The 55,874-nt window shown below is 60.0% G+C and carries 56 protein-coding genes (2 of these 56 cut by a window edge); 35 read left to right on the top strand and 21 right to left on the bottom strand.

The genetic code is table 11. The features are described from left to right. Window positions 1-785 carry the 3' portion of an AraC family transcriptional regulator gene (locus BT204_RS23595; RefSeq protein ID WP_054896696.1) on the top strand. 274 nt of this gene lie to the left of the window's left edge, so only the last 785 of its 1,059 coding nucleotides appear in the window; its start codon lies beyond the left edge, outside the window; its stop codon occupies window positions 783-785. On the opposite strand, the gene BT204_RS23600 is transcribed toward BT204_RS23595, so the two are convergent. From BT204_RS23600 to BT204_RS23625, 5 genes are all read right to left on the bottom strand, one after another. Continuing rightward, window positions 742-2,196, bottom strand: a complete 1,455-nt coding sequence (locus BT204_RS23600) for a TrkH family potassium uptake protein (protein ID WP_003193780.1) — start codon at window positions 2,194-2,196, stop codon at window positions 742-744. The genes BT204_RS23595 and BT204_RS23600 overlap by 44 nt on opposite strands. A gap of 303 nt (window positions 2,197-2,499) precedes the next feature. Further along, window positions 2,500-3,837 (bottom strand): imelysin family protein, encoded by a 1,338-nt coding sequence (locus tag BT204_RS23605; protein WP_072448467.1) that lies wholly within the window; start codon window positions 3,835-3,837, stop codon window positions 2,500-2,502. A gap of 126 nt (window positions 3,838-3,963) precedes the next feature. Continuing rightward, window positions 3,964-6,015, bottom strand: a complete 2,052-nt coding sequence (locus tag BT204_RS23610) for a putative bifunctional diguanylate cyclase/phosphodiesterase (protein WP_054896697.1) — start codon at window positions 6,013-6,015, stop codon at window positions 3,964-3,966. A gap of 564 nt (window positions 6,016-6,579) precedes the next feature. Beyond that, on the bottom strand, window positions 6,580-7,176 hold the full coding sequence (locus BT204_RS23620; protein ID WP_003175739.1) for a superoxide dismutase: 597 nt from the start codon (window positions 7,174-7,176) through the stop codon (window positions 6,580-6,582). Window positions 7,177-7,354: 178 nt separating this feature from the next. Further along, window positions 7,355-7,954: a LysE/ArgO family amino acid transporter gene (locus tag BT204_RS23625; RefSeq protein WP_034128530.1), complete on the bottom strand. Its 600-nt coding sequence runs from the start codon at window positions 7,952-7,954 to the stop codon at window positions 7,355-7,357. A 100-nt stretch (window positions 7,955-8,054) separates the two neighbouring features. On the opposite strand from BT204_RS23625, the gene BT204_RS23630 reads away from it, so the two are divergent. The 10 genes from BT204_RS23630 to BT204_RS23680 all read left to right on the top strand — a co-directional run bounded on the left by BT204_RS23630 (window position 8,055) and on the right by BT204_RS23680 (window position 19,327). Beyond that, window positions 8,055-8,948 (top strand): LysR family transcriptional regulator ArgP, encoded by an 894-nt coding sequence (locus BT204_RS23630; RefSeq protein WP_054896698.1) that lies wholly within the window; start codon window positions 8,055-8,057, stop codon window positions 8,946-8,948. 52 nt (window positions 8,949-9,000) lie between these two features. Beyond that, window positions 9,001-9,999 (top strand): NAD-dependent epimerase/dehydratase family protein, encoded by a 999-nt coding sequence (locus tag BT204_RS23635; protein WP_034128528.1) that lies wholly within the window; start codon window positions 9,001-9,003, stop codon window positions 9,997-9,999. A 127-nt stretch (window positions 10,000-10,126) separates the two neighbouring features. Next, window positions 10,127-10,951 carry a hypothetical protein gene (locus BT204_RS23640; RefSeq protein ID WP_054896699.1) on the top strand — a complete coding sequence of 275 codons (825 nt, stop codon included), beginning with the start codon at window positions 10,127-10,129 and terminating at the stop codon, window positions 10,949-10,951. Window positions 10,952-11,221: 270 nt separating this feature from the next. Beyond that, complete coding sequence (locus tag BT204_RS23645; protein ID WP_054918228.1) at window positions 11,222-12,481, top strand: D-mannose isomerase; 1,260 nt, start codon at window positions 11,222-11,224, stop codon at window positions 12,479-12,481. A gap of 104 nt (window positions 12,482-12,585) precedes the next feature. Beyond that, window positions 12,586-13,872 (top strand): ABC transporter substrate-binding protein, encoded by a 1,287-nt coding sequence (locus BT204_RS23650; protein ID WP_003193767.1) that lies wholly within the window; start codon window positions 12,586-12,588, stop codon window positions 13,870-13,872. A gap of 169 nt (window positions 13,873-14,041) precedes the next feature. Further along, complete coding sequence (locus tag BT204_RS23660) at window positions 14,042-14,950, top strand: carbohydrate ABC transporter permease (RefSeq protein ID WP_003193765.1); 909 nt, start codon at window positions 14,042-14,044, stop codon at window positions 14,948-14,950. Next, window positions 14,943-15,788, top strand: a complete 846-nt coding sequence (locus BT204_RS23665) for a carbohydrate ABC transporter permease (protein ID WP_003193763.1) — start codon at window positions 14,943-14,945, stop codon at window positions 15,786-15,788. The genes BT204_RS23660 and BT204_RS23665 overlap by 8 nt, the downstream gene beginning before the upstream one ends. Window positions 15,789-15,790: 2 nt before the next feature. After that, window positions 15,791-16,951, top strand: a complete 1,161-nt coding sequence (ugpC, locus tag BT204_RS23670) for an ABC transporter ATP-binding protein (protein ID WP_054918234.1) — start codon at window positions 15,791-15,793, stop codon at window positions 16,949-16,951. 85 nt (window positions 16,952-17,036) lie between these two features. Beyond that, window positions 17,037-18,383 (top strand): carbohydrate porin, encoded by a 1,347-nt coding sequence (locus tag BT204_RS23675; protein ID WP_054918236.1) that lies wholly within the window; start codon window positions 17,037-17,039, stop codon window positions 18,381-18,383. 98 nt (window positions 18,384-18,481) lie between these two features. Continuing rightward, window positions 18,482-19,327 (top strand): D-hexose-6-phosphate mutarotase, encoded by an 846-nt coding sequence (locus BT204_RS23680; protein WP_054918237.1) that lies wholly within the window; start codon window positions 18,482-18,484, stop codon window positions 19,325-19,327. A gap of 188 nt (window positions 19,328-19,515) precedes the next feature. Here the strand turns inward: BT204_RS23680 and BT204_RS23685 are convergent, their stop codons facing one another. Further along, window positions 19,516-20,376 (bottom strand): MurR/RpiR family transcriptional regulator, encoded by an 861-nt coding sequence (locus BT204_RS23685; protein WP_169856377.1) that lies wholly within the window; start codon window positions 20,374-20,376, stop codon window positions 19,516-19,518. A 220-nt stretch (window positions 20,377-20,596) separates the two neighbouring features. Here BT204_RS23685 and zwf point away from each other — a divergent pair, with 220 nt between their 5' ends. From zwf to BT204_RS23700, 3 genes are read left to right on the top strand one after another with little or no spacing between them, the layout of a single operon-like run. Continuing rightward, window positions 20,597-22,063 (top strand): glucose-6-phosphate dehydrogenase, encoded by a 1,467-nt coding sequence (zwf, locus tag BT204_RS23690; RefSeq protein WP_034128521.1) that lies wholly within the window; start codon window positions 20,597-20,599, stop codon window positions 22,061-22,063. Further along, the gene (gene pgl / locus BT204_RS23695) at window positions 22,050-22,763 is read left to right on the top strand and encodes a 6-phosphogluconolactonase (protein WP_034128520.1); all 714 of its coding nucleotides are present in this window, start codon (window positions 22,050-22,052) and stop codon (window positions 22,761-22,763) included. The genes zwf and pgl overlap by 14 nt, the downstream gene beginning before the upstream one ends. 17 nt (window positions 22,764-22,780) lie before the next feature. After that, complete coding sequence (locus tag BT204_RS23700) at window positions 22,781-23,446, top strand: bifunctional 4-hydroxy-2-oxoglutarate aldolase/2-dehydro-3-deoxy-phosphogluconate aldolase (RefSeq protein WP_026067364.1); 666 nt, start codon at window positions 22,781-22,783, stop codon at window positions 23,444-23,446. Between the two features lie 205 nt (window positions 23,447-23,651). On the opposite strand, the gene BT204_RS23705 is transcribed toward BT204_RS23700, so the two are convergent. Both BT204_RS23705 and BT204_RS23710 read right to left on the bottom strand, forming a co-directional pair. After that, window positions 23,652-24,827, bottom strand: a complete 1,176-nt coding sequence (locus BT204_RS23705; RefSeq protein ID WP_072448469.1) for an aminotransferase class V-fold PLP-dependent enzyme — start codon at window positions 24,825-24,827, stop codon at window positions 23,652-23,654. Window positions 24,828-24,837: 10 nt separating this feature from the next. Continuing rightward, window positions 24,838-25,074, bottom strand: a complete 237-nt coding sequence (locus BT204_RS23710) for a DUF3820 family protein (RefSeq protein ID WP_003193750.1) — start codon at window positions 25,072-25,074, stop codon at window positions 24,838-24,840. Between the two features lie 204 nt (window positions 25,075-25,278). Here BT204_RS23710 and BT204_RS23715 point away from each other — a divergent pair, with 204 nt between their 5' ends. Beyond that, window positions 25,279-25,746, top strand: coding sequence for a ferritin-like domain-containing protein (locus BT204_RS23715; RefSeq protein WP_034128518.1), 468 nt, complete (start codon window positions 25,279-25,281; stop codon window positions 25,744-25,746). A gap of 145 nt (window positions 25,747-25,891) precedes the next feature. On the opposite strand, the gene BT204_RS23720 is transcribed toward BT204_RS23715, so the two are convergent. Next, a complete protein-coding gene (locus tag BT204_RS23720; RefSeq protein WP_003193747.1) occupies window positions 25,892-26,362 on the bottom strand; it encodes a MaoC family dehydratase in 471 nt (156 codons plus the stop codon). Between the two features lie 56 nt (window positions 26,363-26,418). Then, window positions 26,419-27,363, bottom strand: coding sequence for an alpha/beta hydrolase (locus tag BT204_RS23725; RefSeq protein ID WP_054918239.1), 945 nt, complete (start codon window positions 27,361-27,363; stop codon window positions 26,419-26,421). A gap of 219 nt (window positions 27,364-27,582) precedes the next feature. On the opposite strand from BT204_RS23725, the gene fadD2 reads away from it, so the two are divergent. Together fadD2 and fadD1 are read left to right on the top strand one after the other, a co-directional pair. Further along, complete coding sequence (gene fadD2, locus BT204_RS23730) at window positions 27,583-29,271, top strand: long-chain-fatty-acid--CoA ligase FadD2 (RefSeq protein ID WP_034128516.1); 1,689 nt, start codon at window positions 27,583-27,585, stop codon at window positions 29,269-29,271. Window positions 29,272-29,652: 381 nt separating this feature from the next. Beyond that, window positions 29,653-31,344 carry a long-chain-fatty-acid--CoA ligase FadD1 gene (fadD1, locus tag BT204_RS23735; protein WP_034128515.1) on the top strand — a complete coding sequence of 564 codons (1,692 nt, stop codon included), beginning with the start codon at window positions 29,653-29,655 and terminating at the stop codon, window positions 31,342-31,344. Window positions 31,345-31,506: 162 nt separating this feature from the next. On the opposite strand, the gene BT204_RS23740 is transcribed toward fadD1, so the two are convergent. Beyond that, window positions 31,507-31,884, bottom strand: coding sequence for a hypothetical protein (locus BT204_RS23740; protein ID WP_003193739.1), 378 nt, complete (start codon window positions 31,882-31,884; stop codon window positions 31,507-31,509). Window positions 31,885-32,085: 201 nt separating this feature from the next. Between BT204_RS23740 and BT204_RS23745 the strand changes: the two genes are divergently transcribed. From BT204_RS23745 to def, 3 genes are all read left to right on the top strand, one after another. Continuing rightward, the gene (locus BT204_RS23745) at window positions 32,086-32,271 is read left to right on the top strand and encodes a CsbD family protein (RefSeq protein ID WP_003193737.1); all 186 of its coding nucleotides are present in this window, start codon (window positions 32,086-32,088) and stop codon (window positions 32,269-32,271) included. A gap of 184 nt (window positions 32,272-32,455) precedes the next feature. Beyond that, window positions 32,456-33,409: a YihY/virulence factor BrkB family protein gene (locus BT204_RS23750; protein WP_032895581.1), complete on the top strand. Its 954-nt coding sequence runs from the start codon at window positions 32,456-32,458 to the stop codon at window positions 33,407-33,409. Further along, complete coding sequence (gene def / locus BT204_RS23755) at window positions 33,406-33,945, top strand: peptide deformylase (protein WP_034128513.1); 540 nt, start codon at window positions 33,406-33,408, stop codon at window positions 33,943-33,945. Before BT204_RS23750 ends, def begins: the two co-directional genes overlap by 4 nt. Window positions 33,946-34,062: 117 nt before the next feature. Here def and BT204_RS23760 read toward each other — a convergent pair whose 3' ends face one another. After that, window positions 34,063-34,482 carry a GNAT family N-acetyltransferase gene (locus tag BT204_RS23760; RefSeq protein WP_054896707.1) on the bottom strand — a complete coding sequence of 140 codons (420 nt, stop codon included), beginning with the start codon at window positions 34,480-34,482 and terminating at the stop codon, window positions 34,063-34,065. Between the two features lie 302 nt (window positions 34,483-34,784). On the opposite strand from BT204_RS23760, the gene BT204_RS23765 reads away from it, so the two are divergent. The 5 genes from BT204_RS23765 (at window position 34,785) to BT204_RS23785 (ending at window position 39,714) form a co-directional block, all read left to right on the top strand. Beyond that, window positions 34,785-35,714: a fatty acid desaturase gene (locus BT204_RS23765; RefSeq protein ID WP_072448470.1), complete on the top strand. Its 930-nt coding sequence runs from the start codon at window positions 34,785-34,787 to the stop codon at window positions 35,712-35,714. A 9-nt stretch (window positions 35,715-35,723) separates the two neighbouring features. Continuing rightward, entirely contained in the window at window positions 35,724-36,515 is a 792-nt protein-coding gene (locus BT204_RS23770; RefSeq protein WP_072448471.1) for a phosphate/phosphite/phosphonate ABC transporter substrate-binding protein, read from the top strand. 108 nt (window positions 36,516-36,623) lie between these two features. Continuing rightward, entirely contained in the window at window positions 36,624-37,145 is a 522-nt protein-coding gene (locus BT204_RS23775) for a sigma-70 family RNA polymerase sigma factor (protein ID WP_034128509.1), read from the top strand. 110 nt (window positions 37,146-37,255) lie between these two features. Beyond that, window positions 37,256-38,206, top strand: coding sequence for an aliphatic sulfonate ABC transporter substrate-binding protein (locus tag BT204_RS23780; RefSeq protein ID WP_054896711.1), 951 nt, complete (start codon window positions 37,256-37,258; stop codon window positions 38,204-38,206). 188 nt (window positions 38,207-38,394) lie between these two features. Beyond that, entirely contained in the window at window positions 38,395-39,714 is a 1,320-nt protein-coding gene (locus BT204_RS23785; protein WP_054896712.1) for a methyl-accepting chemotaxis protein, read from the top strand. A 106-nt stretch (window positions 39,715-39,820) separates the two neighbouring features. Here BT204_RS23785 and BT204_RS23790 read toward each other — a convergent pair whose 3' ends face one another. The 4 genes from BT204_RS23790 to BT204_RS23805 all read right to left on the bottom strand — a co-directional run bounded on the left by BT204_RS23790 (window position 39,821) and on the right by BT204_RS23805 (window position 43,823). Further along, entirely contained in the window at window positions 39,821-40,282 is a 462-nt protein-coding gene (locus BT204_RS23790; protein WP_054896713.1) for a hypothetical protein, read from the bottom strand. 132 nt (window positions 40,283-40,414) lie between these two features. Next, a complete protein-coding gene (locus BT204_RS23795; RefSeq protein ID WP_057975135.1) occupies window positions 40,415-41,821 on the bottom strand; it encodes an MFS transporter in 1,407 nt (468 codons plus the stop codon). Window positions 41,822-41,909: 88 nt separating this feature from the next. After that, the gene (locus BT204_RS23800) at window positions 41,910-42,542 is read right to left on the bottom strand and encodes a glutathione S-transferase family protein (RefSeq protein WP_034128505.1); all 633 of its coding nucleotides are present in this window, start codon (window positions 42,540-42,542) and stop codon (window positions 41,910-41,912) included. A 249-nt stretch (window positions 42,543-42,791) separates the two neighbouring features. Then, the gene (locus BT204_RS23805; RefSeq protein ID WP_161793224.1) at window positions 42,792-43,823 is read right to left on the bottom strand and encodes an HTH-type transcriptional regulator GntR; all 1,032 of its coding nucleotides are present in this window, start codon (window positions 43,821-43,823) and stop codon (window positions 42,792-42,794) included. A 225-nt stretch (window positions 43,824-44,048) separates the two neighbouring features. Here BT204_RS23805 and BT204_RS23810 point away from each other — a divergent pair, with 225 nt between their 5' ends. Continuing rightward, on the top strand, window positions 44,049-44,582 hold the full coding sequence (locus BT204_RS23810) for a gluconokinase (RefSeq protein WP_072448472.1): 534 nt from the start codon (window positions 44,049-44,051) through the stop codon (window positions 44,580-44,582). Window positions 44,583-44,666: 84 nt separating this feature from the next. Next, entirely contained in the window at window positions 44,667-46,019 is a 1,353-nt protein-coding gene (locus tag BT204_RS23815) for a GntP family permease (RefSeq protein ID WP_014719640.1), read from the top strand. A 135-nt stretch (window positions 46,020-46,154) separates the two neighbouring features. Here BT204_RS23815 and alaC read toward each other — a convergent pair whose 3' ends face one another. After that, complete coding sequence (gene alaC / locus BT204_RS23820; protein WP_057975137.1) at window positions 46,155-47,366, bottom strand: alanine transaminase; 1,212 nt, start codon at window positions 47,364-47,366, stop codon at window positions 46,155-46,157. A 195-nt stretch (window positions 47,367-47,561) separates the two neighbouring features. On the opposite strand from alaC, the gene BT204_RS23825 reads away from it, so the two are divergent. After that, window positions 47,562-48,044, top strand: a complete 483-nt coding sequence (locus tag BT204_RS23825) for a GyrI-like domain-containing protein (RefSeq protein WP_047711634.1) — start codon at window positions 47,562-47,564, stop codon at window positions 48,042-48,044. 65 nt (window positions 48,045-48,109) lie between these two features. Here BT204_RS23825 and BT204_RS23830 read toward each other — a convergent pair whose 3' ends face one another. Then, window positions 48,110-48,601, bottom strand: a complete 492-nt coding sequence (locus BT204_RS23830; RefSeq protein WP_014719637.1) for a GNAT family N-acetyltransferase — start codon at window positions 48,599-48,601, stop codon at window positions 48,110-48,112. Between the two features lie 145 nt (window positions 48,602-48,746). Between BT204_RS23830 and BT204_RS23835 the strand changes: the two genes are divergently transcribed. From BT204_RS23835 to BT204_RS23850, 4 genes are read left to right on the top strand one after another with little or no spacing between them, the layout of a single operon-like run. After that, window positions 48,747-49,166, top strand: a complete 420-nt coding sequence (locus BT204_RS23835; protein WP_054918266.1) for a YybH family protein — start codon at window positions 48,747-48,749, stop codon at window positions 49,164-49,166. A 42-nt stretch (window positions 49,167-49,208) separates the two neighbouring features. Then, window positions 49,209-49,562, top strand: a complete 354-nt coding sequence (locus BT204_RS23840) for a YciI family protein (protein WP_034128501.1) — start codon at window positions 49,209-49,211, stop codon at window positions 49,560-49,562. A gap of 24 nt (window positions 49,563-49,586) precedes the next feature. Further along, complete coding sequence (locus BT204_RS23845; RefSeq protein WP_072448473.1) at window positions 49,587-50,063, top strand: SRPBCC family protein; 477 nt, start codon at window positions 49,587-49,589, stop codon at window positions 50,061-50,063. After that, entirely contained in the window at window positions 50,060-51,283 is a 1,224-nt protein-coding gene (locus BT204_RS23850; protein WP_057975140.1) for an RNA polymerase sigma factor, read from the top strand. The genes BT204_RS23845 and BT204_RS23850 overlap by 4 nt, the downstream gene beginning before the upstream one ends. A 112-nt stretch (window positions 51,284-51,395) precedes the next feature. Here BT204_RS23850 and BT204_RS23855 read toward each other — a convergent pair whose 3' ends face one another. Beyond that, the gene (locus BT204_RS23855) at window positions 51,396-52,250 is read right to left on the bottom strand and encodes a LysR family transcriptional regulator (protein WP_034128498.1); all 855 of its coding nucleotides are present in this window, start codon (window positions 52,248-52,250) and stop codon (window positions 51,396-51,398) included. Window positions 52,251-52,338: 88 nt separating this feature from the next. Between BT204_RS23855 and BT204_RS23860 the strand changes: the two genes are divergently transcribed. Further along, window positions 52,339-52,776, top strand: a complete 438-nt coding sequence (locus tag BT204_RS23860; protein WP_054896721.1) for a multidrug/biocide efflux PACE transporter — start codon at window positions 52,339-52,341, stop codon at window positions 52,774-52,776. Window positions 52,777-52,787: 11 nt separating this feature from the next. Here the strand turns inward: BT204_RS23860 and BT204_RS23865 are convergent, their stop codons facing one another. Beyond that, on the bottom strand, window positions 52,788-53,546 hold the full coding sequence (locus BT204_RS23865; RefSeq protein WP_054896722.1) for an SDR family NAD(P)-dependent oxidoreductase: 759 nt from the start codon (window positions 53,544-53,546) through the stop codon (window positions 52,788-52,790). Window positions 53,547-53,651: 105 nt separating this feature from the next. On the opposite strand from BT204_RS23865, the gene BT204_RS23870 reads away from it, so the two are divergent. Then, complete coding sequence (locus BT204_RS23870) at window positions 53,652-54,548, top strand: LysR family transcriptional regulator (protein ID WP_072448474.1); 897 nt, start codon at window positions 53,652-53,654, stop codon at window positions 54,546-54,548. Here BT204_RS23870 and BT204_RS23875 read toward each other — a convergent pair. After that, on the bottom strand, window positions 54,545-55,462 hold the full coding sequence (locus BT204_RS23875) for a LysR family transcriptional regulator (RefSeq protein ID WP_014719628.1): 918 nt from the start codon (window positions 55,460-55,462) through the stop codon (window positions 54,545-54,547). The two genes, BT204_RS23870 and BT204_RS23875, sit on opposite strands and share 4 nt — an antisense overlap. A 249-nt stretch (window positions 55,463-55,711) precedes the next feature. Between BT204_RS23875 and BT204_RS23880 the strand changes: the two genes are divergently transcribed. Continuing rightward, on the top strand, window positions 55,712-55,874 hold the 5' portion of the coding sequence (locus BT204_RS23880; protein WP_054896725.1) for a 5-oxoprolinase subunit PxpA. The gene runs 596 nt beyond the window's last position; 163 of the gene's 759 nt are visible here — the first part of the coding sequence; it begins with the start codon at window positions 55,712-55,714; its stop codon lies beyond the right edge, outside the window.

Raw genomic sequence — 55,874 nt, forward strand, 5'->3', positions numbered from 1 at the left:
CCCTGGCCGAAGGTTTTATGCGATTGGTGCGCTACCAGCGCATCATCGCCGAAAGCGCTGATTTGAGTTTTCGACTGTTACCCGAAGGCTATGCGTTGATTCTGACGGTGCATGGCGATCACCTGCCGCCGACCCGTCAAAGCGCCGAAGCCTCGCTGGCCAGCGCCCTGGCCCTGTGCGGCTGGCTCACCGGGCGCACCCTGCAGCCCCGCAAAGTGCTGCTGCAAGGCGAGCAGCCAGCGGACCTGGCGCCCTACCAACAGGCCTTTCATGCGCCTTTGCAATTCAATGCACCCTATGACGCGCTGATTTTCGAGCAGGCGGACATGGAGGCGCCGCTGCCCACGGCCAACGAAGCCATGGCGCTGTTGCATGATCGCTTTGCCGGTGAATACCTGGCGCGTTTTTCCGAAAGCCGCGTGACCCACAAGGCGCGTCAGGTGCTGTGCCGCCTGTTGCCTCAGGGCGAGCCCAAGCGCGAAGCCGTGGCCCAGACGTTGCACCTGTCCCAGCGCACCTTGCAGCGGCGGCTGCAGGAGGAGGGCACCAGCTTCCAGGCCTTGCTTGATGACACCCGGCGCGAACTGGCCGAGCAGTACCTGGCACAACCCAGCATGACCTTGCTGGAAATCGCTTACCTGCTGGGGTTTGCCGACCCGAGCAACTTTTTCCGCGCGTTTCGCCGCTGGTTCGATGCCACGCCCGGTGAATACCGGGCGCGCTTGCAGCAAACGTCGTCGGTCAGTGACGCCAGAACGCCGGAATGCACAACACAAACACGGTGATGATCTCCAGGCGCCCCAACAACATGCCCAGGGACAGGATCCACTTGGCGGCATCCGGCAGGGTGGCGAAGTTGCCGGCCGGGCCGATGGTTTCGCCCAGGCCGGGGCCCACGCCGGAAACGGTACTGGCGGCGCCGGTCAACGCGGTCATCCAGTCCACGCCTAGCAGCGACAGGGCCAGGGCGATCATGCAGATGGTGATGGCGAAGAAAAACGAAAAAGTCAGGATCGACCGCACAATCTCTTCATCGAGGCGATGGCCGTTGTACTTCTGCTTGATCACCGCGCGCGGATGGATCAACTGATTCAAGTTGGCCTTGAGCAGGATGTAGGCCACCTGGAAACGGAAGATTTTGATACCGCCCGCGGTGGAGCCCGAGCAGCCGCCGATAAAGCCCAGGTAGAAAAACAGCATCAGTGAGAAGTTGCCCCACAAGCTGTAATCCCCCAGTGCAAAGCCGGTGGTAGTCACCACAGACGTCACGTTCAGCGCCACATGGCGCAAGGCATCGAGCCAATGCAGGTTGGTGGTCCACCAGTACCAGGTGCCGAGTACCAGCCAGGTCACCAGCAACAGGCCGAGCAAGCCTTGCACCTGCTGGTCCTTGATCAGCGCCCGACGGTTACCACGTAAAGTGGCCACGTACAGGGCGAACGGCAAGCTGCCCAGGATCATCACCACCACCGCGACCCAATGCACCGCCGGTTGTTTCCAATGGGCCAGGGACTCGTCCGAGGTGGAAAACCCGCCCGTGGAAATCGCCGACATCGCATGGTTGATCGCATCGAACACGCCCATTCCGGCCCACCAGAAGGCCAGGCTGCCGAAGATAGTGATGCCCACATACGCCGCCACGATCAGGCGCGCCACCATGTGTGAACGAGGCATGACCTTTTCCGAGCGGTCCGAGGATTCGGTCTGGAACAGGCGCATGCCACCAATGCGCAGCAGCGGCAGGATCGCCACCGCCATGCCGATAAAGCCGATACCGCCGAGCCAGTGCAGCAGCGAACGCCACATCAAGATGCCCGGCGACATGCTGTCCAGCCCGCTCAACACGGTGGAGCCTGTGGCGGTGATGCCGGACATGCTTTCGAAGAACGAGTCGGTGTAGCTGATGTGCTGGGTCAGCAAAAAGGGCAGGGCGGCGAAGATGCACACCACCACCCAACTACTGACCGTCAGCAGGTACATGTCCCTGGGGCGCAGGTGCACGTGCTCTGGGCGACCAGGGATGACCAGCGCCAGGCCGGCGATAAAGGTGATCAGGCTGGCCCACAGGAACGAGGGCAGGTCGCTGGTGCGTTCGAAGATCACCAGGGTCGCCATCGGGATCACCATGGCGACCGCAAGGGTGATCAGGAAGATGCCGATGATGAAACCGATGATGCGCAGGGTCGGCAACGCCATGAAGTTCGCTCGGGTGATTGGGCAGAGGCGCCATTCTACCTGCGGTGCAGGTCTTGTAAACCAAGGGCTGCCGGTTGATGGAGAACCCCTGTGGGAGCTGGCCTGCCAGCCGGCGGATATCCACCTGACGCCCCGCAATCCAATGTGGGAGCTGGCTTGCCTGCGATGGCGGTGTGTCAGTTACAGATCAGTCGACTGAACCACCGCCATCGCAGGCAAGCCAGCTCCCACAGGTATAACGGCGGCAGTTATTGCGCGCATGAAAAAGGCGACCCGCAGGTCGCCTCTTTCAACTGCGCTTGATCAGAACTCGTGATCAGCGCTGTCCGGGTTCAGGTCGCTGATGCCCAGCTTGCCGGCAGCAGCCTCGATCGAGCCGGTCTGCTTGACCAGGGCGGCAATCGAGTCACGCACGATCTGGTTGCCCTTTTCATTGTCGGCGGCGATCAACTGGTCGTAGTGCTCGCCGTTGTTGGCGTGGTCAACCATCACCTGGATCTTCGCTTCGGTGGCGGCCAGGTCAGCCTTGAGGGCTGCATCGGCTGCCGGGTCGGCCTTGGCCACCAGGGACGACAGGCTGGCGCCGGTCAGCTTGGTGCCGTCAACACGGGTGTATTCGCCCAGGTAGACGTTACGGATGCCCTTGGCGTCGTAGAAGTGCGAGTAATGGGTGTTGTCGCTGAAGCAGTCTTGCTCGTCTTCTGGCGAGTTGGCTTCCAGGGATACTTTCATGCGCTCCCCGGCGAGTTCGCCCAGAGACAGGCTGCCCATGCCGAACAGCATTTTGCGCAGGCCATCGGTCGCAGGTTCCGACTCCAGGGTGGCGCGGTAGTTGTCTTCGACGTTGGGCTTCCAGTTGCCGACCATTTCCTGCAGGTCGCTGACCAGCAGTTGGGTGACGGCGCGCAGGTAAGTGCGGCGACGCTCGTTGTGGCCGCCGGTTGCACCGTCACCGGTCATGTAGTCCGATGCCGGGCGGTTACCCGCGCCTGGGCCGGTGCCGTTGAGGTCCTGGCCCCACAGCAGGAATTCGATGGCGTGGTAGCCGGTGGCGACGTTCGCTTCGGAACCGCCCAGTTCATTGAGGCTGGCGAGTTTTTCCGGAGTGATCTCCTTGACGTCGACCTTGTCTTCGCCGACCTGGATCTCGTTATTGGCGATGATATTGGCGTTCGCACCTGGGTTGCCCAGCGCGTGCTCGTAGGACTTGTCGACGTAGTCGATCAGGCCTTCGTCCAGGGGCCAGGCGTTCACCTGGCCTTCCCAGTCGTCGATGATGGTGTTGCCGAAGCGGAATACTTCGCTCTGCAGGTAGGGTACGCGTGCGGCGACCCAGGCGGTACGGGCCGCTTTCAGGGTTTCGTCGTTCGGGTTGGCGAGGAAGGTATCGATTGCGGTCTGCAGGGTTTTTGCGGTGGATTCGGCATCGCTGTACACCGCAAACACCATGTCTGCGTAGTGCGCGACCACGGCCTTGGCGGCCGCTTCGTCGACCTGGCCAGCCGGGGCAGCCGCCGGTGCGGTAGTGCTGGCGGCAGCGGGTGCCTGGGGCGCGGCGGCCTTGTCTTTACCTTCGCCGCAACCGGCGAGAGAAATGGCAATGGCCAGCAGACTGGCGGTGGCCAGGGGCATACGAATCATGGCGAACATCCTGCTTCGGTTGTTGAAAGGGCGCGCGGGGAGCGCAAACGCTGCGACATAATGCGAAAGATTTGCATTTTGTGTAAAGGCTTATACGCGGGAAATATTGAGTATCGAAGTGTAAATTCAAAGACTCACGGCGTTATTGCGCTCGGACTGCTTCAGATAAGCCGTCAACTCCCGGGCCTGCAGCGGTTTGCTGTAGTGATAACCCTGCCCCTCATGGCACCCCTCGGAGATGATGTAGGCCTCCTGTTCGGCAGTCTCCACGCCTTCGGCAATCACCTGCATGCCCAGGCTTTTGCCCAATTGGATAATGGCGCGCACGATGGTGGCGTCATCGTCGTCGTCCTGCAGGTCCTGGACGAAGCTCTTGTCGATCTTGATCTTGTCCAGGGGCAGGCTCTTGAGGTAACTCAAGGATGAGTAGCCGGTGCCGAAGTCATCAATGGCGATCAGCGCGCCGGAGCGACGCAGGCTCAGCAGGTGCTGGGCTGCGGTGCTGATGTCTTCCATCAGGCCGGTCTCGGTCACTTCCAGCTCCAAGCTGCGGGGCGGCAGGCGATAGATCTGCATCAGGTTGTTGACCACCCGCGGCAACTCGGTGTGGTGCAGTTGCACGGTGGACAGGTTGACGGCCATGCGCAGCGCGGTGAAACCCTGGTCATGCCATTCGCGCAGTTGCCGACACGCCTGGTCCAGCACCCATTCGCCGATGGGAATGATGGTGCCGTTCTGTTCCGCCAACGGAATGAACAAGTCCGGCGGTACCAGCCCATGTTCCGGGTGTTGCCAGCGCAGCAGGGCTTCCACACCGACCACGTGATGGTCGAGATAGCTGATTTGTGGTTGGTACACCAAGTGAAACTGCTCGCGGCCCAAGGCGTCTCGCAAGTCTTTCTCCAGTTCACGACGCCGGCGCATTTCGCTGTCGACGCTGGCGATATAAAACTGATAGCGGTTGCGCGAGCGGCTCTTGGCCAGGGTCATGGTCTGCTCGGCTTTCTGGAGCAACTTCTCGGTGCTGTCGCCATCTTCCGGGAACAGCGTGATGCCGATGGTGGCGCGCAGGCGGATCAGGTCATGCTCAAGGGCGAACTCTGCTTCCAGGTCATCAAGGATGCTTTGCGCCAGTTCGGCGGCTTCGTAGGGCTGGTCGATATCGGCTTGCACCAGGGCGAACTGGTCGCCGCCCAGGCGGGCGAGCGTGCCCAGGTGGCCACTATGGGCGCGCAAGCGATCAGCCAGCGCCAACAAGAGTTTGTCGCCGGCCTGGTAGGTGAATTGCTCGTTGACGCTCTTGAAATCATCCAGCCCCACGCACAACACCGCGACACGGCGTTGCCGGCGGCCGGCGTCCGTGAGGATTTTGTCCAGTTGCGCCTGCAACTTCTGGCGGTTCGGCAGGCCGGTCAGGAAGTCGTATTGGGCCATGCGCAACAGGCTCGATTCGGCCTCGTGGCGCAGGTGGGTATTGCGCTCGATGGATTCGAGCAATTGGTTGGCGGTGTTTATCCACTGCCCCAGTTCGTTGCGTTCGTGGCCCTTGAGCTGAGGGATCTTGTGCTCGCTGGGGCGGTCCGGGTTGATCGAGGTCAGGTGCTCGATCATCCGCGACAGCGGTTTGGTGAGCATCCAGTGATACACCAGGTACAGCACCAGCCCCATGACCAGGGCGCGCAATACGCCCGAGATAAAGATGATGACCGAGCTGACCAGAAAACTTCGGCCATAGGTGGCGGTGTCGAGGGTGATGCTCAGGTCGCCGTAATATTCGCTGTAGGGGCCCTTGCCCACCAACGCAGTAGTAAAGGAGCGTTCCTGGCCAAGAATCAGGTCGGTCAACCAGCGGCTGGGCGACTGCTGTAAAGGACGGCTTTTTTCCGCCAGCATGGTCTCGTTGGGGTGCCCGATGGAAGCCATGCGCACAGCGTCGTCCTGGAACAGACCTTCGATCACCTGCATGCCCATCTCGCGATCCAGGCTGTACACGGCCTGGGTCGAGGGGTCGCGAAACATGTCGAGGATGCGCTGGGCATCGCCCGCCACGGCCTGGCGCGTCTTGTAGGCATCAAAAACGATCTGCGCCACGCTCAGCGCCACACCCACGATCAATGCCGAAAGCAGCACAACCCGTAGCAACTTCACCGACAAGCTGTTCTTGAGTTCCAGCTTCAAAGGGGCATTCCTTGTCTCATGCGGGTGGCCGTCAATATGCCATGAGTATTGGCAATCTGGTGATGGCAGTCAAAGGGACATTCGGGCTTGAGATTAATTGAAGGGGCTGGATAAACGTGGAGGGATACCCGCTTATGTCAGGACGTTTGAGGCGTGGGCAAAGGGCCGGGCGTGGGCTGGACGCCGGGCAGAGAAGAAGAAGGCGGAACAGATCCGCCTTCTGTTTGGCGACGCTCTCAAAAATTGATCTTACCCTCTGGCTGTTGCTCTTCCCCTCCGACCTTTGACTGTTCACCCGCTATGTCTACGAGTTTGTTCGTCAAGTCCAGTGCGCTTTTCGCCAGGTCCATTCCCTTCTCAAGAAGACCGGATAACATTGGCACTGCACCCGCGGCCGTTGAAATAGGATCCATTGTCATTCTCCACATTGATTCAGGAGGTTTATTCCTCCTGGCGTTTGTGTGGTGAATAGTTACCGTTGGGTTCCGGGATTTCTGGCATGGCAATCAGGGCGCCCATGAAAAAGCCCGGCAATCGCCGGGCTCTTTTTACTGCAAGCGTCGCTTAGGCAGTGAAGGTCTTGCCTTCGAACTGCTCAGCCACGAACTTCCAGTTGACCAGGTTCCAGAACGCTTCTACATACTTTGGACGCACGTTGCGGTAGTCGATGTAGTAGGCGTGTTCCCAGACGTCGCAGGTCAACAGCGGGGTGTCGCCGTTGGTCAGCGGGTTGCCGGCGCCGATGGTGCTGGCCAGGGCCAGGGAACCGTCAGCCTTTTTCACCAGCCAGCCCCAACCGGAACCGAAGGTGCCGACCGAAGTCTTGGTGAACTCTTCCTTGAACTTGTCGAACGAACCGAACGCAGCGTTGATGGCTTCAGCCAGTGCGCCGGTTGGTTGGCCGCCGGCGTTCGGCGCCAGGCAGTTCCAGTAGAAAGTATGGTTCCAGACCTGAGCGGCGTTGTTGAAGATGCCACCCGAGGAAGACTTGACGATCTCTTCCAGGGTCTTGCCTTCGAACTCGGTGCCAGGCACCAGGTTGTTCAGGTTCACGACATAGGTGTTGTGGTGCTTGTCGTGGTGGTATTCCAAGGTTTCCTTGGAGATGTGCGGCTGCAGGGCATCGTGTGCGTAGGGCAGCGGCGGCAATTCGAAAGCCATGATGATTCTCCTAATCAGGTCAGTTGCGGTGAGCGCAAGGCCGATCACGGGCGGCCAAACATGCGCCGGGGAGTTTGTACTCTTTGCGGCGCAGGGGGCCGATCATAGCACCGGGGGTGCGGCATAACCACGCAACAACTGTGTGGGATAGAGGTTCCAGAGCGTTTTGGAATATTGCTCAGGCGCTGATCAGTTGATAGGCCACCGAGAACATCATCGCGGCCACCAGCAGGTCCAGCAGGCGCCAGGTGGCCGGGCGTGCCAGCCAGGGTGCCAACCATGCCGCACCCAGCGCCAGGGTTGCGAACCACAGGAACGATGCACTGGCTGCACCGGCTACGTAGGCACCGGGTTCGGTTTGTTGCGCGCCCAGGGAGCCGATCAGCAGGACGGTATCCAGGTAGACATGGGGGTTGAGCAAGGTGACCGCCAAAGCGCTCAGCAGCACAGCGCGCAATGAGCGCGTCTTGAGGGTGTCGCTTTGGTCCAGGCTCTGCTTGGAGCACGCCCTGCGCAGCGCGCATGCGCCATACCAGAGCAAGAACGCTGCGCCGCCCCAGCGTGCCACCGCCAGCAGTATCGGGCTCTGCGCCAGCACGGTGGCCAGCCCGAATACCCCAGCGGCCACTAGCAGTGCGTCGCAGATCACACACAACGCCGCCACGGGTAAGTGGTGTTCGCGGCGCAGGCTCTGCGCGAGTACGAATGCATTTTGGCTGCCGATTGCCATGATCAACCCGAGGGCCACCAGCAAACCGTTCATATAGCTTTGCCACATAGAGGGAGATCCTTGTTGATGCTCAAACGATGCTGGCTATGGTGCGGGTCGGGGCTGTATAAGAAAAACCAATATTGCTGATCGCTCATTAGAGAAACTGATGTTCGACTATAAATTGCTTTCCGCCCTGGCGGCGGTGGTGGAACAAGCCGGCTTTGAGCGCGGTGCCCAGGTGTTGGGGCTGTCGCAATCAGCCATTTCCCAACGCATCAAGCTATTGGAGGCGCGCGTCGGCCAGCCGGTGTTGATACGGGCCTCGCCGCCAACGCCCACCGATATCGGTCGGCGCCTGCTCAACCATGTGCAGCAGGTGCGTTTGCTGGAGCGTGACCTGCAAAGCCAGGTGCCGGCCCTGGACGAGGAGGGCATGCCTGAGCGCCTGCGCATTGCCCTGAATGCCGACAGCCTCGCCACTTGGTGGGCCGAGGCAGTCAGCGACTTCTGCGCCGAACAGCATGTGTTGCTGGACCTGGTGGTCGAAGACCAGACCGTGGGCCTCAAGCGCATGCGCGCCGGTGAAGTGGCGGCCTGCATTTGTGCCAGCGAGCGTCCTGTGGCCGGTGCTCGCAGCCTGTTGCTGGGCGCCATGCGTTATCGGGCGCTGGCCAGCCCGGCCTTTCTGGCGCGGCATTTTCCTGGAGGCGTGCGGGCCGACCAATTGGCGCGCACGCCTGCGCTGGTGTTCGGCCCGGATGATTTCCTGCAGCACCGCTACCTGGCGTCCCTTGGCGTGGACGGTGGTTTCGAACACCATCTATGCCCGTCATCCGAAGGTTTTATCCGCCTGACGGAAGCCGGCTTGGGGTGGGGCCTGGTGCCTGAATTGCAGGTGCGCGACCAGTTGGAAACCGGTGTATTGGTCGAGTTATTGCCAGATAAGCCCATCGATGTGCCGCTGTACTGGCATCATTGGCGCAGTGGCGGGCAACTGTTGGGCTTGTTGACCGACCATCTGGCCGATGTGTGTGGTCATTGGTTGGTGCCGTTGGAGTGATGGCGCGCGTCAAGGCAAGAGCGATGAAAAATGAAAGAACACGGAGTACGACATGAAAATTCTGGTCACCGGCGCAAGCGGCTTCATTGGCGGGCGCTTTGCGCGCTTCGCCCTTGAGCAGGGCCTGGACGTGCGGGTCAACGGGCGGCGCGCCGAGGGTGTGGAACACCTGGTGCGGCGCGGTGCCGAGTTCATCCAGGGTGATTTGAATGATGCCGACCTTGTGCGTGACCTGTGCCGCGATGTCGAAGCCGTGGTGCATTGCGCCGGCGCCGTTGGGCTGTGGGGCAAGTACCAGGACTTCCACCAGAACAACGTATTGGTCACCGAAAACGTCGTCGAAGCCTGCCTGAAACAGCGCGTGGGGCGCCTTGTGCACCTGTCGTCGCCGTCGATCTATTTTGACGGTCGCGATCACCTTGGGCTCACCGAAGAGCAAGTGCCCAAGCGTTTCAAGCATCCCTATGCCGCTACCAAGTACCTGGCCGAGCAGAAGGTGTTCGGCGCCCAGGAGTTCGGCCTGCAAGTGATAGCCCTGCGCCCACGCTTTGTCACCGGGGCCGGCGATATGAGTATCTTCCCGCGCTTGCTGAAAATGCAGCGCAAGAACCGTCTGGCGATCGTCGGCGACGGTTTGAACAAAGTCGACTTCACCAGCGTGCACAACCTCAACGAGGCGCTGCTCAGCAGTTTGCTCGCCACCGGCTCGGCCCTGGGCAAAGCCTACAACATCAGCAATGGCGCACCGGTGCCGATCTGGGATGTGGTGAACTACGTGATGCGGCAGATGGAGCTGCCCCAAGTGACCCGCTATCGATCCTACGGTTTGTCCTACAGCGTGGCGGCGTTGAACGAGGCATTCTGCGCGATGTGGCCGGGGCGGCCGGAACCGGCGTTATCGCGTCTGGGCATGCAAGTGATGAATAAAAACTTCACCCTCGACATCAGTCGCGCCAGGCATTATCTCGACTACGAGCCCAAGGTCAGCCTGTGGGCCGCGCTCGACGAGTTCTGCAGTTGGTGGAAAGCCCAGGACCCGGGCCGCCAATAACCTCATAAGCAGCAACACTTCGGGAACCCCATTCCAGGTTCCGAGTCGATCCATGCGCCGGGAGTGCGGTTTATACTCCTGCCGCTCGGCTTTACAGCCAGCCATCTCATTGATTCAGGGTAGATTCATGCGCAACGATGCTAAAGACGACTTCGACAACGTTCCCAGCCTGCGGGCCGACCTTGGGGATGACGATGATTTCGTGCCGACCCCCGCGACGTCGGTGCGTTCGCGAACGACGCCCGTGGTCAAGGTCAAGAGCGCCAGCACTGGCCCGTTGTGGGCACTGGTCGGTGCGCTGTTGATCGCCTTTGCGGGCCTGGCCTGGTGGAGCTTCCAGCAGATTTCCCTGATGGGCCAGCAGTTGGTTGCCACCCAGGAAAGCTTTGCCCGCATCAGCGAGGAAGCGGCAGGACGGCTACAGGCGATTTCCGGCAAGGTCGTGGCCAGCGAAGCGAATGTGAACAACGGCAGCGAAGCCTTGAAGCTGCAGATCAAGCAACTGGAAGCCCAGTTGCAGGAGCAGGGTAAGCAACAGTTGGGCGTCGCCGGTCAAACCACCGAACTTGACAGCCGCCTGGCCCAGATGAGCGCCAGCAACACCGAGCTGACAGCGGCCAATACCAAGCTGCAAGGCCAGGTGCAGGCCCTCACTGACGCGGTCACCAGCCTCACGGCAGCACAGGCCGAGAGCAAGGGCCTGGCCACCGATGTGGCGGCCTTGAAGAAACAAGGCAACCCAAGCGCGGCCATCGCCCGCCTCGAGCAGGACGTGCTGGTGCTCAAGAGCGCCCAGGAAAACCAACCGGCCAATATCGACGCGCCGACCAACAAGGAATTTGACGTGTTCCGCATCCAGACCACGCGCAATATCACCACCTTGCAGAGCCAGGTGCAGAACTTGAATCAGCGTCTCAATGCGCCTGCTGCGGTCACCCCACTGGGTCAATGATGTAGACCGGACAGGATCGTTCCCACGCTCTGCGTGCGAACGATCTGAATCGTTCTCTGCAGGAGCGAGCTTGCTCGCAAAAAACGTTAACGATCACGCAGGTTTCCTGGAATAAACGCGGCGCTTGTGAGCTTTTCGCGAGCAAGCTCGCTCCTACATTAAGGTGTTGATTGTCACCACTCGGTGACATTTCTTTTCCCCTTCGTTACTTGCCCCTGCCGTGCCCTTGTTTAGACTCCGGTCATCCCAAAAAAACAATAAGGGCCACCCATGACCACCCACCCACTGCCTGCCAGCAGTTGGCTGAATGCACCTGCCCATCACGCTTGGCTCGCCGCGGAAGGCCAGCGCCTGTTGGCGTTCGCCAAGGCATCGCGCCTGCCGGACGGGTTCGGCAACCTCGACGATAAAGGCCAGTTGCCGGCCAATGCTCGCGCCGAAACCATGAACACCGCGCGCATGACCCACAGCTTTGCCATGGCCCATGCCATTGGGTTGCCGGGTTATGCCGAACTGGTGGCGCACGGTGTGGCAGCGCTCAGCGGCCCGCTGCGTGACAGTGAGCACGGTGGCTGGTTCGCCGCGCCCCAGGCGGCTGATGGCAACACCGGCAAGGCCGCCTATCTGCACGCCTTCGTGGCCCTCGCCGCCAGCTCTGCCGTGGTGGCCGGCGCGCCGGGTGCGCGCACATTAATGAACGACGCCGTCCATATCATCGACCAGTTCTTCTGGAGCGAAGAGGAGGGCGTCATGCTTGAATCCTTTGCCCGGGACTGGAGCGGCGTCGAAGCCTATCGTGGCGCCAACAGCAACATGCACGCCACCGAAGCTTTCCTGGCATTGGCCGATGTCAGTGGTGATACACGTTGGCTGGACCGTGCGCTGCGCATCGTCGAACGGGTGATCCACACCCATGCCGCTGGCAATCAATTCATGGTCATCGAACATTTCGATGCGCACTGGAAGCCGTTGCTCGGTTACAACCAAGACAACCCCGCCGATGGCTTTCGCCCCTACGGCATCACCCCCGGCCATGGTTTCGAATGGGCGCGGTTGTTGCTGCACCTTGAAGCTGCGCGCCTCAAGGCCAAGCTAGCCACGCCGGACTGGCTGGTGAGCGACGCCAAAGGCCTGTTTGCCAGTGCCTGCGAGTACGCCTGGGCGGTGGATGGTGCGCCGGGCCTTGTCTACACTCTGGATTGGAACCAGCGCCCGGTGGTACGCGAGCGCCTGCACTGGACCCATGCTGAAGCCAGCGCCGCTGCTCAGGCGCTGCTCAAACGTACCGGCGAGCTGCATTACGAAACCTGGTACCGACGCTTCTGGGAGTTTTGCGAAACCCACTTCATCGACCGGCTCCAGGGCAGTTGGCACCACGAACTCAGCCCGCACAACCAACCCAGCAGTAAAATCTGGGGCGGCAAACCTGACCTGTACCATGCCTGGCAAGCGGTCGTGCTGCCTGCACTGCCCTTGGCACCCAGCCTGGCCAGTGCATTGGGCAGCGGATGCTATGTCACCAGGTGGTGACATTTGTACGTCCCTTTGTTACCTGCGCCCCGAAAATCCATGTTTAAACTCCGTGCAGCGCAAGCTCTAGACTTGCATGCATAACAACAAGAAAAGGTACTCAGATGAACGCGATTAATCGCCTCGCCGTCGCTATTTCCATTGCCTCGTTGTTCCCCCTCAGTGCATTTGCCGCCGACTCCAAAGGTACGGTGGAAGTGGTGCATTGGTGGACCTCCGGCGGTGAAAAAGCGGCTGTGGATGTCCTGAAGGCCCAAGTTGAGAAAGACGGCTTCACCTGGAAAGACGGTGCAGTGGCAGGCGGCGGTGGCGCCACCGCCATGACCGTGCTGAAAAGCCGTGCGGTCGCTGGCAACCCGCCAGGCGTTGCCCAGATCAAAGGCCCCGATATCCAGGAATGGGCCTCTACTGGCCTGCTCGACACCGACGTGCTCAAAGACGTCGCCAAAGAAGAAAAATGGGATTCGCTGCTCGACAAGAAAGTCTCCGACACCGTGAAATACGACGGTGACTACGTGGCCGTGCCGGTGAATATCCATCGCGTGAACTGGCTGTGGATCAACCCGGAAGTCTTCAAGAAAGCCGGCATCACCAAGAACCCAACCACCCTCGAAGAATTCTACGCAGCGGGCGACAAGCTCAAGGCTGCAGGCTTCATTGCGCTCGCCCACGGCGGCCAGCCTTGGCAGGACAGCACCGTGTTCGAAGCGGTGGTGCTTTCGGTAATGGGCGCTGATGGCTACAAGAAAGCGCTGGTCGACCTGGATAACGGCGCATTGACCGGCCCGGAAATGGTCAAGGCCCTCACCGAGCTGAAGAAAGTCGCGACCTACATGGACGTCGACGGCAAGGGCCAGGACTGGAACCTGGAAGCTGGCAAGGTCATCAACGGCAAGGCCGGCATGCAGATCATGGGCGACTGGGCCAAGTCTGAATGGACCGCCGCCAAGAAAGTCGCCGGCAAGGATTATGAGTGCGTTGCTTTCCCGGGCACTGATAAAGCCTTCACCTACAACATCGACTCCCTGGCGGTGTTCAAGCAGAAAGACAAAGGCACTGCTGCGGGTCAGCAGGACATCGCCAAAGTAGTGCTGGGTGAAAACTTCCAGAAGGTGTTCAGCATCAACAAGGGCTCGATCCCTGTGCGTAACGACATGCTGACCAAGATGGAATCCTACGGCTTTGATTCCTGCGCCCAGACCGCCGCCAAGGACTTCCTGGCCGACGCCAAGACTGGCGGCCTGCAGCCAAGCATGGCGCACAACATGGCCACCACCCTGGCGGTGCAAGGTGCGTTCTTTGATGTCGTGACCAACTTCATCAACGACCCGAAAGCCGACCCGGCCGACACGGCCAAGAAGCTTGGCGCGGCGATCAAGTCGGCCAAGTAACACCCTATGTAGGAACCCGGCTTGCTGTGGCGAGGGAGCTTGCTCCCGCTGGGGTGCGAAGCGCCCCCAAAGACAGCGTCTGCTTCGCAGCCGAGCGGGAGCAAGCTCCCTCGCCACAAAAGCGGGTTCCTGCAGGCTGTAGTCCTTTTTCCCTGTACTGGATTTTCCCATGAGTTCTGTTGCTGTGTTCAGCAAGGCCTCGCCATTCGATGTGCTGCAGCGCTGGCTCCCTAAACTGGTGCTGGCGCCGAGCATGTTCATCGTGCTGGTGGGCTTTTATGGCTACATCCTGTGGACGTTCGTGCTGTCGTTCACCACCTCGACCTTCCTGCCCAGCTACAAATGGGCGGGCCTGGCGCAGTATCAGCGGCTGTTCGATAACGACCGCTGGTGGGTGGCGAGCAAGAACCTGGCCGTGTTCGGCGGCATGTTCATCGGCATCACCCTGGTGATCGGTGTGCTGCTGGCGATTTTCCTCGACCAGAAAATCCGCCGCGAAGGCTTTATCCGCACCATTTACCTGTACCCGATGGCGCTCTCCATGATCGTCACCGGTACCGCCTGGAAATGGCTGCTCAACCCGGGCATGGGCCTGGACAAACTCCTGCGGGACTGGGGCTGGGAAGGCTTCCGTCTCGACTGGCTGATCGACCCGGACCGCGTGGTCTACTGCCTGGTGATCGCCGCTGTGTGGCAAGCCTCGGGCTTTATCATGGCGATGTTCCTCGCCGGCCTGCGCGGTGTTGATCAGTCGATCATCCGCGCTGCGCAGATCGATGGCGCAAGCCTGCCGCGTATCTACTGGAGCGTGGTGCTGCCGAGCCTGCGCCCGGTGTTCTTCAGTGCGGTGATGATCCTGGCGCACATTGCGATCAAGAGCTTCGACCTGGTGGCGGCAATGACCGCAGGCGGCCCGGGCTACTCGTCCGACCTGCCGGCTATGTTCATGTACTCGTTCACCTTCAGTCGCGGCCAGATGGGCATGGGTTCGGCCAGTGCGATCCTGATGCTCGGTGCGATCCTCGCGATCATTGTGCCGTACCTGTATTCCGAGCTGAGGACCAAGCGCAATGACTAGTCTCGCCGCCAAACCTGCCATCAGCCTGAGCCGCATCGCGATCTACGCGGTGCTGATCCTGGCGGTTCTGCTGTACCTGGTGCCGTTGGTGGTGATGCTGCTCACCAGCTTCAAGACCCCGGAAGACATCAGCACCGGTAACCTGCTGAGCTGGCCCACCGTGGTCAGCGGTATCGGCTGGGTCAAGGCCTGGGCCACCGTGGATGGCTACTTCTGGAACTCGATCAAGATCACCGTTCCTGCTGTGCTCATCTCTACCGCCATTGGCGCCTTGAACGGCTACGTGCTGTCGTTCTGGCGCTTCCGGGGTTCGCAGCTGTTCTTCGGCCTGCTGCTGTTCGGCTGCTTCCTGCCGTTCCAGACTGTGCTGCTGCCCGCGTCGTTCACCCTCGGCAAGATGGGCCTGGCCAGCACCACCACCGGCCTGGTGTTTATCCACGTGGTCTACGGCCTGGCGTTCACCACGCTATTCTTCCGTAACTACTACGTGAGCATCCCGGATGCGCTGATCAAGGCAGCACGCCTGGACGGAGCGGGTTTTTTCACCATCTTCCGCCGGATCATCCTGCCGATGTCGACGCCGATCATCATGGTCTGCCTGATCTGGCAGTTCACCCAGATCTGGAACGACTTCCTGTTCGGTGTGGTGTTCTCCAGTGGCGACTCCCAGCCCATCACGGTGGCGCTGAACAACCTGGTCAACACCAGTACCGGGGCCAAGGAATATAACGTGGATATGGCGGCGGCGATGATCGCCGGGCTGCCGACCCTGCTGGTCTATGTGATCGCAGGCAAGTATTTCGTGCGCGGCCTCACGGCCGGCGCGGTCAAGGGGTAATCATGGCTACGCTTGAACTTCGCAATGTAAACAAGACCTATGGCGCCGGCCTGCCCGACACCTTGAAGAACATTGAACTGTCGATCAAGGAAGGCGAGTTCCTCATCCTGGTCGGCCCGTCGGGCTGTGGTAAATCCACGCTGATGAACTGCATCGCCGGCCTTGAGACCATCACCGGCGGCGCGATCATGATCGGTGATCAAGACGTGAGCGGCATGAGCCCCAAGGACCGTGACATCGCCATGGTGTTCCAGTCCTACGCGCTGTACCCGACCATGAGCGTGCGCGAGAACATCGAGTTCGGCCTCAAGATCCGCAAGATGCCGCAAGCCGACATCGACGCCGAAGTGGCGCGCGTGGCCAAGTTGCTGCAGATCGAACACCTGCTCAACCGCAAGCCGGGCCAGTTGTCCGGTGGCCAGCAACAGCGCGTGGCCATGGGCCGTGCCCTGGCGCGTAGGCCGAAGATCTACCTGTTCGACGAACCGCTGTCCAACCTCGACGCCAAGCTACGGGTCGAGATGCGTACCGAAATGAAGCTGATGCACCAGCGTCTGAAAACCACCACCGTCTACGTGACCCACGACCAGATCGAAGCGATGACCCTGGGCGACAAAGTGGCGGTGATGAAGGACGGCATCATTCAGCAATTCGGCACCCCGAAGGAAATTTACAACGACCCTGCCAACCTGTTTGTGGCAAGCTTTATCGGTTCACCACCGATGAACTTCGTTCCCATGCGTCTAAAACGCCAGAATGGTGGTCTGGTCGCGCTGCTCGACAGCGGCCAGGCCCGTTGCGAGTTGCCGCTGGGCGTGAATGACGCCGGTTTGGAAGACCGCGATGTGATCCTGGGCCTGCGCCCGGAGCAGATCGTGCTGGCAGCGGGCGAGGGCAACGGCTCGTCGAGCATTCGCGCCGAAGTGCAGGTGACCGAGCCTACCGGCCCGGACACCCTGGTGTTTGTGCAGCTCAATGACACCAAGGTCTGCTGCCGTTTGGCGCCGGACGTGGCACCGCAAGTGGGCGAGACACTAACCTTGCAGTTCGACCCGGCCAAGGTATTGCTGTTTGACGCCAAGACCGGTGAGCGGTTGGGCGCAGTGGCTTCATTGCCGGCACAGGGGCATGCCGACAATGTGACCCAGTTCAAGGGGCGTTGAGCAAGATAAGTGATTGTTTTATTTAAAAAATGTAACCCGCGTTAGATAAAAACAGTTTAATAACAATAAAGACGAGGATGTAGGGATGAAAAAGCAACACAACAACACCCGGCTGATCTGCCAACTGTCAGCGGCAGCAGCCCTTGTATTGTCCGCCAATGCGATGGCGGCCGATGCATTCAGCGCCGATTCCAAGTGGATGACCGGCGATTGGGGCGGCGAGCGTACCAAGCTGATCGAGCAAGGTATCGACATCAAGGCCGACTACGTGGGCGAGATGGGCTACAACGCCCACGGCGGCTACAACGACGACAAGACCGGTCGTTACTCCGACCAGTTCGGTCTGGGCGTGGCGCTGGACCTGCAAAAACTGTGGGGCTGGGATAACACCCAGGCCAAGATCCAGTTGACCAATCGTAATGGCCAGAACATCTCCAATGACCGCATTGGCGACCCGCGTGCCGGCACCTTGAGTTCCTCGCAAGAAGTGTATGGCCGTGGCCACATGGTGCGTCTGACCCAGTTCTGGATTCAGCACCAGATGTTCGACAACAAGCTGGACGTGAAGCTCGGTTACTTCGGTGAAGGCGAAGACTTCAACACCTTCCCTTGCGACTTCCAGAACCTGTCGTTCTGCGGCTCGCAGGTCGGTAACTACGTCAATACCTGGTACAACTGGCCGGTCGCCCAGGCCGCTATCCGCGTGAAATACAACATCACGCCTGAGCTGTATGCGCAAATCGGTGCCTACAACCAGAACCCGTCGCAGTTGGAGCACGGCAACGGCTTCAAACTCAGCGGCAGTGGTACCAAGGGCACCGTGATTCCGGTGGAATTGGTCTGGTCGCCGAAGGTTAATAACCTGCCGGGCGAATACCGTGTGGGTTTCTATAAAAGTGCGGCCGATGCTCCGGATGTACGTGAAGACGTCAACGGTAACGATGCGGTCCTCAGCGGCGCCGACTTCCGTACCCGCAGCAGCAAGAAAGGCTACTGGTTCGTTGCGCAACAGCAACTCACCACCCATAACGGCGACGCTTCCCGTGGCCTGAACATTGCAGCCAACGCGACCTTCCATGACAAGGAAACCAACCTGGTCGACAACTACCAGTCGTTGATGCTCGTGTACAAAGGCCCATTCGACGCGCGTCCAAAAGATGACGTCGGCATTGGCGTCGCTCGCCTGCATGTCAACGATGACGTGAAGAAGAACTCTCAATTGCTCAACGCCGCCAATGGTGTGAGCGACTACGACAATCCGCTGTACACGCCGATTCGTGAGACTGAATACAACGTCGAACTCAACTACGGTTTCCACGTCACCAACTGGCTGACTGTGCGTCCGAACCTGCAGTACGTTGTCCAGCCTGGCGGCGTGGATAAAGTCGACAACGCGCTGGTAGCGGGCCTGAAAATTCAGTCTACGTTCTAACGCTGTTGCGATAAGCTCCTCTCTCTGTGCGCATTTGCGGGTAGCCATGGCTATCCGCTTTTTTTTGCGTGGCACTGTGATATTCGGGACCTGGGCACATGCACGAGCAACCGCTGCAACGCTTTTTCAAATCCCTGCGCGAGCGTCCGGTGTTCGCCTGGGAGCGCTTTCAGATGCGCGATGTGTTGGTGATCGACCACCCCCTGTGCCAGGCGGTGTTCAGTCGCCAGGGCGCGCAATTGCTGCACTTTCAACCTACGGGCCAGAAGCCGTGGCTGTGGTGTGCCGCCAAATGGCCGCAAGTCGGGGCTATCCGTGGTGGCGTACCGGTGTGCTGGCCGTGGTATGGCCGCCACCCCAGCGAAAATGCCTGGCCGTCCCACGGATGGGCCCGCTTGATCGACTGGAAACTGCTCGACAGCAGCACCGATGACGACGGCGTGCGCCTGCTCTGGCAATTGCAACTGTGCGACTGGCAGGTGGACTTGCACGCGCACCTGGGTGACACCCTGGAACTGCGCCTGAGCACCGAGCATCACGACGAGCTGCCGTGCCAGTTGAGTCATGCATTGCACGCTTACTGGCGTATTGGTCACGTCGATGAGGTAGCGCTGTCTGGGCTCGAAGGAGCACAAGGTTACGACCAGCTCAATCGCCAGGTTTGCCAGCAGGAAGGTGAATTGCGGGTCGATGGCGGATGCCAGCGGGTGTTCCAGCATGAGGGCGAATTGCAGCTCAAGGACCACGCCTGGCAGCGTGAACTGTGCATCGACACCGGCGACAGCGCCGACACGGTGGTGTGGCACCCGGGGAGCCGGCCGCTGTTGGGCGTGAGCTTTAACGAAGCGTCGGGGTTTGTGTGCGTAGAGGCGGCGATGGCGGCGGCGAGCCTGGCGCCGGGGGAGAGGGCCCACTTGAGTTTACAGGCCAGGGCAGGGGTTTAGCGGTGTGGCTGATGGCGCTATCGCAGGTACTGCTGGAAGAGCTGCCTGCTAGTTGAATTCATGATCGTTCCCACGCTCCGCGTGGGAATGCAGCCTATGACGCTCCGCGTCACGACGCTAAAGGCAGACGCAGAGCGTCCAGTGAGGCATTCCCACGCGGAGCGTGGGAACGATCAGTTGACACGGATTTAGTTGAATTCATCCCCCACCGGATATCGGCTGTCATTCAAGCTCTCTTTGATCTTGCGCAAATGCGGCTGGAAATCCACTCCGCGACGCAGGGTCATACCCGTTGCCAATACGTCCAATACCGTCAATTGGATAATCCGAGAAGTCATCGGCATGTAGATATCCGTGTCTTCCGGCAACGGGATGTTCAGGCTCACCGTACTGGCCTTGGCCAGCGGCGAGTTTTCGGCGGTCACGCCCAGCACTGACGCACCGTTTTCCCGAGCGATACGCGCCACTTCCACCAGCTCGCGGGTACGGCCGGTGTAGGAAATGATCACGAACAACTCACCGGTGTGCGCCACCGAGGCGATCATGCGTTGCATCAGCACGTCGGCATGGGCGGTCACCGCCAGGTTGAAGCGGAAGAACTTGTGCAACGCGTCCATGGCGACGGGGGCCGAAGCGCCGAGGCCAAAGAAGTGGATTTGCCGCGCCTGGATCAACAAGTCCACGGCCTTGCTGATCAGCGCCGGGTCCAGGGCCTGGCACGCACTGTCCAAAGAGGCAATGGCGCTGCCAAAGATCTTCTGGGTGTAGGCCTCGGGGTTATCATCGGCCTCCACGGCGCGGCTGACATACGCGGCGCCACTGGCCAGGCTTTGCGCCAACTGCAATTTGAGTTCAGGGTAACCGCTGACACCGAATGAACGGCAGAAGCGGTTGACCGTCGGTTCACTGACCGAGGCGGCCTGGGCGAGGGCGGCGATCGAGAAGCGTGTGGCCTGCTGCGGGTTGAGCAGGATCACTTCAGCGACTTTGCGCTCGGCCTTGTTCAATTCTTCGAGGCGGTTCCGGATCTGTTCCAGAAGATTTCGCACGCGGTCCATTCAGTCTTTCCTTCGGGCGACGATGCAAATAAAAAGGCGGTAACCAATCGATGAGTGGCTTTTCGCGGTGGCCTATCCTACTGAGGGTAGCTGAACACCACCACTCGCAATGCGTATTTCGGGAAAATGTTGTGGTTATTACTACATTTTTCCTTGAGTGATGCCTTGAAAAAAGGTATTTGTAGCTTAACTTGATAAAAGAACAAACATCATGCCTTCGATAACCGTGGAACCCTGCACCTTTGCCCTGTTTGGCGCCTTGGGTGATCTGGCGCTGCGCAAGTTATTTCCTGCCCTTTATCAACTCGATGGCGCCGGGTTGCTGCACGACGACACACGCATCCTGGCCCTGGCCCGTGAAGCCGGCTCCGAGCAGCAACACCTGGCCCATATCGAAAAAGAATTGCGTAAATACGTCGGCAAAGAGCTCGACGAAGCCGTGGCCCAGCGTTTCCTCGCACGCCTGGCTTATGTGCATGTCGACTTCATGAAGGCCGACGACTACGTCGCCCTGGCCGAAAAAGCCGGCAGCGAGCAACGCCTGATTGCCTACTTCGCTACCCCGGCGGCGGTATACGGCGCGATCTGCGAAAACCTGTCCAAGGTCGGCCTGGCGGAAAATACCCGCGTAGTGCTGGAAAAACCCATCGGTTCGGACCTGGAGTCGTCGCGCAAGGTCAACGACGCCGTGGCGCAGTTCTTTCCGGAAAACCGCACCTATCGCATCGACCACTACCTGGGCAAAGAGACGGTACAGAACCTGATCGCCCTGCGTTTCGCCAACAGCCTGTTCGAAACCCAGTGGAATCAGAACTACATCTCCCACGTGGAAATCACCGTGGCCGAGCAGGTTGGCATCGAAGGCCGTTGGGGTTACTTCGACAAGGCTGGCCAGCTGCGCGACATGATCCAGAATCACTTGTTGCAACTGCTTTGCCTGATTGCCATGGACCCGCCTGCCGACCTGTCCGCCGACAGCATCCGCGACGAGAAGGTCAAGGTGCTCAAGGCCCTGGCGCCGATCAGCCCCGAGGGCCTGACCACTCAGGTAGTCCGTGGCCAGTACATCGCCGGCTACAGCGCTGGTAAAGCCGTGCCGGGTTACCTGGAAGAAGACAACTCCAATACCCAGAGCGACACCGAGACGTTCGTTGCCCTGCGTGCCGATATCCGTAACTGGCGCTGGGCCGGCGTGCCGTTCTACCTGCGTACCGGCAAGCGTATGCCGCAAAAACTGTCGCAGATCGTCATTCACTTCAAGGAACCGTCCCACTACATCTTCGCCCCGGAGCAGCGCCTGCAAATCAGCAACAAGCTGATCATCCGCCTGCAGCCGGACGAAGGTATTTCCCTGCGTGTGATGACCAAGGAGCAGGGCCTGGACAAAGGCATGCAACTGCGCAGCGGACCACTGCAATTGAATTTTTCCGACACCTATCGCAGCGCACGCATCCCCGATGCCTACGAGCGATTGTTGCTGGAAGTGATGCGCGGCAATCAGAACCTGTTTGTTCGCAAAGATGAAATCGAAGCCGCGTGGAAGTGGTGTGACCAGTTGATCGCCGGGTGGAAAAAATCCGGTGATGCGCCCAAGCCGTATGCGGCGGGGTCCTGGGGGCCGATGAGCTCCATTGCACTGATCACGCGGGATGGGAGGTCGTGGTATGGCGATATCTGAATTGAAACTGCCTCAGGGCGTCACTGCCCATGAGTACCGTACGCCTGCGCTGCTGGCCGATGGCCTGGCCAATGACGTGGCTGAGCAACTGCGCTCGGCCATCAGTGCCCGTGGCGAGGCGACGTTGGTGGTGTCCGGTGGCCGCAGCCCCGTGGCGTTTTTCCAGAACCTGGCCAAGCAGGGCCTGGACTGGTCCAAGGTCACCATCACCCTGGCCGATGAGCGCTGGGTGCCGGTCGAACACGCCGACAGCAATGCTGGCCTGTTGAAGCAACACTTGCTGCAAGGTCCGGCGGCCAAGGCGAAGTTCTTGAGCCTGTACAGCCCCGCTGCCAATCTTGAAGACGCTGCCGAGCAGGCCGATCGCCTGCTGGGCGAGTTGCCAGCCATTGATGTGCTGGTGCTGGGCATGGGCGATGACGGCCACACCGCATCGCTGTTCCCCAACAGCCCTAACCTGAGCGAAGCGCTGAAGGCCGACGGTACCCGCCGTTGCTGGCCGATGCTGGCGCCCACTGTGCCGCACCAGCGCCTGACCATGAGTCGTGCGCTGCTGGCCACGGCCAGCTACACCGTGCTGTCGATTTCCGGCAGTTCGAAATTGACTACCTTGAGCGCCGCCCTGGCCAGCGACGATGTTGCTGCCATGCCGATTCGCGCGTTTTTGCAACCTACTCTAGAGATTTACTGGTGCCCATGAGCCAAGGATCAGCCGCTATGAAAAGCCCTCAACCGACCGTGTCCATGGCGGATAAAGTTGCCTTGATCGACAGCCTCTGCGCCAAGGCGCGGATCCTGCCGGTGATCACCATCGCCCGCGAGCAGGACATCCTGCCGCTGGCCGACGCCCTGGCCGCTGGCGGTTTGACCGCGCTGGAGGTGACCCTGCGTTCCGAGTTCGGCCTCAAGGCCATTCAGGTCTTGCGCGAGCAACGTCCTGAACTGTGCACTGGTGCCGGTACCGTGCTCGATCGTCACATGCTCGAAGCGGCAGAAGTGGCAGGCTCGCAATTTATCGTCACCCCCGGCATCACCCGTGACTTGCTGGAAGCCTCGGTGCACAGCCCGATCCCGCTGCTGCCGGGCATCAGCAATGCCTCCGGCATCATGGAAGGCTACGGCCTGGGTTATCGCCGCTTCAAGCTGTTCCCGGCTGAAGTCAGCGGTGGTGTTGCTGCCATCAAGGCTCTCGGCGGCCCGTTCGGCGAAGTCAAATTCTGCCCGACTGGCGGTGTTGGCCCGGCCAACATCAAGAGCTACATGGCGTTGAAAAACGTGATGTGCGTGGGCGGCAGTTGGATGCTGGATCCGGAGTGGGTCAAGAACGGCGACTGGGCGCGTATCCAGGAAGTCACTGCCCAGGCGCTGGCGCTGCTGGACTGAACTGATTTATCGAATCGTTGTTGCTGTGCTTAACGGCATTTTTGCGGCGCACTTGGTCGGTGTGCCGCTTTTTTTTGCCTGTAAAAAAACCTCAAGCACATCGCCGCTCTGAAGGTGGGGGCTGGCTTGCCTGCGATAGCCATTTATCAGTTAGCCCATCTTTGGCTGATACACCGTTATCGCAGGCAAGCCAGCTCCCACAGTTTTAAACGGTGTTTAGTTTGGTGATCGCATGGACTAGCGCATTGATGTCCGCCGCCGACGTCACCAGCCCCGGCGTCACCCGGATACAGGTGCCAAACGCTGCCCCCGTGCGCGTAGTGGTGAACAGGCCGTGCTCCTTGAGCAACCTGTCCGCCATCGCCTGCTGATTACGCCCGATGAACTTGAAGGCTGTGATCCCGCAATACAGTCGCGGGTCATCCGAGGTCAGCACTTCAATTCCCGGCAACGGCCGTACCTGGTTTACCCACAGGTTGCGCAGGTAATTGACGCGTGCGCCCTTGGCCGCCGCGCCACCCAACTGTCGATGCTCTTCAAATACCAGGGGCAATGTCATCAGCGCCGGAAAGTTCGGCGTGCTGTAGGACGTACGCGCTCGCACATCGGTGGCTGGGTAGTGAAACTCGCCCATATCCGGGTCGATATCGGCCAGGCGCTCTGGTGCGATATACAAAAAGCCCAGGGTCAGCGGCGCGCCGATCCATTTGTGCAGGTTGAAGCCTGCGAACTGAATGCCCAGTTCGGCCAGGTTGAAGTCGATCTGGCCCAAGGCGTGCGCGCCGTCGAGGATCACGTCGATTGCACGTTCGCGCGCGGCCTTGGCAATGTCCGCAACCGGCATGACCAGGCCCGTACGGTGGGTCACATGGGTCAAGGCCATTAATTTCAGACGCGGGTACTGCACAAACGCATCGTGATAAGTCTGCACCAGGCTGTCGAAACTGGCCGGGTGGGTGTGGGCCACCTCTATCACTTCCACGCCGCGAATCGCTGTCAGCCAGCGCATGGCGCCTTTGACCGTGTCGTACTCCAGGTCGCTGATCAGCACCTGGTCGCCCGGTTGCAGGCGGTTGTAGTTACGGATCAGCGACTGCAAGGCTTCGGTGGCGTTACGGGTGAAAGCGACCGATTCGGGGTCGACATCAATCAACCCGGCCAACTGGCGGCGTATCTCGTTGTTTTCGCCCTGCTCAAAACGCTGGCGCACATGCACAGAGTTGCTGCGGTTGATAAAGCTGATGTGCTCAAGGTACTGGGCCTGCACCGCCCGGCTCATGCGCCCGAAGTAGCCGTTTTCCAGGTTGATCGGACCGGGCTCGTATTCATAGCGTTGGGCGATGGCCTGCCAGTGCGGGTCGTTATCGGCATTCCTTGGCATGGTGAGTCTCTTAGTGGCGGGGGGCGGGTCTGCCATGTTTGGCGCGCAGTGGTTCAAGCAATTCGGACAGGCCGTTGTGGTCGATTTCCTGCATCAAGGCCAGCAAACCGCCCAGTTCCCCGTGGGGGAAACCTTCACGGGCGAACCAATTCAGGTAGGGCCCAGGCAGGTCGGCAATGATCCGGCCTTTGTATTTGCCAAAGGGCATTTGGCGGGTGATCAGCAGTTCGAGTTTTTCGGGATTCATGAGCGTCGTAGGGTTGAGGCCAGGCTTTCGAAAATACAGGCATTCTGCATGAAGGCCAAATGACAGATCATGCAAATAACCAACATACAGATGGTTCAATAATTCGTAAGTTATTGAAAATAAACATAAAAATAATTTTTATAAACCTGGCACGGGCGCTGCAATAACCAAGGCAACCTTCTAACCCGTACAAGGAATTGAAAAATGACTGATATCAACAAAGAATCGATCTCCGTACTGAACGACCTGATCGAGACCAGCATCGACGGCCAAAAGGGTTTCAAGGAATGCGCTGAAGACATCAAGCATCCGGAACTCAAGGCATTGTTTGCCAAGCGTGCTGTTGATTGCGGTACCGCTGCCGAAGAACTGAAAACTGCTGTGCGTGCCCTGGGCGGCGATCCAGAGAAGTCCGGTAGTGTTGCCGGCGCCCTGCACCGTGGCTGGGTCGACGTGAAGTCGATGGTCACCGGCAAGGACGAAGAGGCCGTATTGAACGAAGCCGAGCGCGGTGAAGACCACGCACTGAAGGCTTACAAGGAAGCGATCGAGAAGATCAACAAGCACAACCTGGTGGGCATTCGTGACTTGGTTGAGCGTCAGTACCACGGTGTACAGCGCAACCACGACCAGGTAAAAGCCCTGCGTAACCAGGCTCGCGCTCAGTCGTAAGACCTGAGGTAAGACCTACGCTGGACCTAGTGTGGGAGCGGGCTTGCTCGCGAAAGCGGTGGATCAGTCACTGTTGTATTGGCTGATACACCGCATTCGCGGGCGAGCCCGCTCACATTTTTTTATGCAAAGGCTGGAATGTAGATCAGCCGATGCTGATTGGCGGCAGCTCGGTCAGGGTCACGACTTGCTGTTTGCGCGGCGCCAGAATCTCCGCCTCGCCATCGACTACCAACTCATCACGCTGGTTGAACACCCGAGTGGCAATGCGCACGCGAAACTTCGGCAGTTTCTCGAGGATTTCCAAGCGCACGGTCAAGGTGTCGCCGATCTTCACCGGTTTCTGGAAGGTCATTTGCTGGCCGATATAGATCGTGCCCGGCCCAGGCAGCTCGCAGGCCACTGCCGCGCTGATCAGCGCGCCGCTGAACATGCCGTGGGCAATCCGCTCCTTGAACATGGTCGCCTTGGCGTATTCAGCGTCCAGGTGCACAGGGTTGTGGTCACCCGACATGGCGGCGAACAGCTGGATATCGCGCTCTTCGACGGTTTTGCTGAAGCTGGCAGTCTGGCCCACTTCAAGCGCTTCGTACGGGGTGTTGGTTACCTGGGTCATCTCAACGTGCATCCTGTGGCTTAACGGTAATTAATCGGCTGATTTTAAAGCAAAAACTATTCGCAGCGGGTGGGCCTGCGCAACGCCAGCGCCTGGTCGAGCCAGGTCAGCAGGTCGGCGGTGACTTCATCACGGTTGGTTTCGTTGAATACTTCATGGCGCGCCTGCGGGTAAAGCGTCAATTGCACGTCTTGGCAACCGGCCTCACGCAGGGCGTGGGCCAGGTGCTTGAGACGCTTGCCTTCACTCACCGGATCACGATCGCCGCCCATCACCAGGATCGGCAGGCCGGGATCAATCTGCGCCAGGTTGGAGACTTTGCTGATCTGCTGCAAGCCGCCCAACAGGTCGATCCACAGTTGATTGGTGCAACGAAAGCCACAGAGTGGGTCGTTGATGTAGTTGTCCACTTCAACCGGGTCGCGGCTGAGCCAGTCAAACGCGGTGCGATTGGGTTTGAAGGCTTTGTTGAATGAGCCGAACGACAAGAAGTCGATCAACGCACTGCGCCCTCGCATGCCTTGGCGTGCACGTTCGATGCGCGCAATGATTTGCGCTGCACGGTAGAGGGCCACCGGCTGGAAATTCGAGCCGCTGAGTATTGCGCCATGCAAGCTGGCGCTGTGATGCAGCAAGTATGCCTGGGAGATATAGCTGCCCATGCTGTGGCCCAGCAAGATGATCGGCAGCCCGGGATGCTGTTGGCCGATGTGCTGATTAAGGCTGGCCAGATCGCCCACGACTTTGTTCCAGCCATCCGTTTCAGCATATAGCCCAACGGTGCCGGCCTCGGCGGTACGGCCATGCCCACGCTGGTCCAGCGCATATACGCCATACCCTGCGCCACACAACGCTTGCGCCAGGCGCGCATAGCGACCGCCGTGCTCGGCCATGCCATGGGAAATCATCACCACGGCCCTGGGCGGGCCGTCGGGCATCCATTGGTTGACGTACAGACGGGTGTGGTCGTTCGCGGTCAGCCAGAAGGTGCTGTGGTTCATGGCGGCTTCCTTTGCTCAGGGTGGTTGCATTGTATAGCTCATCCGGCGTGGGGCGGGGTATCTGCCTACGCCTTAGGTACAAGATTCATACAATCAATGACACAGTTCAGCGTCTTGCCTGTTTGGCCATAGCTGCTAACTTCCCCAAAGCTCCGCTTCTTATTGCTGCACATCTGCATGGCAGCGGCCGGACACACTCAGGTAAAGAGGACAAGAATAATGCAACCTGATTTCTGGAATGACAAACGCGCGGCGGGAGTCCCCAATGCCATCGACCTCAGCACCTACACGTCGGTGATCGAGGTCTTCGAGCGTTCCTGCAAGACCTTTGCCGACCGTCCGGCATTCAGCAGCATGGGCATTACCCTCACCTACGCCGAGCTTGAGCGCCAGAGTGCGGCGTTTGCCGGTTACCTGCAGCAGCACACCGACCTCAAGCCCGGCGAGCGCATCGCGGTGCAGCTGCCCAACGTGCTGCATTACCCGGTTGCGGTGTTCGGCGCACTGCGCGCCGGGCTGATCGTGGTCAACACCAACCCGCTTTATACGCCGCGCGAGATGCGCCATCAGTTCAAGGATGCCGGTGTGCGGGCGCTGGTCTACCTCAACCTGTTCGGTTCACGTGTGCAGGAGGTGTGCACCGACACGGAGATCGACTACCTGATAGAAGCCAGGATGGGCGATTTCATGCCCGCCGCCAAAGGCTGGCTGGTCAACACCGTGGTCGACAAGGTGAAGAAGATGGTCCCGGCCTATCACCTGCCGCGGGCGGTTTCGTTCAAGCGCGCCCTGCGCATGGGCGCGGGCCTTGGGGTGACGCGCCATCCGGTGACCCTGGACGACGTCGCCGTGCTGCAATACACCGGCGGCACCACTGGGCTGGCCAAGGGCGCGATGCTCACTCACGGCAACCTGGTGGCGAACATGCAGCAAGTGCGGGCGTGCATGTCGCAACTGGGCGACGACGGCCATCCGCTGATCAAGGAAGGGCAGGAGGTGATGATTGCACCGCTGCCGCTGTACCACATCTATGCATTCACGGCCAATTGCATGTGCATGATGGTCTCCGGTAATCACAACGTGCTGATCACCAACCCACGGGACATCGGCGGGTTTATCAAGGAGCTCAAACAGTGGCAGTTCTCCGGCCTGTTGGGGCTCAACACACTGTTTGTGGCGCTGATGGACCACCCGGATTTCAAGACCCTGGATTTCTCCCACCTGAAGATTACCAACTCCGGCGGCACCGCCCTGGTCAAGGCCACGGCGGAACGCTGGAAAGCGGTGACCGGCTGCGCCATCGGCGAAGGCTACGGCCTCACCGAAACCTCGCCAGTGGCCAGTACCAACCCCTACGGCGGCCTGTCACGCCTGGGTACCGTGGGCATCCCGGTGCCGGGTACGGCGATGAAGGTCGTGGATGACCTGGGGCAAGAACTGCCGTTGGGCGAGCGCGGCGAACTGTGCATCCAGGGCCCACAAGTGATGAAGGGCTACTGGCAGCAACCGGCCGCCACCGCCGAAACCCTGGACGCCGATGGCTGGTTGAAGACCGGTGACATTGCGGTGATCGACACCGATGGCTACATCAGTATTGTGGATCGCAAGAAGGATTTGATCATCGTCTCGGGTTTCAACGTGTACCCCAACGAAATCGAAGACGTGATCATGGCCCACCCGGCCGTGGCCAACTGCGCCGTGATCGGCGTACCGGACGAGCGCACGGGGGAGGCGGTGAAGCTGTTCGTGGTGGCACGGGCCCAGGGGGTGAGCCTCGAGGAACTGAAGGCGTACTGCAAGGCCAACTTCACGGGGTACAAGGTGCCCAAGCATATTGTGTTGAGAGAGTCGTTGCCGATGACGCCGGTGGGGAAAATTCTGCGCCGGGAGCTGCGCGACATCGCTTGAATTGAAATAGGGTACAAAAATGTGGGAGCTGGTTTGCCCGCGATAGCAGTGTTTCAGTCGCCTGTTGAATTGACTGATCCATCGCTATCGCAGGCAAGTCAGCTCCCACACTGTATTTTTCGCCCGTGAGAGCCTGTTCTAGAGCCATTTCTGGAGTTATAGAATTTTTGCTCTAAAAGTGACCATTGGATGTTCTTGAGTCATGTTTATGACTGTAGGGGCCTCTTTTGGCTCTAGGCGGCCCTTGGCAAAGCTGCTACTCTCGGCGCGCTTTGTGACTTCTAGGCCTGCTTGAAAGCGCCAGACTCACCTAAAAACATACACCAATAATAATCGCATCAAATGCGATGATGAATTCGCGTCGCTGAGGAGTGGGCTTCCATGAATGAAGACTTTTGGAAGGATAAGTACCCCGCCGGGATTGCTGCACAGATCAATCCAGACGAGTATCCGAATATTCAGGCGGTACTGAAGCAGTCCTGCCAGCGCTTCGCCAACAAACCGGCTTTCAGCAACCTGGGCAAGACAATCACCTACGGTGAACTGTACGAATTGTCCGGCGCATTCGCCGCGTATCTGCAACAGCATACCGATTTGAAGCCTGGCGATCGAATCGCCGTGCAACTGCCCAACGTTCTGCAATACCCCGTCGCTGTATTCGGTGCGATCCGCGCCGGCCTGATCGTGGTCAACACCAACCCGCTGTATACCGCGCGGGAGATGGAACACCAATTCAATGATTCGGGGGCCAAGGCCCTGGTTTGCCTGGCCAACATGGCGCACCTGGCTGAAAAAGTCGTGCCCAAGACCGCCGTCAAGCACGTGATCGTCACCGAAGTTGCCGACCTGCTCTCGCCGTTCAAGCGCGTGCTGATCAACAGCGTGATCAAATACGTAAAGAAAATGGTCCCGGCCTATCATCTGCCCCAGGCCATCAAGTTCAACGACGTACTCGCCAAGGGCCATGGCCAGCCGGTCAACGATGCCAGCCCGGCCAGCGGCGATGTGGCCGTGTTGCAATACACCGGCGGTACCACCGGCGTGGCCAAGGGCGCGATGCTGACCCACCGCAACCTCGTCGCCAACATGCTGCAATGCAAGGCGCTGATGGGCTCCAACCTCAATGAAGGCTGCGAGATCCTGATCACGCCGCTACCGCTCTACCACATCTATGCCTTCACCTTTCATTGCATGGCGATGATGCTGATCGGCAACCACAACATCCTGATCAGCAACCCGCGCGACCTGCCGGCGATGGTCAAGGAACTGTCGAAGTGGAAGTTCAGCGGCTTCGTCGGCCTCAACACCCTGTTCGTGGCACTGTGCAACAACGAAGGTTTCCGCAAGCTGGACTTCTCTGCGCTGAAGGTCACCCTATCGGGCGGCATGGCGTTGCAGCTGGCGGCGGCGGAGCGTTGGAAGGCCGTGACCGGCTGCGCGATCTGCGAAGGCTACGGCATGACCGAAACCAGCCCGGTGGCCACGGTCAACCCGATCCAGCACATCCAGATCGGCACCATCGGCATTCCGGTGCCTTCCACCGCGTGTAAAGTCATCGCCGACGACGGTACCGAGCTTGCACTGGGCGAAACTGGCGAGTTGTGCGTGAAAGGTCCGCAAGTGATGAAGGGCTACTGGCAGCGCCAGGAAGCTACCGACGAGATGCTTGACAGCGAGGGTTGGCTGAAGACCGGCGACATCGCGATCATCCAGCCAGACGGCTACATGCGTATCGTCGACCGCAAGAAGGACATGATTCTGGTCTCCGGCTTCAACGTCTACCCCAACGAGCTGGAAGACGTGCTGGCGGGCCTGCCGGGTGTGCTGCAGTGTGCGGCTATCGGCGTACCGGATGAAAAATCCGGCGAGCACATCAAGTTGTTCATCGTGGTCAAGCCAGGGGCTACCCTGACCAAGGACCAGGTGATGGAGCACATGCGCGCCAACGTCACCGGCTACAAAGTGCCCAAGGCCGTGGAGTTCCGTGATGCGCTGCCGACCACCAACGTGGGCAAGATCCTGCGGCGTGAATTGCGTGATGAAGAACTGAAGAAACTCGGTCTTAAAAAGTAACCCATAAAAAACCCCGCCGATGCGGGGTTTTTTATGAGGGCGCTGGCGAAACACTTACCCCCGTGGGAGCTGGCTTGCCTGCGATAGCGCTACAGCAGCCATTGCTGTATCGCCTGACTCACTGCCATCGCGGGCAAGCCCGCTCCCACAGGGTTACCGGGCTTACAACGCGAACTGCGCGAAGCTCACACCCGCACCGGCGGGGCGTACGTCCTTCAAGAACGAGTCCTTATCCGCGCTTAGCTCCAGGGTAATCTCCGGCTTGCGCTTGCCCGCATTGCGTACCACCAGCCCTTCGAGTTTTTCACGCAGGAACACGGTCGGCACCTTCAGGTGCAGCAACTGGTCGGTGTCGGCGTTGTGCATCAACAAGTGGATCCACTCGTACTGGCCCACGGCAATACGCCCCACCGGCAGGTCGAACCACCAGATGTTGCGTTTGCGGTCCAGGTCGGTGAAGTGGCAGTTGTTGACGCCGAGTACGGCACCGCCCAGTTCCTGGTTTCTGCGGGCAATGGCCTGTGCTTTATTGAGTTTCATAACCTTCCTACGGGATCTGTTATTCAGCGTTGCAGCCTGAATGTGCCGGGCATTCTCGTGGGTTGGCTGCAAAACATAAAGCCAAACCTGCCGCTTTCGATGAAATGCTTGCGCAAAAATAATTGAAACTCTGCCGTTGCGCTTCAGGTCAACCGCTACGTAGTGACCAAAAACCATTTGATTGTTATCAGGAGTAATACCATGAGCAGCACTTCCGATAAGGTAAAGGGCTTGGCGAACGAAGCTGTCGGTAACATCAAGCAAGGCGTCGGTAAAGTCACAGACAATGACAAGCTGCGTGCTGAAGGCGTGATCCAAGAGAAAAAAGGCGAAGCTCAGCAAGCAGTGGGCAAGACCAAGGACGCAGTGAAAAAAGCCACTGAGTAACACGTCCTGGCTGGCTGACCCCAGCAGCCCGACGGCCATCCACGGATGGCCGTTTTTGTATCCGGTGCTGCAACTAAACTTTCGAAGAAATTGTTTCAAAGTCGCCAAATGGGCTACTTTGATGTAGAAAACGGCCCCTGAGTCGCCCACGAACTCAACCTCTTTTGCGGCGAAAGGAGACGCTATGCTTTTTCCAGTACTCGATGGTCTCAAGCTGCACAAGGTGCTGGTACGCACCATCAAGGAATTCGTCGATGACGAGATGCCTACCTACGCCTCGGCACTGGCCTACCAGATGCTGTTCTCTTTGTTTCCGTTCCTGCTGTTCCTCATTGCCCTGATCGGCTTCCTGCACTTGCCCGACTTCTTCAGTTGGCTGCGCCTGCAATCGGAGCTGGTGTTGCCTCCCCAGGCGCTGGAACAGGTCAACCCGGTGATCGATCAGTTGCAGCAGTCCAAGGGCGGCTTGCTCTCGGTGGGTATCGTTATCGCACTGTGGACGGCCTCTGCGGGCGTGCGCCTGATGATGAGCGCCATGAACGCCGCCTACGATGTGGTTGAAGGTCGGCCGATCTGGAAGCGTTTCCCGCTGTCGATTTTCTACACCGTGGGTATCGCCGGCATGCTGCTGGCGGCCGCCGCGCTGATGGTGCTGGGCCCGCAAGTCATGGAGTGGCTGGCCGGGCAGATTGGCATGCAGGAATTCGTGGTCACGCTGTGGACCATCCTGCGCTGGCCGCTGATTGTGATCTTGCTGATGTTCGCCGTGGCCCTCATGTACTACGTGATGCCGGACGTCGAGCAGGAATTTCGCTTTATCACCCCCGGCTCCGTCTTGGCCGTGGTGGTATGGATCGTCGCCTCCCTGGGCTTTGGCTACTACGTCAAGACCTTCGCGGACTACAACGCCATGTATGGCAGTATCGGTGCGATCATTGTCTTGCTCCTGTATTTCTACATCTCTGCCGCCGTACTGCTGCTGGGCGCGGAGATGAACGCGGTGATCGAGCATATGTCTGCCGAGGGCAAGGACCCCGGCGAGAAGGAAATAGGCGAGCCGGGCCACACCGATGAAAAACAACACGTCTCAGGCCTAGGCCGGGACCACTCCAAGCCCATGACCGAGCCTGAACAATGATCCGTGAAATCCTGAAAATGGGCGACGAGCGCCTGCTGCGTATCGCCCCGCCGGTGCCGCCGGAAATGTTCGACAGCCCGGAGTTGTGGCAACTGATCGACGATATGTTCCAGACCATGGAGCACGTGGGCGGCGTTGGCCTGGCGGCGCCGCAGATTGGCGTGGACCTGCAACTGGTGATCTTCGGTTTCGAGGCCAGCGAACGCTACCCGGACGCGCCGCCTGTGCCGCAGACCATCTTGATCAACCCGCTGATCACACCGCTCAGCCCGCTGCAGGAAGAGGGCTATGAAGGTTGCCTGTCAGTGCCCGGCCTGCGCGGCGCCGTGAACCGTTACCAGCAGATCCGCTACGAAGGATTCGACCCCAAAGGCGAGCCGATCGTACGTTTTGCCGACGGCTTCCATGCGCGGGTGGTGCAGCATGAGTGCGACCATTTGATCGGCCGGCTGTACCCATCGCGGATTACCGACTTCAGCAAATTCGGTTTTATTGAAGTGATGTTCCCGGAGCTGGACCCAACGGCTGACGAATAGCCCCTCTGAACCCACAGTTCAACTGTGGGAGCTGGCTTGCCTGCGATAGCGGTGGGCCAGCTACCTTATTTGTAGCTGATACACCGCCATCGCAGGCAAGCCAGCTCCCACATTGGATCAGTGTTTTGGGGCATTGAGCCCCATCGCAATCATCGGTTTATTGCGCTTGTAACGCACCAGCCGCTCACTCAGCGATTGCGGCAAAACCGTGTCCTGGCTGAACCCCATGCCCTGATACAACCCTTCCAGGTCCGGATGGCACAGCAACCAGACCGTCCCCTCACAACCTGCCACGGCCTCGCCAATCAGTCGCGCCGCCAGCTGCTGGCCACGATAAGTCGGCGCCACAAACACCCCCGTCAGCCACTGCCCACCCATCACCGGGCTCAAGCACAAGCCGGCCACGATCTCGGCATCTCGCACTACCCACAAACGGCCGCCCTTGAGCGCCTTCATCGATGAATTGTGGCTGCGGTAAAACTTGTTCAGCAGTGGCCACAGAGGCTCGGCCAGCGGTTCGATGTGCATTGGGGGCATGGGGTTCAGACAAGCATTATCCAGGGCAGGGGATTATAAGCGCCTTCTGCCGGGCAATAGGTGGTATACCCAGTGCTACATCCCCTGTTAGTGGAGCATGCATCATGGCCAAAGGTATGGATTCAAAGAAAGCCGCGAAGAAAAAACCGGCAAAGACCGCGGATGAAAAACGCGCGGACAAGAAGACCAAAAAATCCGAAGCAGGCCTGTTCGGTCACTGAGTTACACGCTTAGAACCAAACGATCTGCAAGATTTTCCCGCCTCATTGCACAGAGCAGGAAACACCTGCTCTGAGCTGCCGATGGCCAATTACCTTGATCCGACCCACCGCCGGGAAATCGAAGCCCTGGCGACGACCTTTGTGGCAAGAACCGAGTGGCCGACCTGGCTGCTGTTGATCGGCGTGTATGCCGGCTGGTTTGCGGTGATCCTTGGCAGCCGGTGGCTGGGCGTGTGGCTGAGCATGTTGCTGCTGATTCCGCTGCTGACCCTGTGGCTATCGGTGCAGCACGAATTGCTCCACGGCCACCCGACCCGTTCGTTATGGCTGAATAAACTCCTCGGCTATGCCCCTTTCGCGGTGTGGTATCCCTACACGCTGTACCGCGACAGCCACCTGTTGCACCATAACGACCATGACCTGACCCTGCCGGGCATCGACCCGGAAAGCCGCTACCTCAATCAGCAGCAATGGAACAACAGCTCACTGTTCGAACGTGGCGTGCATTGGCTGACCAAGACCGTGCTTGGCCGCTTCCTGCTGGCTGCGCCGTTGGCGATTGGCCGGTTGGCACGTCACGAGTTTCAACGCCTGCCCCAGGTATGGCCGATGTGGCTGGCCCACGGCGCCGTCACTGTGCTGATGCTGAGTTTCATCGCCTACTACAGCGCGCTTGCGGTGTGGCACTACCTGCTGCTGGTCAGCGTGCCAGCCTTGTCCCTGGCCTCGATCCGTTCCTACTATGAGCACCGCCCCCATCCTCGGCCGGAACAGCGCACAGTGCTCAACGAAGCATCCTGGCCCTGGGCCTGGCTGTTTCTCAACAACAATCTGCACCTGGTGCACCACGATCTGCCAAAGTTGCCGTGGTACCTGCTGCCCAGGGTGTACCGTGCCCGGCGCGAGCAGTGGCTGGCGCGCAGCGGTGGTTTCCTGTTGCATGGCTACGGCCAGTTGATCAGCCGTCACGGCCTCAAGGCCATCGACAGTCCCCTGCACCCGTTTGCCTGAGAGGCGACCATGAGTGAGCACTACGCCGACCTGCGCATGTACGTTGCGCCCGAGCCCATCCAGCAGGCCAATCAATACTGGCTGGCGCGCATCCTTGAGCGCTTGAAGCTGCATCGTCTTGATGCCGACCACCTCGACTTGCGCGGCCTGTGGCTGGCGCCGCAATTGCTCGTCAGCCAAACCTGCGGCTACCCGCTGATGACCCAACTGCGCGGCCAGGTGCGCATCATTGGGCGCCCCCGTTACGAGTTGGCCCACAGCAGCCACGGCGAACATTGCAGCCTGCTGTTAACTCGCGCTGACAACCCGCGTACCCGCCTGGCGCAGTTCTACCAGAGCCGCGGCGTGATCAACGGCCACGACTCCAACAGCGGTATGAACCTGCTGCGTGACTGCCTGGCGCCGTTGCAGCGCGACGGGCGTTTCTTCGCCAGCGTCGGCATCAGCGGTGCCCATCGCGAGAGCTTGCGCTGGCTGCGTGAAGGCCACGCCGACCTCGCCGCCATCGACAGCGTCACCTACGACTACCTCGCCCGATTCGCCCCCGAAGAGGTCGCGGGCCTGCGCGTCATCACCCGCAGCGCGCCGAGCCCGACTTTGCCTTACATAGGTGCGCTGGGCTTGAGCGATGCGCAGGTAGCGCAGATTCGTGAGGCGATGAACCTGGCGTTGCAGGACCTGCCGCAGGTGGCGCAAACCCTCGGTGTGCGAGCTGTGGTTCCTGCCAGCGAAGATGACTACCAGGTGGTGCTGGATTACCAGCACAAAGCCGCCAGCATCGGCTATTCGGTACTTCAATAAGGTTATATAAAAATGCGTTTTAAATATTATTAAAGCATAAGAAGCCTTGCTAGGATTGCTTCACCGGAACACCGGACATACCGCGCAACCTACTCAGAAGGAGCCACTATGTCCGGCGCCGATAGTGCTCACAGCGACTACGTGGGCTCATTGTTTCGCATTCATTACCCTTGGCTGTGCAGCCGCTTGCACCGCTACCTCAACTCCCGTGCCCACGCCGAAGACATCGCGGTCGACGCGTTTGTCCAGCTCTTGAGTGCACCTCAGGTAGCGCCGATACGACAGCCCCGCGCATTGCTCACCACCATTGCCCAGCGCCTGGTGTACCAGGTGTGGCGCCGGCGTGACCTGGAGCGTGCCTACCTCGCTGTGCTGGATGACGATGCAGCCTGCGCCGAGGACCGGGCGCAGGTACTCGAAGCCCTCCAAGCCATCGATCTCTCGCTCGACCGCTTGCCGGCCAAGGTCAAGACGACGTTCCTGTTGTCCCGCGTCAACGGCCTGACGTACCCCCAGATCGCTGCCGAACTGGGGATTTCCCAGCGCTCGGTCAGTGACTACATGGCCCGCGCTGTTACCGGACTTGAATCCCACCCCGATCAAATGTGGGAGCTGGCTTGCCTGCGATAGCGGTGAGCCAGCCAACACCCCTGGCCATGACAGGCCGCCATCGCAGGCAAGCCAGCTCCCACACTTCCTGTGCTCACTTTGAATCTGATCGAACCACCAAGAGGCAACTTATGAAAGCAATCAGACACCTGCTGGGCAGTTCGCTGCTGGCATTGGCAGTACTGGCGCAACCCACCTCGGCGGCCGAACCTTCCACGCTGCGCATCGGCTACCAGAAAAGCTCGGTCAGCATGGTGCTCGCCCGTGAGCACAAGCTCTTCGAAGCCGCACTGCCGGGCACCCAGGTGCAGTGGACCGAATTTCTCGGTGGCCCGCCGCTGATCGAAGCGCTCAACGCCGGCAGCCTGGACATCGGCAATATTGGCGATATTCCGCCGATCTTCGCCCAGGCAGCCGGAATCGACTTGCAGTATTTTGCCGTCGAGCCCAACGAGGGCAAGGCCGAAGCAGTGCTGGTGCCCAAGGCCAGTACCGTGCAGAACGTGGCCGAACTCAAGGGCAAGCGCGTGGCATTGCTCAAGGGCTCCAGTGCACACAACCTGTTCCTCAAAAGCCTGCTGCACGCCGGGTTGCAGTGGAAGGATGTGAACGTGGTGTACCTGTCGCCTTCCGACGGCCGCGCCGCGTTCGAACAAGGCAAGGTGGACGCATGGGTGGTGTGGGACCCGTACTACTCGGCCGCCGTGATCGACGGCTCGGCACGCGTGCTGCGGGACGGGCAAGGGTTGAACCCTGCGGGCAGTTTCTTCGTGGTCAACCACCCGTTTGCCAAGCAGCACCCAGAGGCCGTTGCCACGATTATCCAGACGCTTGGCAAGGCGCAGCGGCTGTCGCTTGATGAGCCTGACGCGAGCATCACGCTGATGGCCGGCACCCTGGGCCTGCAACCGGCGGTGGTCAAAAGCTACTTCGAACATCGCTCGCCCGAGCCGATCCGCCCCTTGGCGGCCATCGACATTGCCAACCAGCAACGCACCGCCGACCTGTTTTTTGCCAACGGCCTGATCCCGAAAAAAGTCGATGTGCAGCAGGCTGTCTTCAAGCCCCTTGATCATCCATGAGCAGCAATGCTGGCGGATTAGTGGCCTTGCAGAGTGCCAAGGCCTGTCTATGCTCACCCAGAACCGTTAACGACGCTTGGCCGATAAAGCGTTTCCAATGGTTATTTCCCCATGCAGGTGTACCAGAAATATCCAACGTATGAATGGAATGCGCCCTCCAGGCGCCGGGAATCTAGGGTGATCTGACCATGTTCAACCGCCAGCACAAATCCGACCTGCAAGAAATCCAGCGTTTTTCCTGTGCCCTCACCGAAGCCAACGCCAAGCTTGCCGCCATCAGTCGCTCCATGGCGATGATCGAGTTCGACCGCACGGGAGTGATCCTGAATGCCAACGAACGCTTTTGCCAAACCATGGGCTACAGCGTCGAGGAGATCCGTGGCAAACATCACCGCCTGTTTTGCGAGGAGGCGTATACCCACACCGATGCCTACCACCAGTTGTGGCGCGATCTGGCGCGAGGCGAGGCGCTCAGCGGCACCTTCATGCGCCTTAACAAGCGCGGTGAGCAAGTGTGGCTGGAAGCCAGCTATTTGCCGGTGCTGGACAGCGACCATCAGGTACGCAGTGTGATCAAGGTGGCGGCGGATATTTCCGCACGGGTCCATCACGAACACGAAAACCAAAGTCTGATCGACGCCATCAGCCGTTCCATGGCGGTAATCGAATTCACTCCCCAGGGCCAGATCCTCAATGCCAACGACAACTTCCTGCGCACGGTGCAGTACACGCGCGAAGAAATCATCGGCCAGCATCACAGCATGTTTTGCCACCGCAGCGAAGTGGAGTCCCCGGCGTATAAAGCGTTCTGGGCTTCACTCAATCGCGGTGAATTTCACTCCCACCGCTTCGAACGTAAAAACAAATACGGCAAGACCCTGTTTCTGGAAGCCTCTTACAACCCCATTTTCGACACCCATGGGCGCTTGTACAAAGTGGTGAAGTTCGCCAGCGATATCACCGAGCAAGTCAGCACCCTGCGCACGGCCGCCGACTCGGCCCACGCCACTTCGGTACAGAACGATGCCTGCGCCCGCAAGGGCTCGCAGGTAGTGCAGCAAACGGTGCAGATCATTGAAGCCATGTCCCACGACCTTAACCAGGCGGCGCAGAGCATCGATGCGGTGAGCAAACAGTCGGACATCATCGGCGCCATCGTGCAAACCATCCGCAGCATTGCCGAACAAACCAACATGCTGGCCCTGAATGCGGCGATTGAAGCCGCGCGTGCGGGCGAGCACGGGCGTGGGTTCGCGGTGGTCGCCGATGAAGTGCGCAGCCTTGCCGCTCGCACCAGCCAGGCCACCGTTGAGATCGTGGACGTGGTGCGCAAGAACCATGACCTGTCGTTGAGCGCCGTGTCGAGCATGCAGTCGAGCTTGAGCCGTACGGGCCTGGGCGTGGAGTTGGCGAACGAGGCGGGGCAGGTGATCCTGGAGATCCAGGAAGGGTCACGGCATGTGGTAGATGCGATCAGTCAGTTCAATTCGACGCTGCAATTGCAATAGCGCAGCCGCCGCTCTATGTGGGAGCAGGCTTGCCTGCGATAGCATCACCTCGGTCCTGCAGATCCACCGAGTTGTTTGCATCGCAGGCAAGCCAGCTCGCACCTGTTTAGATCGCGGCCAAGGTTTCTTTAAGTGTCTGGGCTGGCGAAGCAGTAGCCTTCGCCGCCACCTGCTGCTGTTGCTGCTCTTTCAAGCGCTCGGCCACTTGTTTGGCGATGGCGTCTTGTTTGTCCTGGGGCATCGCCTGCACTTGTTCTTCGGTCAGCCCTTGTTCCTTGAGTAACTGTTCACGAATACGTTCGGCTGGGGTCTTGCTCATGTATTCGGTGAACTCGGTACGTGCCCCATTAGTTGTGGCCTGTAACTGCACGCGGGTCTTGGCGAAGGCTTCGTCGATGCGATCGCTGGCCTTGTCCAATTCCCTCTGCGCGGCGGGCACTGTCACGCTGTGTTGCGCAGCCTGCAGGGCGCCGCTGTACAGCGCACTGGCGGCGGCGTTGGCGGGGTCCATGTCGGGTCGCGTGATCTGTTGCACGTTCGACGCCGCTTGAGTGTTGTTAACCAGCATGATCGTTCACCTATGAAAACAGACGGTGCGACAGCTGGAGCAAATACTGTGCCGGTTGCCAGACCCCAGTGTTTACTGGGGCTGGCGTCGTCGACGCGGCAAGCCTTCTCCTTGTGCGGCCAACCGTTGCCGTCAGTGAGCGATGTTCTCCAGGGCCAGGTTGCGCGTGCGCGGCCCAAACCAACTGATGGTAATCATCACGATCAACATGCTGCTGGCAATAAACGCCAACACGCCCGGCGTGCCCAGGTGTTCGAGGATAAAACCGATCAATAGGCTGCTGAACACCGTGGATAAACGGCTGAACGAATAGCAGAACCCGACCGCTCGCGCACGGATATTGGTGGGGAACAATTCGCTCTGGTACGAGTGATAACTGAAGCTCAGCCACGCATTGCAGAAGGTGATCATCACCCCGCAGAAAATCAGCCCTAACGCTGTGGTTTGCAGGGCAAACAGGCTGCCGAAGATCACCGCACCCATGGCTGAGCCGACGATCTGCCATTTGTTCTCAAAGCGGTTGGCCACCTTGACGAACAACAGCGGGCCCAGCGGGTAGGCGAGGGTGATGATGAAGGCGTAGAGCAGGCTGTGGGTCACGCTGACACCCTGGCCCGAGAGCAAGGCCGGCAGCCAGTTGCCAAAGCCGAAGAAACCGATGGCCTGGAATACATGAAACACGATCAGCATCAAGGCGCGGCGACGGTAGGGCGGCTGCCAGATATCGGCGAAACGGCCAGTGCCCTGCACGCTGATCGCTTCGGGTTCCGGTTCGTCCAGCGGCTTGCCTTGGTCCTTTCGGCAGCGTGCCTCCAGGTTGTTCAGGATCGTGTCGGCCTCTTCGAAGCGTCCCTTTTGTGCAAGCCAGCGCGGTGACTCCGGCAGGCGCTTGCGCAGTTGCCAGATAAACAATGCAAACACTGCACTGCTCAACACCACCCAGCGCCACCCGGCGATACCGAACGGCGCCTGTGGCACCAGCCACCACGACATCAACGCCACGGCCGGTACGGACAGAAACTGGATAAAAAACGCAAAGGCAAACGCCGAACTGCGCATACGTTTGGGCACCAGTTCCGAGAGGTAGGCGTCGATGGTCACCAGTTCGATGCCAAGGCCAATGCCCACCAGAAAGCGCATGCAGATGATGCCCAAGGCCGAGGTTTGAATGCCCATCAACACCGTGGCCACCGTGTACCAGACCAACGCAAAGGTGAAAATCGCGCGTCGCCCGAAGCGGTCAGCGATGGGGCTGAGCAGGCTGGCGCCGAGGAACAGGCCGAGGAACGTGGCCGAGGCGAAAGCGGCTTGGTCCGAGAAACCGAAAACACCTTCGCTGCCGGTATGAAAAATCCCGTCGCTGATCAGGCCAGGGCTGATATAGGCGGTTTGGAACAGGTCATACAGCTCGAAAAAACCGCCGATGGAGAGCAACGCCACCAGGCGCCAAATAGTGGCGACGGCGGGCAGGCGGTCGATGCGGGCGCTGATGTGGGCGGCGCGGGTGGGGTCTGAGACGCAGGCGGCGAGTGTAGGCATGAATAACCTTCAGTTGGGCGAGTTGGAAGCTTCGAGCTTTAAGCCAAACCGCTATTGGGCTTGGAGCTTAACGTGCGCAACTGCTTCTCTAATTGTGGCCGTCGAGCGCGAACGTCTTGAAACCGGCGTGCTGGCTGAGGCGTTGGTAATACGCCGCGATGGCGGGGTAGGGTGGCCGCTCCATGGGTGTCATCTGCCACCGATGTACCGAAAGGCCTATCAAGATGTCAGCGAGGGTGAACTCTTCGCCGGCCACGTAGGCGCCGGTCTTGGTCAACTGTTGTTCTAGCAAGGCCATCTTGTCATTCCAGGCCTGCACACCCGCCTGGATGCGTTGCGGGTCCTGATAATCCGGGTTTTGACGCACCAGTGCGTGGAACGCATAGCCCCACGAAGGGTTGAGTTCGGTGGCTTGCCAGTCCATCCACTGTTCGACCCGTGCACGCAAGGCAGGCTCAACGGGTAGCAAGTCATGGCGCTGGTAGAGGCCGACAAGGTAGCGGCAGATGGTATTGGACTCCCACAGCACGCCATGGTCGTCGATCAGCACTGGCACCTGGGCGTTGGGGTTCAAGGCGAGGAAATCGGGGGATTGGGTAGGCTTGAAACCGATGCCCCAGTCTTCGCGCACGTAGTCGATGCCCAACTCCTGGCAGGTCCACAGTACTTTTCGCACGTTGATTGAAGAGGTACGACCCAAGATTTTCAGTGAATGGCCCATGGTGCTTCCCTGGCATCTAAGAGAGTGACCAATCTAGCAGGGGCCGGGCACGGCGGCGAGGGTGTGAAGCGGGCACGGCCGAAAATGTGGGAGCTGGCTTGCCTGCGAAAGCGTTGGTTCAGTTGAAGATGCGTTGACTGACCCACCGCCTTCGCGAGCAAGCCCGCTCCCACAGGGGATCTGTGCCAGGCGCTGATTCTGTGGACACTACATGGCCAGCTCTCACATTGATTGCGTTCGGCTCGACGCTCAGGTGCTCTCGCGCACCTGCAACTCAAACCCCATATCCACCACTGGCTTGGCCACCTTGTTGCCCGCCATGATCGTCAGCAGATGCTCTGCTGCCCGACGCCCGATGGCTTCCCGTGGCGTGCTGATGCTGCTCAGGCGCGGCACCATGAATGACGAGGCGGGTAGGTCGTTGAAGCCCAGCACCGCCACACGTTCAGGCACCTTGATGCCATGGCGCAGGGCTTCGAGCAGGGCGCCCTGGGCCAGGTCGTCGTTGCCGAAGAAGATCGCGTCCACATCCGGGTGGGCGGCCAGCAGTTGCAAAAACAGTTCGCCTCCCAGGCCCACGGAGGACGGGCGTGGCGTCAGCAGCTCCAGCGCCGGATCGTACATGCCGGCCTGTTGCAAGGCGCGGCGAAAGCCTTCGCCACGCAGCAAGGTGCGTTGGTCCAGTTGTGCGCCGATATAGGCCAGACGCTTGCGCCCCCGGGACAGCAAGTGCGCCGCCGCGGTCTCGCCGGCGGCCAGTTGCGAGAAGCCCACACAGTTCACCCCGGCATTGGGGTCCAGATCCATCATGTACACACAGGGCACATTGCTGGCCTCGACCATTCGTCGCGCGCTTTCGGTGCGGTCAAAACCGGTCAGCAACAAACCCCGTGGCTGGTAGGCCATGTAGTTGCGCAGCAGGTCTTCTTCTTCATCACGCGAATAATGGGAGTTGCCAATCAGTACTTCAAAGCCCTTGGGCCGCAGTACCTGATGGATAGCTTCGAGGGTTTCGATAAACAGCAGGTTGGACAGTGACGGCACCAGCACCACCACCGAATGGCTCTGCGCCGAGGCCAGTGCCCGGGCGGCGGGGTTGACCACGTAGCTCAGTTCGGCGGCGGCCTGTTGCACTTTTTCCACCAGTTCGGTGGCCACGGTGCTGATGCCGCGCAGGGCACGGGAGGCGGTGATCGGGCTGACGCCGGCCAGGCGCGCAACTTCATTGAGGGTAGGGCGGCCCGTCGTGCGGGTATTTTTATCGTTCTTGGAGGTCATCAGGCGGCTTGCCAAACAAAAATCGAGGCACTAAGGTAGCGCTGTCTCCAAAGGGCTGCAAATTCTTGGATAAAGGGTTGCCTGATCCTGTCCAGCTCTTGAAGTCAATCTGTTGGAACGGATGCACGCGTCACTCCATAAAAATGACAAGTCGGCGCGGGAAAAGCCTGTTTTTGCACTAGCCTTACGCTATGCAAAGGTAGCGCTATCTGCGTCCTGAGGTGTTTCATGAGTCAACCTGTTACCGCCCTGGTCATCATGGGTGTTTCCGGCTGTGGCAAGTCCAGCGTCAGCCAAGCCCTGTGCGCCCTTAACGGCGCCACTGCCATTGAAGGCGACAGCTTTCACCCTGCCGCGAACATCGAAAAGATGAGCGCCGGCCACCCCCTCAACGACGACGACCGCGCCGGCTGGCTCGATATCCTGTGCGATGAACTGCGTCGCGCGTTGAAAGCGGGCGAGCATCCTGTACTGACCTGTTCGGCCCTGAAGAAAAAATACCGTGACCACCTGCGCGAAGCTGCGCCGGGCCTGGGTTTTGTCTTCCTGGAGCTGACCCGTGAAGTCGCCGCTGACCGCGTGTCTCACCGCCCCGGCCATTTCATGCCGGCGAGCCTGATCGACAGCCAGTTCGCCACACTTGAATCGCCCAAGGGCGAGCCGCTGACCCTGTCCTTGAACGCCAGTGAAGACAGCGTCGAGGAACTGGCCGCGCAGACCCATACCTGGTGGCGCAAGCACGGCTTTGAACCTACTCATTAATTTTTTGCCGGAAAAGATAGCGCTATCCCCGGCAGGAAGTTCAACACCCGCTTTAATAACAACAACAAACAGGAGAGACCCCCCATGTTTGGCATGTCCCACGAGTCTTACCTGCTGCTAGATGCAGTAGTCACTATCATCGGGTTGATCGTACTGATCACCAAGTTCAAGGTGCACCCGTTCATTGCACTGATCATCGCGGCCGGTTTCCTCGGCCTGACCTCGGGCATGCCCGTGGACAAGATCATCAAGGCGTTCCAGGACGGTTTCGGCGGGGTGCTCGGCTTTGTCGGCATCATCCTCGCGCTGGGCACGATGCTCGGCAAGATGATGGCCGAGTCCGGCGGTGCCGATCAGATCGCCCAGACCCTGATCCGCGCCTTCGGCAAAGAGAAGGTCCAGTGGGCCATGATGTTCGCCGCGTTCCTGGTGGGCATCCCGCTGTTCTTCGAAATCGGCTTTGTTTTGCTGATCCCGCTGGTGTTTATCGTCGCCCGGCGTACCGGCGTGTCGTTGATCAAGATCGGTATCCCGCTGCTGGCCGGTCTGTCGGCGGTGCACGGCCTGGTGCCACCGCACCCGGGCCCGCTGCTGGCCATCGGCGTGTTCGGTGCCGATATCGGCAAGACCATCCTGTACGGCCTGATCGTCGCACTGCCGACCGCCATCATCGCCGGCCCGATCTTCGGTACGTTCATCGCCAAGTACATCCCGGGCAACCCGTCCCAGGAACTGGTGGACCAACTGGCCCGCGAGACCGATAACAAGTCGCTGCCCAGCTTCAGCATCACCCTGGTCACCGTGCTCTTGCCGGTATTCCTGATGCTGCTCAAAACCTTTGCCGACATCGCCTTTGCCGAAGGCAACGTGGTGCGCAACTGGATGGACATGATCGGCCACCCGATCACCGCACTGTTGCTGGCTTTGCTGTTATCGCTGTACACCTTTGGCCATCGTCAGGGCATCCACTCCAAGCAGATCCTCAAGCTGCTCGACGCCAGCCTTGCGCCGACCGCCGCGATCATCCTGATCATCGGTGCCGGTGGTGGCTTCAAGCAGATGCTGGTGACCAGCGGCGTGGGCGACGTGATCGGCCATATGGCGGTGAACGCGCAGATCAACCCGATCCTGCTGGCGTGGCTGGTGGCGGCGGTGATTCGGATTGCCACCGGTTCGGCGACGGTGGCGACCATTACCGGTGCAGGCATTGTGGTGCCGGTGGTCGGCATGATCCCGGGGGTTAACCGTGAGTTGCTGGTACTGGCGACGGGCGCGGGTTCGTTGATTCTGTCCCACGTCAACGATGCGGGGTTCTGGCTGGTCAAGCAGTACTTCAACATGACCGTGGCCGAGACGTTCAAGACCTGGACGGCGATGGAGACCATTCTGTCGATCGTGGCGCTGATCTTCATCATGTTGCTGTCGTTGGTGGTGTAAGCCACACCCCAAAGCAAGGGTGGGAACTGATCAAATGTGGGAGCTGGCTTGCCTGCGATAGCGGTAGTGAATCCAACACTGCCATCGCAGGCAAGCCAGCTCCCACATTGATTGGGTTTCTTCAGGTGGATCAGGTCAGGCTTTAGTCACCAACCCATCCGCCCTGAACATCCCGCGAATCCCCCGCACGGCCTGGCGAATCCGGTCCTGGTTTTCGATCAGCGCAAAGCGCACATGATCGTCGCCATACTCACCAAAGCCGATCCCCGGCGACACACACACCTTCGCTTCCAATAGCAGTTTCTTGGCAAACTCCAGCGAGCCCATGGCCGCGTACTGCTCGGGAATCTTGGCCCAGACGTACATCGACGCCTTCGGATTCTCCACCATCCAGCCCAGTTCATGCAGGCCCTTGACCAGCACATTGCGACGCTGGCGGTACTGCTCGGCGATGTCCTTCACGCACTGTTGGTCGCCTTCCAGCGCCGCAATCGCCGCCACTTGCAGCGGGGTGAAGGTGCCGTAGTCGTGGTAGCTCTTGATGCGTGCCAGGGCGTTGACCAGTTCAGGGTTGCCCACCATGAAGCCGATGCGCCAGCCGGCCATGTTGTAGCTCTTGGACAGGGTGAAAAACTCCACCGCAATGTCCTTGGCGCCGGGCACTTGCATGATCGAGGGGGCTTTCCAGCCGTCGTAGACGATGTCGGCGTAGGCCAGGTCGTGCACCACCAGCACGTCGTACTGCTTGGCCAGGGCGATCACCCGTTCGAAGAAGTCCAGCTCCACGCACTGCGCGGTCGGGTTGGACGGGAAGCCGAGGATCATCATCTTCGGCTTGGGGATCGAGCCACGAATCGCGCGCTCCAGCTCAGCGAAGAAATCCACGCCCGGTATCAGCGGCACCGAACGTACCTGGGCGCCGGCAATCACTGCGCCGTAGATATGAATCGGGTAGCTGGGGTTGGGCACCAGCACGGTATCGCCCTGGTCCAGGGTGGCCAGCATCAAGTGCGCCAGGCCTTCCTTGGAACCGATGGTCACGATAGCTTCGGACTCCGGGTCGATTTCCACCGCGTAACGGTCCTTGTACCAACGCGAAATCGCCCGGCGCAAGCGCGGAATGCCTTTGGAGGTGGAGTAGCCGTGGGTGTCTTCACGCTGGGCGACGGTGACCATTTTCTCCACGATATGAGGAGGCGTGGCGCCGTCAGGATTACCCATGCTCAAGTCGATGATGTCTTCGCCGCGCCGACGCGCAGCCATCTTCAGCTCGGCAGTGATATTGAAAACATACGGGGGGAGTCGATCTATGCGCGCAAAGCGGCGCGGCGAACCTTGGTCTGCCATTGTTGCCTCGAGGTACGTAAGCGCCCGGAACCGTCCGAGCGACGTCGGCCACTGCGGTGGCCTGCGGGGCAGACAATACGGGCGATGATGGCCAGTTGTCCAGATGCGTAGGAAATTTTTCTACATGGAGTACAACGCGGATATGCCCCTATACTCGATGCGGGTTTGTTCCCTCATAAGAAGGAGACTGTTCGTATGGATCAGCAGACAAAACAACCGTTGGAGCCACGCCTGGAAGCCGGTAAGGCCCTGGTGATCGCCGGGGTACAAGGGCGATATTCGAAGGCCACCGTTGGCGATATCCCACGGCTGTGGGAGTTGTTCGATACCTGTATCAAGGACATCAAGAAGCGCGTCGGCGGTGTGACCTACGGGGTGTGCCATAACCCGCATCACGGCGAATTCGATTACCTGGCAGGTGTTGAAGTCCCGGCCAAGAAGGACGTGCCGAGCAATTTCGAGGTGATCGAAATTCCGCCACTCAACTATGCCGTGTTCCCCCACTACGGGCCGGTGCAGGCGCTTGAGCAAACCTACGAGCGCATCATGTTCGAATGGCTGCCGCACTCGGGCTACAAGGTCATGGGCGCGGATTTCGAGCGCTATAGCGCGGACTTCGATGCCAGGAAGGGCACGGGGACGGTGGAAATCTGGCTGCCGATCGGGGAGCGGGGCTGACACTGCACCGATGTCACGTAAACACGACATGCACGCTTAAAAGTCATGTTTACGTGACATTGCCGCTATGGATTAAACCTGAAACTCAACCGGCGCTCATACCCTACGCGACCCTTGTACGCCTCACCGCGATCCACCCATCCCGCCCCCAGATACAACCCCATTGCCGCCAGGTTGTGGGCATCCACCGACAACTCCAACCCCTTGATCTGCGGCCAGGCCTCGCGCGCCACGGCGGGCAACGCCTGCAAACACATCTTGCCGTATCCACGCCCCTGCTGATGTCGGTCTACCTGTAGCGCGTGGAGTGTGGCGCTGTGTTCATCGGCCCAATGAGGCAGGCACGGTGGTCGCTTGAGCAGCAGGAACGCCACGGGAAGGTCGTCGACCAACAGCGCGAAGCCCTTGACCCCAGGACTCGGGTTGGCGAGCAGGGTATTGAGGGCGCAATACATATCACCGCAAAACGGCAGTTGTTCAGGGTGAACTTCGATGGCGCCGACTTGCTGTTGTTGCACAGCGTTCAGCGCCTCGTAAGCAACGAGGCGGGTTGGCATGGGACTATCCGAACGGCTGCAAGAGAAGTGGCAGTTTATCGGGTTTGAGCCACAGGAAATTATTTTTCAGGGGGATGTCGATTTCCCTCGGGGCCATTCGACTAAGGGTGTCTTCCGTGATTTTCCACCCCAAGGAGTCATCGCCATGAGCACTGCAATCAAGAGCCTGATCGAGCAATGGAAACACGCCGTTGTCAGTCGCGATATCGACCAGATTGTCAGCTTTTACGCCGACGATATCGTCTCGTTCGACGCCGTAACCGCTCTGCAATTCAAGGGCAAGGCGGCCTACCGCGCGCATTGGGAGGCGTGCATGGAGCACTGCCCCGGCCCCGGCATCTTCGAGTTTCATGAATTGCATGTCGTCGAAGCGCCAGACAGCGCATTTGCCCACTGGCTGGCCCACTGCGGCGGTGCCGGGCCGGACGGTGAGGTGAAGGCTTGCTGGATGCGTGTCACCGCCGGCTACCAGCGCATCGATGGTCAATGGAAGGTGGTGCACGAGCACTGGTCGGCGCCGTTTGATATGCAAAGCGGCACGGCGTTGTTCGACCTGAAACCTTGAGCACCGCGAACTATAGTCAGTAGTCCGAAAACGGAGAACGCCATGAAATACCTGTGCCTGATCTACAGCGATGAACAGGTGTTGCACACTTCGCCCGACAGCCCCCATGACTCGGAATGTCTGGCCTACGCCGAGGCCGTCCAGGCCAGCGGGCGCATGCTGGCCGCCGAGCCGCTGGAGTCGGTGACCACCGCCACCACCGTGCGCATGCGCAACGGCAAGCTGTCGATCACCGACGGGCCGTTTGCCGAAACCAAGGAGCAGCTCGCCGGGTTCTACCTGATCGACGCCAAGGACCTCAATGAAGCGCTCCAGGTGGCTGGCGGCATTCCGGCGGCCCGGGTCGGCAGTGTGGAAGTGCGCCCCGTGCGCCAATTGAATCTCTCAACACAATAATCAAAAGACGTGAGGAGGTTTCCCGTGAACACTCAACCCGCCCAATTTGAACTGTCCATCAGCCGCTTGATCGATGCGCCGCGCCGCCGGGTGTTTCGCGCCTGGACTGAGCCAACCCTGCTGCAACAATGGTGGGGCCCCCACGGCATGACCACCCCTGAATGCGAGATGAACCTGTGGGTCGGCGGCTTGTTCCGCACCTTGATGCGTGCGCCCGATGGCAGCGAGTTCCCGACCCAGGGCGTGTTCCTGGAAATCGATGCGCCCAACCGCCTGGTGTTTACCGACGCGTTCATGCCGGGTTGGGTGCCTTCGGGCAAGCCGTTCATGAGCGCCGAAGTCACCTTTGAGGAGGTCGGCGAAAAGACGCTCTATACCGCCCGCGCCATGCACTGGAGTGCCGAGGACAAGCAGGTCCACGAAGCCATGGGCTTTCATGACGGCTGGGGCCAGAGCCTGGACCGCCTGGTGAAGTTGGTGACCGAGGACATGGTCGATTGACCCAGCAGATCGACGCTATTTACCGCCGCGAATCACGCCGCGTGCTCGCGACGTTGATTCGTGTGCTGGGTGATTTCGACTTGGCCGAGGAGGCGCTGCACGAAGCATTTTTCGTCGCCCTGCAGCGCTGGCCCGAGGATGGCGTGCCGGATAATCCACGGGCGTGGCTGGTGTCCACCGGTCGCTTCAAAGCCATCGACCGCCTGCGTCGGCAGTCGCGTTTTACCCCGTTATTGGAAGAGCAGGCCGAGGCGTTGGAGGTCGCGCCTTGGAGTGATGAAGACGTGGAAGACGACCGCCTGCGCCTGATGTTCACTTGCTGCCACCCAGCGTTGGCAGCCAATGCCCAGGTTGCGCTGACCTTGCGCGAGATCTGCGACCTGAGCACCGAGGCCATCGCTCACGCTTTTCTTGCCACGCCCACCACCATTGCCCAACGCATCGTGCGCGCCAAGGGCAAGATCCGTGAGGCGAAAATTCCGTATCAAGTGCCGTCCCGCGCCGAATTGCCCGAACGATTGGACAGTGTGCTGCGGGTGATTTACCTGGTGTTCAACGAGGGCTATTCGGCGTCAGCGGGTGCCGACCTCACCCGTGAGGACCTGACCTTGGAGGCCATTCGCCTGGGGCGTTTGCTGCTGGAGTTGCTGCCCGAGCCGGAAGTCATGGGCTTGCTGGCGTTAATGTTGCTGCACGAGTCGCGTCGGCCTGCCCGCACTTCTGCCAGCGGCGAACTGGTGCTGTTGGACGCTCAGGATCGTACGCTTTGGGACAGGGCCTTGATCGCTGAAGGCTGCGCATTGGTGGAGCAGGCGCTGATGACGCCACGCTTCGGGCCGTATTGCTTGCAGGCTGCGATTGCCGCCGTGCACGCCGAGGCGCCCAGCGCAGGGGAAACCGATTGGCGGCAGATTGTCGGGCTCTACGATGTATTGCTCAGGTCTGTGCCGTCGCCGGTGATCGAGTTGAACCGTGCGGTAGCGGTGGCGATGGAGCAGGGGCCGTTGGCGGGGTTGGTGCTGGTAGACAATCTTTTGCAGCGCGGTGAGTTGCAGGACTACCACTTGGCGCATTCGGCGCGTGGGGAGTTTTGCCGGCAGTTGGGGCGGTTTGACGAAGCCCGCAGCGCGTACGAAAAAGCGCTGTCGCTGACGCAACAGGCGCCAGAAAAACGCTTCATCACGCGGCGTCTCGCCGAACTCAATTCCTCCAGGCAGTGACGATCCAAATGTAGGAGCGAGCTTGCTCGCGAAAAACTCACAGACGCCACGTTTCTTCAGGAAGCACGCGTTATCGTTGACGTTCTTCGCGAGCAAGCTCGCTCCTACAGGCTCATTCCAGCATCTTGCCCAGCAACCAGCTCCCCGCAGGCCCCGGCGGCTGGTGCCGGGACCACAGCGCATCCACCGCCACCGAACGCGGCCAACTGCGCACCTTGAGTTCAACCAACTGGTTGCCGCCAAAGCGCTCCACCAGCCAGCGTGGAATCGGTGCCCAGCCAAACCCCAGCTGTGCCATCTCCATCAGCATCAGGTAACTCGGCGCCGACCATACTCGCTGCGTGCCGCGGTTTTCATTGGGGCTGATGATGCTCGCCAAACGCAACTCCCGGTGTTGTTGCAAGGTGTGCGGGTGAACCTTGTCCAGGGTCGCCAATGGGTGTCCAGGCGAGACAAACAGCGCGATCTCCGTGCGCTCCTCCACCGTGGAGAAGGAAAGGTCCGGCGGGTAGGCTTCTTGTTTCTCGATAAACGCGATCTGCGCCCGGCCACTTTGCACCAGTGCGATCAAGTCTTCGCATTCCGCGATCAGGCATTCCAGCTCAAGGTCCGGGTAGCGTTGCTCGAAGGCCGTGAGGGCGACCTCGAATCGATCGGATTGGTAAGTATCGGACATGGCGAGACTCAACTTCGGCTCCAGGCCTTGCGATAACTGACTGGCTGCCAGCTCCAGGCGGCTACTGGCTTCCAGCACCTGTTCTGCCCGTTGCAGCAAAACCTGCCCCGCGGGCGTGAGGGTCGGCTTGCGGCTGCTGCGGTCAAACAGCACCACGTTCAGGTCAATCTCAAGGCTGGCCACTGCCGCGCTCACGGTGGACTGGCTTTTGCCCAGCTTGCGCGCCGCCGCGGAAAACGAGCCTTGGGTGGCAGCCTGGACAAACGCCTGAAGCACTTCATGGGAGGCCATGACTATCGCCTTGATCGATGGTTATTGGTTATGAAGTATCGAGACAAAGCCTGATCATGGCAACCATCGTCACACACGGAGCCGGGTCATGACCCCTACCAAATCCTTTACTGAACGCGTGTTTCAAGCCCTTGGTTTCGAAGGGCTGGCCTTATTGATTTGCACGCCGCTGTTGGTGTGGATCACCGGCCGGCCGGCGCTGGAAATGGGCGCAGTGACCCTGGGCATCAGCCTGTTGGCACTGAGCTGGAACGTGGTGTTCAACAGCCTGTTCGACCGCCTTAAAACCCGCCTGCAACTGGCCAACGGTGGTTGGACCCGTGTGCTGCACGCGCTGTTGTTTGAAGGCGGCCTGATTCTCTTGGCAGTGCCGTTGATTGCCGCCTTGATGAAGATCAGCCTGCTGGAAGCCTTCATCCTCGACATTGGCGTGTTGCTGTTCTTCCTGCCGTACACCTACGTGTACCACTGGGGTTATGACGTGCTGCGTGAGAAATTCGCCGGTAAAACCCCAGTTACCCCGTAGGCGTGCGTCGCTCATAGGAACATCCCGCCCGATGCCTCGATCCGCTGGCCGGTGATCCAATGACTGCCATCGGCCAGCAAGGTCGAAATCGCCCCGCCAATATCGTCCGGCAAGCCAGCGCGGCCCAGGGCGGTGTTATTGGCAACCATCGCATTCACATCGGTGTTATCGCGTACCGCGCCGCCGCCGAAGTCAGTGGCAATCGCGCCCGGTGCCAGGGTGTTCACGGTAATACCCCGTGGGCCCAGCTCTTTAGCCTGGTAGCGCGACAAGACTTCCACCGCGCCTTTCATGGACGCGTAAGCGGCATAACCCGGCAGGCTGAAGCGCGCCAGGCCGCTGGAGACATTGATAATGCGCCCGCCATCGCTGATCAGCGGCAGCAGTTTTTGCGTGAGGAAAAACGGTGCCTTCACATGGATCGCCACCAACTGGTCGAACTGGGCTTCGGTGGTTTCGGCAAAGCTTGCGTAGGTGCCAACCCCGGCGTTGTTGATCAGGAAGTTGAAATGTTCCTGGGCGAACACATCCTTGAGCAGGGTGCCGATCTGCCCAACGAATGCATCGAAGGTTGCGCTCTGGCTGACGTCCAATTGCAGCATGGCGGCGCGACCGCCCAAGGCCTCTACCTGGGCAACCACGGCTTGGGCTTCGGCCGCTGCGCTGTGGTAAGTGCCGATGATGTCGATGCCTTGCGCAGCCAGGTGCAGGGCGGCGCTTTTGCCCAGGCCACGACTGGCGCCGGTGATGAGTGCGATTTTACGGGTCATGGTGCAGTCCTCAGTGGGGGTCAGTGGGAGTGAGTGTATTTGTCCGCCTATAACGTGATAAACAGTGCTATAGCGGAATCACTGGCCGGATAAGGCGAACAATCCATGAACAAGCTAGAGCTGCTGCGCACCTTCGTACGGGTGACCGAATTGTCGAGTTTCACCCAGGCCGGTGAAAGCCTCGGCCTGCCGCGCTCCACCGTGTCCGAGCATGTGCAGGCCCTGGAAGAGCTGCTCGGTGCGCGACTGTTGCAACGCACCACGCGCAAGGTGCAGGCGACCCAGGATGGCCGTGTGTTGTATGAACGCAGCAAGGACCTGCTGGCGCATATGGAAGAGCTCGAGGGCCTGTTTCGCCAGGATGAGACCCAACTGGCCGGGCGCATTCGAGTAGACATGCCTAACGTCATGGCACGCAGCGTGATCTTGCCGAACCTGCCCACCTTCATGGCGCGCCATCCTCTGATCGACATGGAGATCAGCGGTTCGGACCGCCAGGTGGACCTGATCGCCGAAGGTTTTGATTGCGTGGTGCGCGTCGGCGCCCAGCCCGATCAAACCGTGGTAGCGCGGCGGGTGTGCAGCATGCCGATGGTCAACTGCGCGAGCGCGGCGTACCTGCAACGGTATGGCGTGCCCGAAACCCTGGCAGACCTGGCGCATCACCAGTTGGTGCATTATGTGCGGCCGCTGGGCGCACGCTCGGCCGGGTTCGAATACATGGTGGGCAACAAGGTGCAGCGGCTGCCGATGGCAGGCCGGGTGACGGTCAACAGCACCGACGCCTATCAATCGGCGTGCCTGGGCGGGTTTGGCATCACCCAGGTGCCGCAGCTCGGGATACGCGACTTATTGGCCAGCGGCGAGTTGGTGGCGGTGCTGCCCGACTACCAAGCGCCGCCCTTGGATGTGTCGTTGCTGTACGCCGGCCAGCGGCATCTGCCGTTGCGAGTGCGGGTGTTCATGGACTGGTTGACCGCCACCCTGCAAGCTCATCTTTAACGGCGTGCCGACAACTGCTGGGGCGCCAGAAACGCGTCGTGGAAGTAATCCCGGAACGCTTGCATCGCTGGGGTAAACGCGCGCTCGCGGTGCCAGGCCAGGCCGACGCTCATGGGGGTGACCGGGTCGGTCACGGTCAGGGTTTCGATGCGTTTGCCTTCCAGGGACCAGGGCCGGTGTACCAGGTCTGACAGGATCGCCACGCCGCTGCCGTTGGCAACCATGCTGCGCACCGCCTCCACTGAGCTGGTGCGCAGCCGCACCTTGGGCGTTTGCCCGGCCTGTTCCCAGTAGCGCATGGCGCTGTGTTCGGCTTCGTCGACGGTGAGCAAAATGTAGGGTTCTTGGGCCACGTCGGCCAGGCTCACGGCTCCGCGTTCGCACAACGGGTGATGGCTGGGCAGCCACAAGCGGCGCTCGGAGTTGAACAGAATTTCCGAGACGATATCCGCGTGGGTAAGGTTGGCGGTCAGCACCACGGCCATGTCGAACTGGCCGTCGAGCAGGCCCTGTTCGATGGCCTGGCGCTCCTGTTCGAACACCTCGATGGTTACGTCCGGATGCCAATGCTCCATGCGCTGTAAATGGTGCGGCAGGAAATAACCCAGCACGGTGTAACTGGCCGCCACCCGCAGCACGCCGCTGGCGCGGTAGTCCGGCAACGGGCTGTTGAGGGCGTCCTCCACGCTGCGCACAATCACATAGGCACGGTTGAGAAAATGCCGCCCGGCGTCGGTGAGGTTCATGCCTTGGGCCGAGCGCACGAACAACTGCACGCCGAGCATGGCTTCCAGCTCCTTGATCGCCGTGGTCACCGCCGATTGGGAAATATTCAAGTGAATCGCCGCCTGGGATATCTGGCCGATCTCGGCGGTGGCGACGAAGTAGCGAACCTGGCGCAAGGTTAAAGACATATCGCACTCTGCTTATTGATCGTTCCCATGCTCTGCGTGGGAATACCTCTTGTGGCGCTCCGCGTCACGGTCTCAAGTGCGGACGCAAAGCGTCCATGGCTGCATTCCCACGCAGAGCGTGGGAACGATCTGGGGTCGAGGATAAAAAGCTATCTGATTTTCAGAAGATGGGCCATCTGATAATAGATCTTCCCAAGGGGTCAAGCCCCGGCCTACTTTGCGGGCATCACCTTTGGCGGAGCGACCCTGATGCAGGCAGTGGATTTCAATTCAGACATGGGCGAAAGCTTTGGCCCCTGGACCATCGGCGACGGCGTCGACGCAGAGCTGATGGGCTATATCAGCTCGGCCAATATCGCCACCGGCTTTCACGCTGGCGATCCGGGCACCATGCGCCGCACCGTCGAGCGCG

Origin of the sequence: Pseudomonas sp. NFPP02 (assembly GCF_900119355.1) — a bacterium.
Lineage (GTDB): Bacteria > Pseudomonadota > Gammaproteobacteria > Pseudomonadales > Pseudomonadaceae > Aquipseudomonas > Aquipseudomonas paracarnis.

Coding starts and splice junctions, on each gene's coding strand:
- BT204_RS23760 (WP_054896707.1), bottom strand. CDS start 34,482: ATGCCCCCAATGCACATCGAACCGCTGGCCGAGCCTCTGTGGCCACTG.
- BT204_RS23645 (WP_054918228.1), top strand. CDS start 11,222: ATGACCACCCACCCACTGCCTGCCAGCAGTTGGCTGAATGCACCTGCC.
- BT204_RS23785 (WP_054896712.1), top strand. CDS start 38,395: ATGTTCAACCGCCAGCACAAATCCGACCTGCAAGAAATCCAGCGTTTT.
- BT204_RS23745 (WP_003193737.1), top strand. CDS start 32,086: ATGAGCAGCACTTCCGATAAGGTAAAGGGCTTGGCGAACGAAGCTGTC.
- BT204_RS23650 (WP_003193767.1), top strand. CDS start 12,586: ATGAACGCGATTAATCGCCTCGCCGTCGCTATTTCCATTGCCTCGTTG.
- BT204_RS23830 (WP_014719637.1), bottom strand. CDS start 48,601: ATGCCAACCCGCCTCGTTGCTTACGAGGCGCTGAACGCTGTGCAACAA.
- BT204_RS23770 (WP_072448471.1), top strand. CDS start 35,724: ATGAGTGAGCACTACGCCGACCTGCGCATGTACGTTGCGCCCGAGCCC.
- BT204_RS23625 (WP_034128530.1), bottom strand. CDS start 7,954: ATGTGGCAAAGCTATATGAACGGTTTGCTGGTGGCCCTCGGGTTGATC.
- pgl (WP_034128520.1), top strand. CDS start 22,050: ATGGCGATATCTGAATTGAAACTGCCTCAGGGCGTCACTGCCCATGAG.
- BT204_RS23750 (WP_032895581.1), top strand. CDS start 32,456: ATGCTTTTTCCAGTACTCGATGGTCTCAAGCTGCACAAGGTGCTGGTA.
- BT204_RS23765 (WP_072448470.1), top strand. CDS start 34,785: ATGGCCAATTACCTTGATCCGACCCACCGCCGGGAAATCGAAGCCCTG.
- BT204_RS23720 (WP_003193747.1), bottom strand. CDS start 26,362: ATGACCCAGGTAACCAACACCCCGTACGAAGCGCTTGAAGTGGGCCAG.
- BT204_RS23825 (WP_047711634.1), top strand. CDS start 47,562: ATGGATCAGCAGACAAAACAACCGTTGGAGCCACGCCTGGAAGCCGGT.
- BT204_RS23865 (WP_054896722.1), bottom strand. CDS start 53,546: ATGACCCGTAAAATCGCACTCATCACCGGCGCCAGTCGTGGCCTGGGC.
- BT204_RS23790 (WP_054896713.1), bottom strand. CDS start 40,282: ATGCTGGTTAACAACACTCAAGCGGCGTCGAACGTGCAACAGATCACG.
- BT204_RS23640 (WP_054896699.1), top strand. CDS start 10,127: ATGCGCAACGATGCTAAAGACGACTTCGACAACGTTCCCAGCCTGCGG.
- alaC (WP_057975137.1), bottom strand. CDS start 47,366: ATGGCAGACCAAGGTTCGCCGCGCCGCTTTGCGCGCATAGATCGACTC.
- fadD1 (WP_034128515.1), top strand. CDS start 29,653: ATGAATGAAGACTTTTGGAAGGATAAGTACCCCGCCGGGATTGCTGCA.
- BT204_RS23700 (WP_026067364.1), top strand. CDS start 22,781: ATGAAAAGCCCTCAACCGACCGTGTCCATGGCGGATAAAGTTGCCTTG.
- BT204_RS23775 (WP_034128509.1), top strand. CDS start 36,624: ATGTCCGGCGCCGATAGTGCTCACAGCGACTACGTGGGCTCATTGTTT.
- BT204_RS23840 (WP_034128501.1), top strand. CDS start 49,209: ATGAAATACCTGTGCCTGATCTACAGCGATGAACAGGTGTTGCACACT.
- BT204_RS23635 (WP_034128528.1), top strand. CDS start 9,001: ATGAAAATTCTGGTCACCGGCGCAAGCGGCTTCATTGGCGGGCGCTTT.
- BT204_RS23705 (WP_072448469.1), bottom strand. CDS start 24,827: ATGCCAAGGAATGCCGATAACGACCCGCACTGGCAGGCCATCGCCCAA.
- zwf (WP_034128521.1), top strand. CDS start 20,597: ATGCCTTCGATAACCGTGGAACCCTGCACCTTTGCCCTGTTTGGCGCC.
- BT204_RS23725 (WP_054918239.1), bottom strand. CDS start 27,363: ATGAACCACAGCACCTTCTGGCTGACCGCGAACGACCACACCCGTCTG.
- BT204_RS23740 (WP_003193739.1), bottom strand. CDS start 31,884: ATGAAACTCAATAAAGCACAGGCCATTGCCCGCAGAAACCAGGAACTG.
- BT204_RS23810 (WP_072448472.1), top strand. CDS start 44,049: ATGAGTCAACCTGTTACCGCCCTGGTCATCATGGGTGTTTCCGGCTGT.
- BT204_RS23715 (WP_034128518.1), top strand. CDS start 25,279: ATGACTGATATCAACAAAGAATCGATCTCCGTACTGAACGACCTGATC.
- BT204_RS23870 (WP_072448474.1), top strand. CDS start 53,652: ATGAACAAGCTAGAGCTGCTGCGCACCTTCGTACGGGTGACCGAATTG.
- fadD2 (WP_034128516.1), top strand. CDS start 27,583: ATGCAACCTGATTTCTGGAATGACAAACGCGCGGCGGGAGTCCCCAAT.
- BT204_RS23675 (WP_054918236.1), top strand. CDS start 17,037: ATGAAAAAGCAACACAACAACACCCGGCTGATCTGCCAACTGTCAGCG.
- BT204_RS23800 (WP_034128505.1), bottom strand. CDS start 42,542: ATGGGCCATTCACTGAAAATCTTGGGTCGTACCTCTTCAATCAACGTG.
- BT204_RS23620 (WP_003175739.1), bottom strand. CDS start 7,176: ATGGCTTTCGAATTGCCGCCGCTGCCCTACGCACACGATGCCCTGCAG.
- BT204_RS23605 (WP_072448467.1), bottom strand. CDS start 3,837: ATGATTCGTATGCCCCTGGCCACCGCCAGTCTGCTGGCCATTGCCATT.
- BT204_RS23630 (WP_054896698.1), top strand. CDS start 8,055: ATGTTCGACTATAAATTGCTTTCCGCCCTGGCGGCGGTGGTGGAACAA.
- BT204_RS23855 (WP_034128498.1), bottom strand. CDS start 52,250: ATGGCCTCCCATGAAGTGCTTCAGGCGTTTGTCCAGGCTGCCACCCAA.
- ugpC (WP_054918234.1), top strand. CDS start 15,791: ATGGCTACGCTTGAACTTCGCAATGTAAACAAGACCTATGGCGCCGGC.
- BT204_RS23875 (WP_014719628.1), bottom strand. CDS start 55,462: ATGTCTTTAACCTTGCGCCAGGTTCGCTACTTCGTCGCCACCGCCGAG.
- def (WP_034128513.1), top strand. CDS start 33,406: ATGATCCGTGAAATCCTGAAAATGGGCGACGAGCGCCTGCTGCGTATC.
- BT204_RS23600 (WP_003193780.1), bottom strand. CDS start 2,196: ATGGCGTTGCCGACCCTGCGCATCATCGGTTTCATCATCGGCATCTTC.
- BT204_RS23680 (WP_054918237.1), top strand. CDS start 18,482: ATGCACGAGCAACCGCTGCAACGCTTTTTCAAATCCCTGCGCGAGCGT.
- BT204_RS23860 (WP_054896721.1), top strand. CDS start 52,339: ATGACCCCTACCAAATCCTTTACTGAACGCGTGTTTCAAGCCCTTGGT.
- BT204_RS23710 (WP_003193750.1), bottom strand. CDS start 25,074: ATGAATCCCGAAAAACTCGAACTGCTGATCACCCGCCAAATGCCCTTT.
- BT204_RS23795 (WP_057975135.1), bottom strand. CDS start 41,821: ATGCCTACACTCGCCGCCTGCGTCTCAGACCCCACCCGCGCCGCCCAC.
- BT204_RS23660 (WP_003193765.1), top strand. CDS start 14,042: ATGAGTTCTGTTGCTGTGTTCAGCAAGGCCTCGCCATTCGATGTGCTG.
- BT204_RS23665 (WP_003193763.1), top strand. CDS start 14,943: ATGACTAGTCTCGCCGCCAAACCTGCCATCAGCCTGAGCCGCATCGCG.
- BT204_RS23815 (WP_014719640.1), top strand. CDS start 44,667: ATGTTTGGCATGTCCCACGAGTCTTACCTGCTGCTAGATGCAGTAGTC.
- BT204_RS23835 (WP_054918266.1), top strand. CDS start 48,747: ATGAGCACTGCAATCAAGAGCCTGATCGAGCAATGGAAACACGCCGTT.
- BT204_RS23780 (WP_054896711.1), top strand. CDS start 37,256: ATGAAAGCAATCAGACACCTGCTGGGCAGTTCGCTGCTGGCATTGGCA.